Origin of the sequence: Blautia sp. MB18-30 (genome assembly GCF_023669475.1) — a bacterium.
Classification (GTDB): domain Bacteria; phylum Bacillota; class Clostridia; order Lachnospirales; family Lachnospiraceae; genus Blautia_A; species Blautia_A fusiformis.
Window position 1 is genome coordinate 1 of the sequence record NZ_JAMOYY010000010.1, and the last position, 57671, is coordinate 57671.

Sequence of the window (57671 nt, forward strand, 5' to 3'; positions counted from 1 at the left end):
CGCCTGTCTGTTGGAGTTCGGTTTGCTTTTAAGATTCCCTCTCTGTCCCATCTCTGAAGCGTTTTTACAGAAACACCTAATAATTCAGCAAAATCTTTTGGTTTATAATTTGTGATATTTGATGTGTTCATAATATACCTCCATAAGTACATTTAAACACATTTAATATCTTTTTACAATATATTTAGTTACTTATATCATCCTCCTGCGCTTACCCAGCCGCCGAACAGTTCCGGTGCAAGGTCGATCTCACAGGCATCCAGTACATCTTTTAGCTGTGAAGGATTGCTGACACCGGTTACAGGCACAGTCTGGAATGGCTGATGAAAAAAGTACGCCAGGGACAGGGCCTGCAGGCTGTGGCCGGTTTCTTTCTGCAGCTTTAACAGCTTCTGATAGGTTCGAAGGTTTGTCTCGTTCCAGTAGGATCTTTTCATACTTTCTGAAAGACCTGTGATCTGTGTTTCCTTCTCCCGCATCCAGGATGCATCCACCTCTGCATCTGTACAGGAAAGCCCCATTTTCTGAAGTTTTGAAAAAAATCCCATTGCAGTGGAAGAAAACGGAACGGCAGCAGCGCCTGTCTCACAGTGCCACTGATATTCTTCTCTGGAAAACTCTACAAGTGTAGGATCCGGATTTGTATTTCCTCCGGGATTGATTCCTGCAAGACTCCACTGATTGGATACTGCTGTGATCCCTGAAAGATCTCGTTCTCTCAGACACTGCGCAATTTCTTTCAGCCTCTCTGTGCGGTAATTGGAAAATCCATAATAACGGATCCGGCCTTCTTTTTTCAATTCTTCCAGAATATCCACGATTTCCTCCACCGGTTTTTCTGGATCATCTCTGTGAAGCCAGTAAAAATCCATCTCATCTTTTCCCAGTGTGCGGCAGCTCTCATCCAGGTCCATGCGGATATCTTCTTTGTTCACTCTGCTGTGGCCCGGATCCTCAAAGGAATAGTGCGCGCCCTTCGTTGCCACAATAACTTTTCCCTGCATACCACTCTCTTTCAGCCATTTTCCTATGATCTGCTCACTGCAGTTTCCATGTCCTTTTAGCCATTTGCAATAGACATTTGCCGTATCAATAAAATTTCCACCTGCGCGTACAAATGCGTTCAGAATCTCAAAGCTTTTTTCCAGGTCTGATTTATCTCCAAATCCTGCTGTTCCGAGGCAGATAGGACTGATGTTCAGATCTGTATTGTTCAGCTGTATATATTTCATCTACGTAACCTCCCGTATTCATATATATCTTTTTCTATTATAACTTTTTTCCGTAGATCCGAACAGTATATTTCCCAACTATCCATATACTATGGCACAAAAAAATCCTCCGGCACATGCATGCCGGAGGATTTGATATTCCGTTATCTTAACAATATGATTTATTTGTAAAGTGGTCCATAGTTCTTGCAAGCGCGGAAGTCTGCACCCTCTTTTTCCATACCGAATGCGTTCCAAGCTGCCGGACGATAGATATCCTTCTCAGGAACGTTGTGCATGGATACCGGGATTCTCAGCATTGAGCACATTGTGATCAGGTCTGCACCGATGTGTCCGTAGGAGATCGCACCGTGGTTAGCACCCCAGTTGTTCATTACATCGTAAGCTGTTTTGAACGGTCCCTCTTTGCCATCGCATCTTGGAGCGAACCATGTACATGGCCATGTGTAATCTGTACGTTTCCAGAGCTTGTCAGATACCTCTTCCGGAAGGGCTACTGTCCATCCCTCTGCGATCTGAAGAACCGGTCCAAGTCCTTTTACAAGGTTCAGACGGATCATAGTTGCAGGCATCTGAGCACGTGTTTCATAACGGCTGGAGTATCCGCCTCCACGGAAGTATCCGTTGTCGGCCATACACCACTCTGTATTGTCCATGATTGCTTTCTGGTCTGCCTCTGTAACATCCCACCACTGTTTCATAACTGGTGTTCCGTCAGCCTCTTTAGCCTGTCCGTTAGCATCCAGACAAGCAGCACCGGAGTTGATCAGATGAAGGAATCCGCCAGCTTCTTTGGCAACACCCTCAAGGTCATATCCTGTAGCTTTCTTAACTGCCTCCGGGCTCCAGTATGTACGAACATCAGCGAAGATCTGAGCACGTCCTGTAAGAAGTTTCATGAACAGCATTCCAAGTCCGTTGAGAACATCGTTCTCTGTAGCAAGGATGTACGGCTCACGAGCGCCATTCCAGTCGAAGGATGTGTTCAGCATAGCCTCTGCGAAGTCACCGTTCGGATAGAAGTCTGTCCACTGTCTCTGGCCCTGGAATCCAGCTGCAAGAGCATTGTGTCCGATTGCTTCCTCGGAGAATTCCGGAGCAAGATTATCACAGCCGTTCATCAGCTCTTTGATGATAACTGCCATCTTAACAACAAACTCGAACTGCTCCTCTTTCTTCTCTGGTGAGAACTGAAGCTCTTCCGGGTTCTTGTCCCAGCCGATCTTGCAGGTCTCTTTTGCCCATTTGAGAGCTTTCTCAAACTCTTCGTGATCGTAGATACCCTCTGTCATACGACGGATGATCTCTACCTCATCAACAGACTCAACTCTCATTCCGAGATAGGACTCGATGAAATCAGAATCGATGATAGATCCGCCGATACCCATTGTTACAGAACCGATCTGCAGGTAGGATTTACCTCTCATGGATGCAGCTGCAACTGCTGCACGGCCGAATCTTAACAGTTTCTCTTTAACGTCTTCCGGAATGGATGTGTCGTCAGCTTCCTGAACGTCATGTCCGTAGATACCGAATGCCGGAAGACCCTTCTGTGCATGTGTAGCAAGAACGGATGCCAGATATACAGCACCAGGTCTCTCTGTTCCGTTGAATCCCCATACAGCCTTGATGGTCTGTGGATCCATATCCATGGTCTCAGCTCCGTAGCACCAGCATGGTGTAACTGTAAGAGTGATATCTACACCCTCTTTACGGAATTTATCCGCACATGCAGCGCTCTCACCAACACGTCCGATGGTGGTATCAGCAATAACAACTTTTACAGGCTCACCATTTGAATATTTCAGGTTCTCCTCGAAAAGCTTTGCTGCGGATTTGGCCATGTTCATAGTCTGATCTTCCAGAGATCCTCTTACATCGAGGGCTCCTCTACGTCCGTCGATGGTTGGTCTGATACCGATAACCGGATAGCTGCCTACTAATCTGCTCTTTGCCATAGTAACAATTACCTCCTAAATTTATATTCACTATTATAACTTACTGTTTTTTTACGTTCCAACAACTCCTGTCCGAACTATGCTTTTATTATACGATTGCATCTTTTAAATTACTTGTGTTATAATAGCAAAAAACAGTACAATATTCACTTTTTCATATGAGTTCCTAAAAAAACTATAAAATTTAAGAAAGAAGGGTTGTATTTTGCACGATCTTGGAAGAAATGAGGACAGACTTCGAGGTACCTATGAATTTCCTTTTGAATTCCACCACATTGACAGCAGCCATCCACGCTATGTCATGTCCTACCACTGGCATGTAGAATGTGAAATCATGCGTGTATTACAGGGCACTCTCACCGTCACTTTAGACGAAAAAAGTTTTACAGCAAAAGCCGGAGATGTGATTTTTGTCAATAGTGGAGTTCTGCATTCCGGAATTCCTCAGGATTGTATCTATCAGTGCATTGTTTTTGATATGAACATGTTTCTGAAATTTAATTCCGTCTGCACAGAATATATGCAGAAGATCAGCCACCAGGAGCTGCTGATCTATCACCATTTCACCGAAAAGCAGCCTGATATCCAGAGAGCGGTGAACTCTCTTTTTGATTCTTTCTGGCAGAAGAAGCCAGGATATGAGCTGGTTGTGTTTGGACAATTTTACCACTTTTTCGGATTGGTTTTTGGTAATCATTACTACCTGGAAAGCCTGCGGAAAACCAGACGAGATTACAAGCGCATTGTCCAGCTGAAGCAGGTCGTGGAATTTATTGAAAAGAACTATGCCAGCCCCATTACCCTGCAGGAGCTTTCCGCTTCGGTTTCCATGTCTCCCAAATATTTCTGCCGGTTCTTTTCCGAGATGACGCATCAGACACCAATGGATTACCTCAACCGCCAGCGGATCGAGCAGGCCTGCTGCCAGCTGGCTACCACCGATGATTCCATCACGGAGATTGCCTATCGGAATGGCTTTAATGATCTGAGCTACTTTATCCGTACCTTCAAAAAGTACAAGGGGATCACCCCCGGCAAATATAAAAGACGCTGAAATATTTTTCCACGTCTTAATGGCACATACCAGAGTATTACATGACAAAAAGCAGGATTTCGCACATATTGCGGATATCCTGCTTTTTGAGGAATTGGGCTGTTTTATGTAAATACAGCTTTTTCGGCCTGGTGGAGAACAGTCATGCCGGAACGGATTCCCGTTTTGCAGACGGGCTATGTTCATGTCTTTATGAATACATGCTACTCTTCTGTATGAGAAAAAAAGCCGGCAGGGCAGATTTTCTGCATGAAAAAGCCGACGCAGATCGTGAAGGAGCCTGATCTCTGTTCACGCAGTGACCAGCACCAGATTATGTCTTAATTGAAAGCGGATACGATCATCCACCTCACTGCTTGCTTCTGACCAACGGATATCTCACACAGTCGGTCCATCTACTCGAAGGGATTCCACTGCTGCATAGAACTCTGCTTGCGAAATGCCTGTACGCTGCACCGGAACATGCAGCAGAAATATGATACAGTTAAAAACGATCCGGCCGCACTATAGCCGCCGGATGTTTCCTGCTTGTCTTATTCTAACAAATGCCTCTTTAAAATGCAAGAAATTTCAGAACATTTCGCTCTTCATTTTCCGACGGCAAAAGTCTCTTTCCTACAGATTTTTCACCGCGTCTATAAACCTTTTTCCGTATTTTTCGTACTTGTGCCTGCCGACTCCTGTCACATTCAGCATTTCCTCCTCGTTTCCGGGCTTCAGAATGCACATATGGATAAGGGTTTTGTCGGAAAAGACCATATAAGGGGGGATTTTTTCCTCTCTGGCGATCTCCAGGCGAAGAGCACGGAGCTTCTGAAAAAGGGGCTCATCCTGTTCTCCCAGCTCCCCGACTGCAGATTTCGGAAGTCTGCTCCGTTTCTCTTTTTTCTTCGTCTCCAGCTCTTTTGACATTTTCATTGTGAGGATATGCTCCTCCTCCAGAAATGACCTGGAAGCGGCAGTCAGCTTCACAATCGTATATCCGTCATCCGTCAGATGAAGATATTCCTTCAGTACCAGATAATTAAAGATCTGCCGCAGCCGGTGTGCCGGAATCTTTGCACAGACTCCATATTCCGGATTTCCATCCATCTCATACTGCCGGATTTTCGCCGTAGATGCGCCGCGCAGAGTATCCAGGATCACGTTCACTCCGTATCTCTGACCACTGCTTTCCACGCACCGGATCATTGCCCTGGCCTCCTGGCTCACATCCTGCTCTTCAAACTCGGTCTGGCAGTTCAGGCAGTTTCCGCAGTAGCTTTTTCCGTATTCCCCAAAATATTTTAGGATGTACTCACGCAGACAATCATGGGTAAAGCAGTAAAAGGTCATCTGCTTCAGCCTCTCCTGATCACGCTCCCGGACAAGGCGCCAGGCTGCCGCTTCCATTTCCTGGTTATCCTGTCCTCTCTCAATAAGATACTGATTGGTAACCACATCCTTCCCGCTGTAAAGCAGGATACATTCCGCAGGATCGCCGTCACGGCCCGCACGGCCTGCTTCCTGATAATAGCCTTCCATGTTCTTCGGCATATTATAATGAATGACATAACGCACATCGGACTTGTCGATTCCCATTCCAAATGCATTGGTGGCTACCATCACACGACAGCGGTCATAAATAAAATCATCCTGATTGTTCCGGCGTTCCTCATCGGAAAGTCCTGCATGATATCTGGTGGCCGTGATGCCGTCACGGATCAGCTTTCCGCAGACCTCCTCCACCAGCTTCCTGGTGAGACAGTAGATGATCCCACTGTCGTCCGGATGCTCCAGTATGTAATCGTGTACTTCCTTATATTTATCTTTCGGTGTTTTCACTGCAAAATAAAGGTTTTCCCGGTCAAATCCTGTGGTTGTGCAAAAGGGATCCTGAAGCCCCAGAAGTCTTGCAATATCCTCCCTGACCTCCTTCGTGGCTGTAGCTGTAAATGCACCGATCACCGGTCTTTTTGGAAGCTGTGCCACAAACTCTGCGATCTTCAGATAGCTTGGCCGAAAATCCTGTCCCCACTGTGATACACAGTGTGACTCATCCACTGCGATCATGGAAATATCCGCGCTCAGCGCAAAATCCAAAAACGCCTCTGTGGTAAGCCTCTCCGGTGCTACATAGATGATCGGATATCGTCCTGCCTTTGCATAGCGCAAGGCTGTGAAATACTGCCCCTGCGTCAGAGAGCTGTTGAGGTATGCTGCTGAGATGCCGACCTGGTTCAGGCTTCTCACCTGATCCTTCATAAGGGAGATCAACGGTGATATTACCAGTGTGATCCCCTTCATCATCAGTGCCGGTACCTGATAGCAGATTGATTTTCCTGCGCCGGTTGGCATCACTGCCAGAACATCTTTTCCTGCAAGAAGCGCGTCGATCACCGCTTCCTGCCCTTCTCTGAATGTATCATACCCGAAGTGGGTCTTTAAAAGTTCCTGTTTCGTCATAAATCGACATGATCCTTTCTGTTACGTTCCCACCGGAACTGTAACGCTTCTCTTTTTCATTGTCGAATCGCTGCTGTTTTCCGAATATTTTATTTTAACATATTTACAGATAAATTGCCAATTGATACAAAAAAATCACAAAGCACTTCCTCCCTGGTTTCCTGTTATAATGATATAAGAGAAAGAGTCTGTTTATACTGTTCCGCAGCAGAGGACCATGAATTCATGGAGTACCCGGGCCTCTGTTCAGTAACAGCCGGTATGCTCATAAAAAAAGGAGGTTTGTTATGTGTAAAAGAAAAATAAAAACCATCGAAGCAATTTTTTTCCTGTTTCTTTTTTCCGTTATTGTGCTCCTGTTTCCCCAGGATGCCCACGCCAGAGTCCGGGTCGTGACCAAAGGAACCACTTCCACTATCCGTGATACCGACGGTGTGATCGAAGATGAGTCTTCAGACATTAATTTCCCGATCAACATCAAAAATGCAAACTGCCAAAAACGGATCTATGCCGTGACAGTCCGTGTAAGCTTTTATTCACCCAAGGGAGTCATCCCAAAAAGTACCACATTTTCCATCGATGGGATCAATGTAGTTAAGCTAAGCACTTCAAATTATACACCGCTGGCATACAAGGAAACCTTTTTCACCTACGATGACAACATAGAGGATGGCTACCTGGAGTTCGATTTCGGCAATAAAAAATGTCCGGTACCGGTAGACTGTGACTATGAGGTTACCATCAAACAGGCTGTTCCGGAAATTTTTATCACCAACAACAATTATCTGAACCAGAGCATACGAACCGGAAAAACCACTTCCATCGGAATCGAGATTTCTGATCCCTACGTAAAAACCATCAGCAAATCAAAATTCAAGGTTACTTCTTCCAACAGCTCTGTTCTCAAGGTACAAAGTATCACTCAAGATTCCAAAAAACGCAGCCGTTTCACAGTTACCCTGAAGGGTATGAAAGCCGGATCCGCAAAGATCACTTTATCCTATCCAAAGGCCACAGCCTGTAAGCTGACCGGAAAAGTAACCTCGTCTTCAAAAACCGTAGCAACCTTCCGCGCTTCCAAAACTACACTCAAGGTTGGTTCCAAGGTCAGCATGCGTTCCCTTATCAATCTGAAGGGCGGTACCAGTCTGACCATCAAAAATGCAAACTCCAGCAAGCCTTCCGTACTTGCCATTTCCGGAAACTATCTTGTTCCAAAGAAAAAAGGGTCAGCCACGGTTACCGCAAATTTAAACGGTGTCAATCGTAAGATCACTATTACCGTATCCGCACCGGCCGCCAAACCTACCGTCAAAAATCTGAAGATCAGTGTTGCCGGTATCAAGTATGGTCCCAATGACATGAAGACCTATTATACCTTAAAATTCACCAATACTTCTGCGAAAACCGTCACCACCGCAAAAGTAAAGATCACCACCGGTTCCGGTATCTATGACCAGATGTACTGGACCAAGAACCTGACACTGAACCTGAAGCCCGGAAAAACCATGACAAAAACCTATTTCATCCAGAACATGGTCCAGGCACCGGAAAAAAGTGATATTTCCGTTAAATGTCTGAAGATTAGCTGGAAGTAAATAATTCAAAAGGGACGTGCCGCAGTATTGATTTAAAAATCATCACTGCAACACGTCCCTTTTATTTATTCTCTCTGAGCTGTCTATACGTTTTGTTTTTATCCTGTATCCTACAGTACCTCATTCAGTACCTGCAGTCCATACTCTGCAAGGCTGTTATCCTCTTCGCCGGTACCGCCGCTGATACCGAGACCGCCGATGATGGTGTCTCCAACCTTCAGGGGTACACCGCCTCCGAATATCACAATATTATCGCTCATTTTTCCAAGGCCATAAAAGGTCTGGCCCGGTTGTGTCAATCTGGAAAGCTCCATGGTGGACATCTTCACTGCAACCGATGTATAGGCCTTCTTCAAAGCCACCTCAAAGCTTACAAGAAAAGATCCATCCATCACATGAACCGCAACCGGATTTCCATCCGGGCTGCATATCGCAATTACGGAAGGCTTGTTTCTTCTCAAAGCTTCCTGCTCGATCTTCTCAATAAGCCTCTTGGCAGAATCCAATGTGATACGACCCTGGATACCCATACGCTTCAGCACTTCCTGGATCATCGCCGTGTTTGCTGCTATACTGTCATTCTGTGCCATTTCCGTATTTCCTCCCGCTGCTGTCGTCACAGTCCCATTCTGCACATCAAAAGCCTGTACATCCCTTTTCCGCACCATCTGCGAATCCTGTGCTCTTACATCCACCTCCGATGTACCCGCTGCAACATCCGCACTACTTCCAACAGTTCCTACAGCCTCTGCCCCAACATTAGCTACAATCCCAGCAGTTTCTGCTTTCACAGATTCCTGAACACTTTCAGAAATATCTGTCTTCTTCTCTTCAATCTTCGCTGCATCCACATACCTTGCCAACACATAAAAATAATCCGACAATCGGTTCATATATTTCTTGGCTCCGGTATCCGATCCAAACTTCACACTGACCAGCGCAAGCTCTCTCTCAGCCCTCCGCGCCACAGCTCTTGTCACATCAATCTCAGCCGCAACTCGGGAATCCCCCGGAAGAATCGGAAGCCTCTCTCCGGAAAAAATCTCTTTCATCCGGCCAATCTCCTCCTCCAGAAGCTCCGTCCGGTCTTCACTGACCTTAAATTCCCGATTATAAGGATCAGAAACCCCATCTATGATCTTCTTCAAAGTCTCCGAGATCTTCTCCAGCATCCGGACAACATCCACATCATCAATCAGAACCCGCACAAGCCCAATATGACTCATCAGCTCCTCAACTGACCCCATCAGACAAATCCGATCATCCGACTTTGAAACATTCTTCGTATGGGAAAGATCCGTCATCCCCTTATCACCATACCCGGTATAAACCTCCATCCCAGCTCAACCTCCCAGCAATTCCTGATAAATAATCCCACCCATATCAGACCAATTTTACAATCCTCGAAATGCTACGCATACCACAATCATCCCGGCAAACCAGGCGCGGCGTCCACAAACGCGCCCACGTATTCCACGCAAACGTAAACACACACCACAACCATCCCGGCAAACCAGGCGCAGTGTCCACAAACGCGTCCACGTATTCCACGCAAACGTAACCCACACCACAACCATCCCAGCAAACCAGGCGCGGCGTTCACAAACGCGCCAGCCTCCGCCAAAACGTCACACATTCAAGGCGCCCACGGCGCCCCATCGGCACAACGTTCAACCCGGAACAACCGCAGCATACAGGCACAAGTCAATACCCTTCCGCCTGCCACAGTCAAGCACTCTAAAAAAAGCCCGAGGGGTGTGCAGAGGGGCCGCGGCTTTGCGGCCCCTTTGCGGTTTTCATCTTTTATCAAAAAGACCAAAGTTTAGTATAAATCTTAACAATATCCTCTTTCTTCGGTACACGCGGATTTGCCGCTGTGCAGGCATCCGCAAGTGCCATATCCGCCATCTTATCAACCGCCGCAAAATAAGCATCCGGTGTGATCGTCTTCATCTCTTCGATGGTAAGCGGGATATTCATCTCTTTCTGCATAAACTGGATCCAGTTTACAAGAGATCTTACGCTCATAACTTCGTTATAATTGCTCAGTCCAAGAAGATGTGCAATATTGGAATATCTCTTTACTGCCGGAAGATATTCTTTCTGGCTTCTGCTGCGTTTGTTGATATTTGCATTATATTCAACAATATGCGGCAACAACATCGCATTAGCTCTTCCGTGAGGAATATGGAAAATAGCACCCAGCTGATGAGCCATACTGTGAGTAATTCCAAGACCTGCTGCATTGAAGGAAAGTCCTGCCAGACAGGACGCTACATGCATCTTCTGTCTTGCATGCATATCATTACCGTCAACATATGCACGATAAAGATATACGCCACAGATCTCGATTGCTTTCTCTGCAAGTGCAGATGTAAACTCATTATGGTTGATGCTGACATAAGACTCAATTGCATGAGTCAGAACATCCATACCTGTATCTGCTGTAATCGCAGGCGGAACACTACGTACAAGCTCCGCATCCAGAATTGCCTCATCAGCGGTCAGGCTGTCTGAGATCAGCGGATACTTCACATGTGCTTCTGTATCATTTACAACTGCAAAAGAAGTAACCTCGGAACCGGTACCACTTGTTGTAGGAATGGCAACCAGTCCGACTTTTCCGTAATTGTTGATCTTCAGGGCAAACTCACGGATTGCCTTGGAGGAGTCGATGGCAGAACCACCACCTACTGCAACAATAGCTTCCGGCTGATACTGAAGGAATTTCTTAACTCCTTCGGCAATTTTTCCAACCGGTGCATCCGGAACAACATCACAGAAAATATCAAATTCTTTTCCACCTGCCTGAAGCGGTTTTGTGATCATATCGATCATTCCGCTTTTTACAACAAACGGGTCTGTGATAACAAGGACTCTTTTGTATGGAATTTCTTTCAGTCTTCCCAGGGCATCAGCTCCAAAATGGATGGCTGTTTTCATTTCAAATGTATTCATAGAAACTGCTCCCTCTCGTCATACCGGAACACAGGTCTCTTTTGTCTGCCTGTGGCCGAATAAAGTAAAGCGGATCTCCGCATTCCGCATACACTGCATGCTCATGAACACAATCGTTTTCCGATATATGTTCAATCTATTTCGGGTAGATGCATTCGATCTTATGCGCGCTGAAATGCTTCAGCCACTTTTCAGACGGTTTTTTGTCTGTGATGACCGTCTCGATATCCCGCAGCTGTCCTGCCACGGAAAAAGCAGTCTGATCAAATTTCGTGCTGTCTACCACCAGAATACGCATTTTTCCGGAATTGATCATGGCTTTTTTGGTTGTTCCAAAGGCTTCTTTGGATTCCATGATCCCCATATCCTCGTTTAATGCCTTACAGGAAAAGATCACCTTGTCCACATAATAAGAACGGATCACTTCTTCGGTTCTGGCACCAAGAAATGCAAGATACCCTTCCTTCATCACTCCACCGGTGGAAATAATATTCCAGCCGGATACATCCGAGAGCTCCAGAAGGATCTCCATAGAATTGGTAACAACGGTGAGACGTTCTTTTTCTTTCAGCGCCTTGGCCACAAAAACTGCCGTTGTGCTGGCATCCAGAAAAATGTGATCTCCGTCATTCACCATGGAAGCAGCAATCTCCGCCATTTTCTGCTTTCCCTGTACATTCTGGTTTTTACGAACATTAAATGGTAAATCAATACCGACATCTTCGTTGATCACCGCACCGCCATAACTCTTTGTGGCAAGTCCCTCTTTTTCCAGCTTGTCCAGATCACGGCGGATGGTTTCTTCTGAGACACTGTAAAGCTGGCTTAGTTCACTTACAACAACCCTTTTCTCTTCCTGTAATTTCTCGAGAATCAGATTTCTTCTCTCTAATGCTAGCATAAGATGCCTCCTTTTCAGATGTCATTGCAGGGATACCCTTCAAAAGGATATCCCTCAGATATAAAGACAATATTAAAGGATCGTATCGATCATTCTCTTGTCCGGATGAGCGATCACTGAGGAATCCATGTACATTCCTTTTTCAGCTACCAGCTCTTTTGCTCTTTCGATAGAAGCCTCTACTGCAGAAACCTCGCCGGTAAGGAGCATGTAAGATTTACCGCACATACCCTTGGCGATACGAAGCTCGATCAGATCAACGATAGCTGTCTTAGCTGCCTGATCTGCTGCCTCGATGATAGATGCTGCATCATAGGTCTCAAGAATTCCCAGGGCACTGATCTCCTCGACCTGTGTGGTTCCGTAGATTGCCGGGAAAATAGACTCATGTGGATTGCCCAGTACAAAACTGTCAATACATTTGTCCTCGTATGTTGTTACAGCTGTGTCTACAGCAGCTTTTACTGCGCTTAAATCTCCGGTGATAATTGCAATATATTTTCCCGGACATACTGTCTGCGCCTCCACGATCTCTACTTCAGATGTCTTAACCATGGCATCTGCTGCAGTGATACCAGCTGGTGTGGTTTTAAACTCAATCATTCCGATTGCTCTACTCATTTTGTGCACGTCCTTTCTAATTTCTTGCAATTACAACATGACGGTCTGTCACTTCTGTAACCTTACCGCTGATGGTTGCATGGATTCCGACACTTAATCCCTGTGCAGGCTGTGCGATCATCTGGCCTTCTGTTACCATATCGCCTACATTTACGATTGCCTGTGCCGGTGCACCGATATGCTGGCTTAAGAGAACCTTTACCTTCGATACGTTTACAAGTTCTTCCTGAAGCGGTGCATCCTTGTCATATTTGGTAAGTCCCAGACGTGCCATCAGACGCTCCTCAGGAACCTTGCGGTATTCTCTGGACTCCTGAACCGGCTTCGGCTGAACACCCTGAGGTGGTCTGATCCCTGCCTTACGAAGTCCGCCCTTCATATCTGCAAGCAGTGTTCTCGGAGCCAGGCTCTGCGGACACGCATACATCTCGCAGACACCACAGGAGCTGCAGAATGCAGAATTGATATAAGGATTTACATTTCTGAAATCCTGATTAGATGCTGCCATCATGAACATTGCCGGATCGATTGGGTGTCCCAGATTATGTCTCGGGCAAAGATCTGTACATGTATGGCAGTGGCAGCAAATCGATGCTGCTCTCTTCAGATCTATAGAAGAAGTCCGCTGCTTCTTCATGACAATAACATGGTCCTTTGGAAGAACCAGGATTGCATTCGTTGTTTTTGTAACCGGGTCTGAACCATTTCCGATACGTCCCATCATCGGGCCGCCAACAAAATATACAGGATCCTTTACAGTTGTACCGCCTGCCTGGGCAACAACCTCTTCCAGTGTACATCCCAACGGAACCTTCACTGTAACAGGGTTCTCAACCTCAGCAACAACGGAAACATATTTACATGTGACCGGTTTATGTTCTTCTACCGCGCGGTATACATTGTAGAGAGTCTCTACATTAAATACGGCTACTCCCTGCTCGATCGGCAGTCCTCCGGGCCGTACCACACGTCCGGTTGCCTCATAAATAAGAACAACCTCATCACCCATCGGATAAACCTCATCCAGAAGATGGATCTTAACCCTCGGGAATTCTTCAATATGCTGATTTAAAGCATTGATCGTCTGTACATAAGACTTTTTGATTCCGATAATGGCCTGTGAAGCTCCTACCGTCTCCGCAACCATATCGAATGTTTTCATGATCTCGTATGCGTGCTTCTCCAACAACTGTCTGTGAAGTTTCAGTAATGGTTCGCACTCTGCACAGTTCATAAGAATGGTATCCGCTTTGTCTGTCAGTTTCATGTATGTAGGGAAACCTGCTCCACCTGCTCCGACAACACCATTCTCCTGCATAATTTTCTGTAATTCTTTGATATCCATGGCGTTACTCCAATCCTGCACCGTCGTCTACGATACCGACGATGGCGGCATCTACCGGTGCTGTTTCTACGCCGCAGCCAATTCTTGCTGCGCTTCCTTGTGCCACCAATACATATTCGCCGATTCCCGCACCGATGATATCAATAGCGACAATCTGGCTGTGCTCGGCTTTCATATGATGCACCGGCTCCACGATCATGAATTTATTTCCTATGAGTTTTTCACTTTTTCGTGTGGAAACAATACTTCCAACTACTTTGCCTACGATCATATGAGCCTCCGTTTTCTCTATATCCTCCTTTTGGGATGCCGTTTTCAGGCATCCCAAAAGGAGGAATATTATTTGATTATGGTAACTGTATTGCCTGTGGCAATTCTTGCTGCATTTGCTTCATCTGTATCAATATGCATTTCCAATGTAAAGCTGTCATCTACACGGATCTTAACCTGATTAAAGATCGTTCCGCGCTCATTGTCAGCTTTTACGGAAACAATATCGCCATCATGTACACCCGCAGCCTGGGCATCTTTCGGAGCCATGTGAATGTGACGCATAGCCACAATACATCCCTCTTTCAGATAAATGGCACCTTTTGGTCCAACGATCGCGATCGGTGCACTTCCTGCAAGATCACCGGACATACGTACCGGAACCTTCATTCCCAGCTTGATCGCATCTGTTGCTGAAACCTCAACCTGTGATTTACTGCGGACAGGTCCGAGGATTCTTACATTCTCGATCGCACGGAGCTTCAGTCCTACGATGGTAACTGTTTCGTTGGATGCAAACTGTCCGCCCATCAGATCTTTTTTCTTGGTAAGCTGATAGCCTTCTCCGAACAGTGCCTCCACATGCTCCTGTGTCAGGTGAATATGTCTTGCAGAAACTCCGATAGGTACAACAAAACCATTGCCCTTGTCTTCGTTTTTGTTGATCGCATCGATCACCATTTTTGTGATCATTTCAATATTATTCGTTTCCAAGAGTACACCTGCTTTCTTTCGGTTTCATAACTGAATTTAACTCAAAACGCACCGGCCCGAACCCTTAATGGCCCTTGGGCCGGTGCATCTTGGAACTAATCAGTTGGATTATTTAAGAACCGGAAGGATTTTCTCAACGTCTGTATGAGGTCTCGGAATTACGTGTGTAGCTACAAGCTCTCCAAGTCTGGATGCTGCTGCGCTTCCGCTCTCTACTGCAGATTTAACTGCTCCTACGTCTCCACGAACCATAACAGTTACAAGACCGGATCCGATCTTCTCTGTTCCTACAAGTGCAACGTTAGCTGCCTTGCACATCTGGTCAGCTGCCTCGATAGCTGCTGTAAGTCCTCTTGTCTCAACCATTCCTAATGCTTCCTGTGTCATGATTATATCCTCCTTATGGATTGTTGCTTCATTGTGTTTTTCTGTTTACTTCTGACTTTTTTGGTGCAGCAGCTTTATTTTTTGCTGCTGTTTTTGCTTGCCAGTGCTTCTTCCGGATTTTCCTGCTGTTTCTTTTTCCACCGGCTTGCACTCAGCTCAACCAGTTTGACGATTTCCTCGTGAGGATTGGCAATTACCGCATAGCTGGCAGGTTTTTTGATTGCCTGCTCCACTGCTGCATTGACAGCTGCTGTAACTGCTGATACATCGCCTTGTACGATCAGGGTCACCAGTCGTCCGCCCAGCTTACGCTCCCATGACGCCAGTTCAACGTCTGCCGTTTTGCACATGATGTCCAGGGCATTGATCGCCGCTACAACACCAGTGATTTCTATAAATCCATATGATTTTCCCATGAGCGAACTCCTTAATTAATTTCTGTTCCTCTCAAAGCCTGAAATCAGAGCTTCGGAAGAATTTTCTCTACGTCTGTATGAGGTCTCGGGATTACGTGTGTAGCTACGAGCTCTCCAAGTCTGGATGCTGCTGCGCTTCCGCTCTCTACTGCTGCTTTTACAGCGCCTACGTCTCCACGAACCATAACAGTTACAAGACCGGAACCGATCTTCTCTGTTCCTACAAGTGCAACCTCTGCTGCTTTTGTCATTGCATCTGCTGCCTCGATTGCAGCTGTGAGGCCTCTTGTCTCAACCATTCCTAATGCTTCCTGTGCCATGATTCTATCCTCCTGAATCTTATCTTCGTTACATTTTATCATATATGATTCCGCCACTTTTGTAAAGTGAACTTCGGAATCCTCTTAATCTTTATCCAGGGCGCTGATTTTCAGCATTTTCTGTGTACCTGGTTCCGGGTTGGGGATTATGTAATGCTGTACCACGCCTGTCATGCTCTCTGCAACTTTCATGCCGGCTTCTACCGCTGCCGTGACATCTGACACGCTTCCGCGGTACTTGATGCAGACAAGAAGCGGTACTGGCAGGCTGTCCGCATTCGCCGGTTTATTCTTATCGAATACCTCCAGGTGGACATTTGCAGCCTTGCACCCGGCGTCAGCTGCCACAAAGGCTGTTGCAAGTCCGAAGACCTCAAGAATTCCTACAGCTTCTGCCATGTTGCTTCTCCTTTCCCGTTAAGGTTATTTATTAACAATCGCGATCTTAAGACCTGTCATTGCCAGGTTTGTCTCAAGTGCCTCGTTGATCTCCTCAAGCGGGAACTTGTGTGTGATCAGCTCAGACATTGGAAGTCCGATTGCTTTTGCTCTCTTAAGGAAATCAAATGTTGTTGCATAGTCTCTGAGGTTGTATACCCAGGAACCAACAAGGTTGATCTCTTTGGAGCAGAGGTCGAAGTGCGGGTTGATGGTAGCGTCTCCACCGTTGATGAAGAAACCAAGCTCGCAAAGACCGCCGCCGTTGCGGATAAATTTGTAGATGTTGGAGTGTGCATGAGGATTTCCAGTACACTGGAAAGCGAAATCTGCAAGATGTCCGCCCTGCGCCTCTTTCACAGCCTCAGTAAGTGCCTCAATGCCCTTGAAGTTCATGAAGTTAACGGTTGTGTTTGCTCCCATTCTCTTGGCAAACTCAAGACGTTTCTCATTTCCGTCTACTGCACAGATATTATGAACGCCCATTGTATGGAGAACTGCGATGCAGATAAGACCGATCGGTCCGCACCCCTGAACAACAACTCTGCTGTTGAATTTCAGGATTCCTGTTGTTTTTGCTCTCTCTACAGCATGTACAAGTACTGCACATGGCTCGATGAGGATACGGGAATCAAGATCCAGGTCACTTACATTAAAGAATGTGGAACCGAATTTTCCGCCTCTGATGAAGATGTAATCAGCGAACCAGCCGTTGAATTTAACGTCGTCATCCGGAAGAAGTCCATATACGTCAGCGCCGCCTACGTTCTTCTTGTTAAGGTCGAACATTGTGATTTCCGGATCATCTTTGAAGATCATACAGGTAACGATCTTGTCGCCGACTTTAACCGGTTTACCAGCTGTATCAACTTTAACGTTTTTACCCATTTTTACGATCTCACCGGTTCCCTCATGTCCGAGAACTACTGGGATAAGACCAAACGGGTCATTTTTGTACTCATGAGCATCTGTTCCGCAGACGCCGCAGCCCTCAACTTTAACGAGGATGTCGTCGTCACCAACTTCCGGAAGATCATACTCCTGAAGCTCAAAATGTTTCTTCTCTGTCATCATTGCTACTCTTGCTTTTTTCGGAATTGTGTTTCCTGCCGGAGCAGCCGGAGCGCTTGTTGCAGCAGCTGCTGCAGGAGCGTTTCCTGTCATGCCGGAGAGAACCTGTTTAACGATTTCTTCGATATTTACATTGTTCATATCCATTGTTTCTGTTCCTCCTGATTAACGAATGCAAAGGCTGTCTGTCATTACGCAGCGTCTTCTCTTTGTGAATGTGCTTGCGCTTGTAAGTCCCTCACCGGTACGGCTTGCAATTGTGAATGTACAGAAACCTTCTCCGCCAAATCCAAGTGCGGAATAGGACGGGCCGTTCTTTACAAGGATTGCGGTATCAATTGCTTTCGCATATTTTGTAATGTTATCAATATTCTTGGAATGAATATGTGCGGAATGACGGTTGCCATGCTCAAGCCATACAGCCTGCTCTACAGCATCGTCGAAATCCTTTGCTCTTACGATTCCGAGGATTGGCATCATAAGCTCTGTTGTGATGAGCGGATGTTCCTTCGGTCCTTCGAAGATAATGCAGCGGGTATTTGCCGGTGCCTGAACTCCGATCATGGAAAGAAGTGTCTTCGCATCACGTCCTACACATTTACGGTTCAGCTTGCCGCCTGCAAGTACAGTTTCAACAAGCTTATCCTGCTCTTCCTTAGATGCAAGGTAGCAGTCATTTTCTGTAAGCATGTAGTGCATTAACTCATCAACTACGGAAGATACTGCAACAACTTCCTTCTCTGCGATACATGGAAGGTTGTTATCGAATGTACATCCGTTTACGATATCCTGAGCTGCCTTACGGATATCAGCAGTAGCATCAACCAGTGCCGGCGGGTTTCCTGCTCCTGCACCGATTCCTCTCTTACCGGAGGAAAGAACTGCTGTTACAACACCAGGGCCGCCTGTTGCTGCGATCAGATGGATATCTTTATGTTTCATCATAATATTGCTGGTCTCAAGAGTTGGTTTCTCAACTGTGACAGCGATATTATCCGGGCCGCCTGATTCCAGGGAAGCCTCATTTAAAAGATTGATTGCGTAAATAGAAGTTTTAACTGCTGCCGGATGTGGGTTGAATACGACTGTATTTCCACCTGCCAGCATGCCCATTGTGTTACAGAGAACTGTTTCACTCGGGTTTGTACATGGTGTGATCGCACCGATCACGCCAAACGGTCCCATCTCGATCAGAGTCAGTCCTCTGTCTCCGGACCATGCAGTTGTTGTGATGTCTTCGGTACCAGGAGTCTTATCTGCTACCAGGTGATGTTTGAGGATCTTATCTCCTACATTACCCATACCAGTTTCCTCAACACCCATACGTGCCAGTACTTCCGCATTCTCTTTGATCTTCTTGCGGATGCAGGTGATGATCTTTTCTCTCTGGTCCATAGACATTGTCTTAACTACCAGCTGAGCCTTCTTGGCTGCTTCGATAGCATCATTCATATCCTTGAAAACGCCATGTTTTCCGGCCGGAGCATCTGCAATCTGCATCTTTGCCATAACTTCCTGTACAATTTCCTGTACCATATTCTCACTTATTGGCATGAGATTGTCCTCCTTAATATTCCGTCAAAAAATTATTTCAGGCCAAGCTGAGCCATAACCTGTTTTGTGATCTGAGCAACGAGTTCTGCATCGTTGTTTGCAGCAGCCGGAGCCTCACCCTGAGGATCAGCAGCGCTTGTTCCGCAGTCTTTTCCAACGAAATCATACTGATATCCTGGGAACTGTTTGTAGTCCTCACTGTGGCATGCACCACCGCAGTTGTGGCAGTTCTTGCCGTCTTTGTTCAGGCAGAGGCTTGCCGGATGTTTACCAGGCATACCAAATTTACGACGGATCGCATAGAGTTTCTCGATGTTCTCTTTGTCGAATTCCTTCGGTCCGCCAAGGAGCTTGGTCTGATACAGAAGCTGTGCGTAGAACTCTACAGACTCCATCTTCATGTATGCAGCGTTAAGGTCTGTGCTCCATGTAAGTGCTCCGTGGTTCTCAAGAAGTACTGCATCAAAGTATGGAAGGTATTTCTCAAGGTTGTCCGGAATCTCCATTGTGGAAGGTGTACCATACTCAGCGATCGGAACGCATCCAAGAGCGATAACTGCCTCCGGCATGATCGGCTGTGTAAGCGGAATACCTGCGATTGCGAAAGATGTTGCATAGATCGGATGAGCATGTACAACAGATCCTACGTCCGGTCTCTTCTCATATACTCTCATATGCATCTTGATCTCAGATGATGGTTTGAATCCCGGGTTAGCCTGGATCACATTACCCTTGCCATCTACTTTACAGATGAACTCTGGTGTCATGAATCCTTTGGATACACCAGTTGGTGTGCAAAGATATTCATTCTCAGCTATCTTAACAGAAAAGTTTCCGTCGTTAGCTGCAACCATGTTACGGTTGTAGATTCTCTTACCGATGTCACAAAGCTGTTTTTTGATTTCAAACTCGTTTACCATGCTTAATTTCCTCCTTGAGCATTGGATTGCACTATTTTGTTTCTGAGAACATTTTACCCCATACCACAAAATAAGTCAAGGACAATCCGTTGTTTTATGTTGGTTTCTTGTTGTATTTTGTGTTGTTTTTATTGTTTTTTATATTTTCTGTTTGTAAAGGATCTTTTTTCTGTAATCCTGTATCTCTCAGCCGCCGATCTGGCAGTCCAGGCTGCATACCGCATGCACTGCATTCTTTAGCATCTGCATATGTTCTGCTGTAGGCGGAAGGATTCCTTCCATTAAATAGGGTCTGCCAAGTCCTTCATATTTATCCTGCCCCAGTCTGTGGTACGGAAGAAGATGGATCTTGTTTACGCCCGGAAGGGATGCTGCAAATCTTGCGATCGCCTGGATCTCTTCCACAGAATCATTAAATGTGGGGATCACCGGAACGCGGATCACCAGTCTGGTTTTTCCGTAGAGCGCAACCCTTCTTGCATTCTCCAGCATCAGTCCGTTGGCCCGTCCTGTGAATTCTTTATGTTTTTCCTGATCCATATGCTTGATATCCATCAGATATACATCCAGATAGGGAAGTACCTGTTCGATCTTTTCCCATGGGGCACAGGCCATACTTTCTACCGCTGTGTTGATCCCTCTCTCCTTTGCCGCGCGAAGAAGATCTCTGGAAAAGTCCGCCTGACACATACATTCCCCTCCGGAAAGGGTGATCCCGCCTCCGGAACGATAATAATAGGCACGGTCTTTTTCCACCTCTTCGATCATCTCACGAACTGTCACGTCGCGGCCGATCACTTTATCTTCTCCCAGAACCTTCATGTTCTGGATCCGGTATTCCTGTGATTCCGGATTACAGCACCAGCGGCAGCGAAGAACGCAGCCCTTCAGGAACACGATGGTACGGATACCCGGTCCATCGTGTACTGAATATTTCTGAATATCAAAGATCCTGCCCTTTGTATCCAAATAGTCCATTCGTTACTCCTTTAGAAGCCCTGCTCAGTACGTCTGATGATATCGTCCTGCAGAGATCTGGAAAGTGTAGTGAACAATGCGCTGTAGCCTGCAACACGTACAACCAGATGTTTGTACTTCTCCGGATGCTTCTGTGCATCCAGAAGTGTTTCTCTGTCAACAACGTTAAACTGCATATGCATACCCTTCTGATCAAAGTATCCGCGGATCAGTGCTACGAATTTCTCCAGTCCTTCTCTTCCTGCAAGTGCTGACGGATGGAATTTCTGATTAAACAGTGTTCCGTTGGATACGATAAAATGATCCAGGCGGGATACAGAAGTTGCCGCAGCTGTCGGTCCCTTCACATCCTTACCGGCTGACGGGGAAACACCATCTGCTACCGGAGTATGTGCGTAACGGCCATCCGGTGTTGCACCGGTCTGTCCGCCAAGAGGAACGTTTGCAGATACAGGATAAAGTCCTGCCTGATAATGTCCGCCTCTCGGGTTCATATATTTCTGAAGCGGCTTGGTGTAAGTATAAGCCACATCTCTTGCAAAATAATCCACATCCGGGATATCGTTTCCAAACTTCGGAACCTCCTCGATCATCTTGTGGATCTCTTCGAATCTTGCTTTCTTCTCCGGAGATGGCTCTGTTCCGAGAGCTGCTGTCATAACAGCTGTTGCGGTCTGCTCATTTACGCTGATGCCATTCTCCTGAAGCTTCTGCATAACGATGGTGGTGATATCTGCTGCAGACTGTGCATCGATACCCTTGCCGTAGTTCCATGCCAGAGCCTCCTTCAGCTCTTCCATGGTCATCTTCTTTTCTTCATATACAAGTTTGCGGATCGCATACAGAGAATCTGCCATGTTTGCAATACCAAATCCCTGAGGACCTGTAAAGTTATAAACAGCTCCGCCTTCCTGAACGGATTTGCCTCGTTTCAGGCAGTCATCCACCATACAGGAAAGGAATGGAAGCGGACATCTCTCCGCATGTGCCACATCAATGGCATTATCAGCATTTACAAGCAGGGAAATGAAATATTCCATCTGTTTCTTATATGCATCATAGAACTCATCGAAGCTCTTCATCTCTGTGACATCGCCGGTCTGGACACTGATCTGTACCCCTTTGTCCATACCATTAGAGAAAACCATCTCCAGCGGACGGCACATGTTAAAGAATGCAGCGTCATGCCAGCCCTCTGTCTTACCTGCCTTCTGCGGTTCTACACAGCCGATGATGTTATATTCTCTGGCATCTGCAAGAGAAAGGCCGCGGTTCTGCAGTGCAGGAATGATAACCTCATCATTGTAATAAGCCGGAAGTCCGATTCCTGTTCTTGTAAGCTCTGCAGCCTTGATCAGGAATTCATGTGGTGATCCGTTCCATACTCTTACAGAAAGAGACGGTGCCGGAAGGTGCACATGCATAGACGCCTGGATGCACATAAAGGAGAGATCATTGGTCACATCCTCGCCATCCTTGTTCTGACCACCTGCGATCAGGTTCTGGAAAAGGCTGTAGCCTGCAAAGCCTTCTGCAGATGCAGCATCACGGCATTTATTCAGGTCGTTTAATTTTACCCATATACAGTCCATCAGTTCCTGGGCAAATTCTCTGGTAAGATTGCCTGCTTCCATATCACTCTTGTAATACGGATACATATACTGGTCAAAACGTCCCGGAGAAATAGAATGTCCGCTGCTTTCCATCTGGATCAGCTGCTGTACAAACCAGAAAGACTGGCACGCCTCATAGAAGTTACGGGCGCCCTTCGCCGGTACGCGTGTACAATTGGATGCGATCTGAAGGAGTTCCTGTTTTCTGGTCGGATCCTGACACTGATATGCCATCTGCTCTGCGAGCTCGGCATAACGATGTGCATAGTCAATAACTGCCTGACAGCTCATGATAACTGCTTCCAGGAAACGGGATTTCTTTGCGTAATCACCATCTCCTACATTACACTCATCCAGTTCCTTCTGAGCTTTGGCAATGATCCCTTCATAACCGATCGCCAGAACTTCTTCATATTTAACGGTTACGTGTCCTACACCATTGTAGAAATAGTTTCCAGGTGTAAAAATATTGTGGTCAATGGCAAGAATCGCTTCCGGTGCCATGTAGGATGTTGCAAGCTCACTGGTAGTCTTGCCTTTCCAGTATTTATGTACCTCACGGAGCTCCGCCTTGGTTTCCTCCGCAATATAAAATGGATCGGCTGTTCTGGTAGCCACTGTATCCAGCTCATCCTCCAGCCACTGGAAAGAATACTCCGGAAACGTCTGACATCCTCTCGGCGCCAAAGTGCTGCTTCCAACGATCAGCTCCTCATCACGGATGATGATCGGAATGTTGTGCAGGATGTGGGCAAATGCCTTGGCTCTGCGGGTGATGATCGGCTCGTCTTCTGTTGCTTTGTAAGACTCTGTGATCAGTTTTGCTCTGGCAGATTCGATCACCGGCATCTTTGCATAAAGATTATCTACAAGATGTGTGATCCTGTCTGTTTTCGGAACATCTGCTATATGAAATTTCTCCATGATTCTCCTTTCTCATAACCGGTTGTTTCTGATGATCTGTCTGCCTCTACGCTTCCAGAACCGCTCCTGTCCGGCTATGTGCTCATGTAGTTTTATTATACCTTACCCCTACTTCGATGTCAACGAAATCCAACATGTGTTTCTAGCTGTTTTTGTGGTTTTTATCGGTTGCGCCCTGTTGATTTTATTTGTTTTTTGTATTTTTATGTTTTTCTCTATTGACTTTGTTTTTCTGCTCTGCCATACTTGGATTTATATAGGAATTCCTTTGTTTTTCAGAAAAAATTTATGCAAAGTGGACATTCGTATTCCGCTCTGTCACATGTTCTCAAACAGTAAAAGAGGTGTATTTTTATGTATCTTTCTGATATGCATACCCACTCCATCGCCAGTGGTCACGGCACGGAATGTACCATCACCAACATGGCACGCGCAGCTGCCGAGAAAGGTCTCCGGCTTCTCGGGATCACTGATCACGGTCCCGGCACTCTGGCAGCCGGAACTTCCTCCTATTTCCGCAGCCTTACCTATTCTCCCAAAAAACATTTCGGTGTAGAATTACTCTACGGAATTGAACTGAATATCCTTGACCGCAGCGGAACGGTAGATTTAGATCAGGAATTATTATGTAAACTTGATTACGCCATTGCCAGCATGCATGCCTGGAATTACCGCTGCGGTACCAGAGCCGAAAACACAGAAGCTTTTATCAATGTAATGAAAAACCCCTGTGTAAAGATCCTCGGACATAGTGATAACACTCATTACCCGGTTAATTATGATGCGCTTGCAAGGGCTGCCAGGGAAACCGGCACGATCTTTGAGATCAACGAAGCTTCTCTTGCACCTTATGGCTATCGTGGCGACACAAGAGAAAACTGTTTCGAGATCCTTCGATGTTGCCGCAAATATGATCTGCCGCTGCTTCTTTCCAGTGACAGCCATGGCCCGGAGCATATCGGAGATTTTACCTGTGCTGCTGAGTTTGTTCATCAGGCCATGTTTCCGGAACAGCTGATCCTCAACAACCAGATTCCCAGACTCAAGGTTTTTCTCCAAACCAGAGAATGATCTTCTGTATCTTTTCCGACAGATAACAGATATTGTCCCCCAAAACAAAACAGGCCAGTTCAAACACAGGAATATACATTTTCCTGTATCTGAACTGGCCTGTTTTTTATTTTTCCCGCTGCTTCCGTACAATTTCCGCAAGCTCGCTATATTTACCTGTAACATATCCAAAATTTTCTCTTCTGTGAGGAAGCTTGCATTCGGTGCAATCTTTGATCCCGCTTTCCGTAAAGCGGAAATTACCACCACATTTATCTCCCAGTGCATATAAAGGGCAATAGCAGAACAGACAATTAAAATTCTCCGGATTTGCTCCTTTATGGCACGGAAAATACTCACAGTTTTTGTGGCTGAAGTAAGAGTATTCTTTGCCTTCCCAGTATGGTTTCTCCATGGCTCTTTTCTCCTCTCCTGACATAACCACACATAATTTTTTCCTATAAAAAAAGAGGTAGCGATGCCACCCCGGGGTAGAAATATAATCCGTTCATGAGTGCGCGGAGGGAACGAATGTATCCGGAGTAGTATCGCCTGCCATTTAATCATGTATAATTCATATGAACAGGCGCATTCCATAAAAAAATGCCTACTCTCGTAAAAAAGTAGACAACGTCCCAGGGGTGCGGAGTCCCTGAAATGGTTGTTACACTTTACACGGAAGTTTAACCTCGCCATAACAAGCAGGTTTCCTGGCTCCGGGATCATGGCTCCTCTCTCCTTCTCATACATACGTACAATGGACTATGAGATTCGCTCCTCCGTTACAGTGACCGGATCGCTCAGGTTTCACACCTGATTCCCTTTTCTGTGGACTTCTGATAATCAATATATAACTGTCAGCTATCCTCAGCACTTGCTATGTTCAATATGGAATTATACTGACATCATAATAACATCCTGTTAATTATATGTCAATACTGTTTTTAAAATTTATACATTTTTGAGCATATTTTGTTGCTGTTCATTCCGTTCCATGGGTTTTCAATATTTTTCCTGCCGTCAAAAACAGCCCGACAAACTGCTGTCGGGCTGCTGTATTTTTATTTTCTGTTGTACGTTCTTATTATACAAGACGTCTTACAGATACAATTGTTCTGTATGTAGCATCATTGCTAATCTTGATCCCGTCCTGAGAGTTCGATGCATGAACGATCTGGCCATTACCCATGTAAATAGCCACGTGCCCGCCATAGCAGATCAGATCTCCCGGCTGTGCATCTGCGTAGGATACTTCTGTACCTGCATTCTGCTGCTCATAGGAGGTTCTCGGAAGGCTGACTCCGAAGTTCGCATAGACACTCTGTACAAATCCGGAGCAGTCTGCACCATTGGTAAGGCTTGTTCCGCCCCATACGTAAGGATTCCCCACAAACTGTGTAGCATAATTCACAACAGAAGATCCGGAACCACTGCTGTAAGAAGAACTGTCACTGGCTGAGGATGTGTCCTCTTCATTAGATGTGTCCTCTGCACTTTCTTCAGATGCATCTGTGCTGTTATCGTAATCTGCGTCTGCATTATCCTCTGTATTCTCAGTATCCTCGGACGCATCATCATTCTCACCATTGTCTGCATCTTCATCCACAGCCTCGGTGTCATCTTCAGCAGTATCCTCATCTGCATTCTCGATCACGTCGCCGTCCTCATCGTACTGTCCGTCTTCGCTCTCGTCCGCCTCATCCTGCTGTGCTTCCTGCTCTGCCTGGCGTCTTGCTTCCTCTTCTGCCTCAGCCTGCGCTCTCGCTGCTGCTTCAGCCTCGGCCTGACGTCTTGCCTCTTCCTCTGCTGCAATACGCTCAGCCTCTAATCTCTGAAGCTCTGCAGTCTGCTCTGCAAGAAGGTTGGCATAATCTGTAGCCTGCTGCTGTGCGTAGGCAATCTCATTATCATAATCTGCGGATGTGGCACGCTTCTCATCCAGCTGTGCCTGCAGGTTCTGGGACTCTGCCTCATATTCCTGCTTCATTCCCTCCAGCTCTGCCTTCTCCTGTGTGTACTGTGCCTCCAGGTTTGCCACCTGCTGGATCGTATTGGAATATTTTTCAAGACTCTTACGGTCCTGCTCATAAGTTTTCTGTGTGTACTCTGCTCTTGTAAGAAGGTCAGACAGGTTCTCTGCATTCAGCATCATCTGGAACCATGCATCGTCTCCACCCTTCTCATAGAGATACTGGATACGTTTCTTCATTGCCTCATACTGTTTCTGCTTGGCATTTTTGGCCTTCTCAAGGTTGGTCTGTGTAGATGCAATGTCGGCTTCCTTATTGGAGATATCTCCCTCCAGTGTCTGGATCGAAACCATCACGTTTACAAGATTGGCATCAAGAGTTGAAATCTCGCCTTCAATCTGTGACTTCTGTGAGGAAAGCTCATCCAATCTGGAATAAGTCGCATTCAGCTGTTCGTTGGTCGCATCCATCTCCTGCTGAAGCGCTGCCTCATCTTCTCTTGTTGCGCTTACGCTGACTACCTGTGCTCCGCTGATGATGAGCGCCAGTGTCAGACATAATATCCTTTTCTTCATGACTGTTCACCCTCGCAATCTGATTCTAATTTAATACAGCGGATCTGACCATCCGCTTCGTTGGTTTTCTTTGTAATACTTTTGCAATATCTTGTTTCAATCTTTTTATATATTAACACAGTGTTATTTGGATTGCAAGGATTTTCTATTAATTAGTTTAAAACTTTGTAACATTTATTAATGATTTTGACATTAAAAAAGGAGAACCCGGGTTATCTCAGGTTCTCCTCTCACGTTTCTTATTGCTATTTGTTACATACAAATTTCTTTCAGCACATCCTGATCAGAACAGATCTGCAAGGATCTGATTGGCTGTCTTGTTCAGATATCCGTTGGGATCGGAAAGAGTGCTTCTGTTCCATCTGAAGTATGCACCGTTTCGGATATAGTTACCACTGGATTCATGATAGTCATATTTGCTGGCTCCAGGATACCTAGACATATAAGTTTCTGCCAGCTTGATCGCCTGGCTTCCGTAAGTTCCGCTTGGTGTCGGTGTTCCGGAAATCTGTACGCCGGCATTCGGTGTACAGTGGAGGATCACAACACTCTTATCGGAACACTGTCCGAGAACGATCCAAGTATGTCCGCTGTTGTATCCGATATCTCCCGGATAAAGCTTCCAGTTTGAGCTTGCCAGCTGAGACTGGGAAACAACGGTACCCATTCCCTTGCCGGAATACAAAGATCCAAGATTTCCGGAAACATCCGTGTACATAGGTCCACCGGATCTGCTCTGCATGATCTGATATACAGACCATCCTACAAAGCCGGAGCAGTCAAGGCCCTTCTGTTCTGTAGCTTCACTGAGATCCATATAATATCTGTAATTATAGGAGCTGGAATTGCTGTCATACCACTGTTTCCATTTTGGACTGATGCCCTTTCTGGTCGCATCTGACCAGTTGTGGCCGCCGCCCCATACGTAAAGAGTCTTTCCTACCGGAAGTAATGCATTGGCAAGGAAATTCTTGATGGTCCTGGAGCTTGTAACTGTAGTAGTGCTTGGATTGGTATCCAGGACACCGTTGCTGCCAAATGTATACTTCTTGCCATCGATCGTCTTCGTTCCCGTAGCCATGACACCGGTTGACGGATCGAAATAATATTTATATCCTTTTTTGGAATTTGTGACCCAACCGGTAGCCATCACGCCGCTCTTGCTGTAAAAATAATAGGTATCGCTGCCGATCTTCTTGAAGCCCTTATACATAGCTCCCGTGTTTGGATCAAAATAACGCTTCTGCTGTTTCTTATTCGTTGCCCAGCCCTTTGCCATAAAGCATTTGCTGGTAAAATATCTGGTCACATTCTTCTTGTCTGTAAGGAATACACTTCTGGCTGCAGCACCACTGCCTCTGTAAAAATAATATTTCTTATTACTGATCGTGGCCCATTTCGTTGTCATATATCCGCTGGTGGGATTAAAATAGCGGGTATTGTTCTTACTGTCTGTAAGCCAGCCTGTTGCCATATAGCCCTTGGCACCGTTGACATTATAAAAATATCGTTTGCCCTTGGAATCCTTAGCCCAACGCTTCATCTGCACGCCTGTGGATTTATTAAAAAAATATTTCTTCCCGTTCAGTGTAAGCCAGCCTTTTACCTTCTGGCCGTTCCGATAATAATAGGACTTTCCTTTTTCTGTCTTAAAGCCGTTTTTGGTCGCAGCCTGTACATCTGTTGCCGTTGTATGTACAGTTGCTCCGGCTGCAAAGAACATCAGAACAAAAAAAAGTCCCCAGAGTTTCCATTTTCTGCTTAATTTTCGCATACATACCTTCCTTTGATAGATAGATCATTGATATTTACTATTTCTTAAGTCCGACTGATCGTAAACGTTACAATTTTGTTACAATTTTACGTCCATATTATATAACATTCTTTACGGTCCGTCAACTCTTTCCTTTTCTTTCAGAAAAATCATCATCCAGGTATTACCAATGTTGATTTTATGCAGAAAAAAGCCCCGAAACATCAGAAATATTCACCGATGCTCCGGGGATATGATCCTTTATGCAGTTTTGCTCCTGTCTGTTACGGATCCTTACAGAAATTTTTTGCGAAGCTCTGCCCCATCAAGGGCACTTAAATATGCAGGTGCAACATCAAATACTGTCTTGCATCCCTTCTGTCCTTCCTGGTTCATGCGGTATGCAGCTCTTGCATAGGCAACGATCACAGAAGATGTGAACTCAGGATTGGAATCCAGCTTCAGGCTGTACTCGATCACATGGCTGTTCTCATTGTTCCAGCCTGTTTTTCCGCTGCGGATCACAAAACCGCCGTGTGGGATACCGCTGTGGTCACGATTCAGCTCTTCCTGGGAAATGAAATGTACCGTTGTATCATACTCGTCAAAGTAGTTCGGCATGGTCTTGATCTCTTCCTCGATGCGTGCAAGATCAGCACCTTCCTCAGCAACTACGAAGCACTCTCTTGTATGTTTCTGGCGTGTAGTAAGCTCCGGATTTTCTCCGTTTCTTACTGCCTCAAGTGCAGCTTCTACCGGAATGGTGTACTGCTTTGCATCCTTTACGCCTTTGATGCGGCGGACTGCATCAGAATGTCCCTGGCTGACACCCTTGCCCCAGAATGTGTAGTCGTTTCCATTTGTAAGGATCGCATTTGCATACATACGGTTCAGAGAAAACATTCCTGGATCCCAGCCTACGGAAATGATTCCTACATGTCCACTCTCTGCTGCTGCCTTGTCAACATTTGCAAAATGCTCCGGGATTTTCTTATGTGTATCAAAGCTGTCCACAACATTGAAATATTTTACATACTCCGGTGTCTGAACAGGAAGATCTGTCGCACTTCCTCCACAGATGATCAGGACATCGATCTCATCCTTCAGCTTCTCCGCATCTTTTACAGAATAAACCTTTGCGGTCTCTGTAAGGATCTTTACAGTCTCTGGATCACGTCTGGTAAATACTGCAACCAGCTCTGTATCCGGATTATGCTTGATGGCGCACTCCACGCCGCGTCCCAGGTTTCCGTAACCTAAAATACCAATTCTTATACTCATAACGATTTCCTCCTCTTTTCTCTGCAGTGCAGCATTTCCCGGACAGCACTGTGAATTTCTGTCAGAAAAAGCCTTCTGCGATCTATATCGCAAAACGGATCTGCAGGATCCGCCTTACAAACATATGGATATGCTGCCTTATGATATCCCCGATCTCAGTTTCAGGACATCGATGACAGACCTTTTTCCTGCATCAGCAGCAGAAAAAGCCGCCCGGCCAGCACATGAAACAGGCCATGGTCCTGCAGCAGGCATCACACATATCCCCTTCTGCAGTCGGCATTCCCCCAAAGGGATCCTGCCGCTGCTGATACCAGCCGCCACCGCCTTCCATTCTCTGGAGCAGCATACGGTACTGCATATTATCCGGTTCCTGACGGACTGCTTCACGGATCTGATCCAGAGCTGTTACATTATTTCCCATTCCCATATTTGCCATAGCAGCCAGGTAATACCATTCCCCATTTTTCTGACCAAGAGAATCCAGTACATTCATAGCTTCCTGAAAATGACCGCTCTGCACATAATTGGCGGCCGCCCTTCTGCGCATACTTTCCTCATCCTGATAGGCACTGGAACCGGCATTTCCGTAATTTCCAAAACCACCGTAATTTCCGTAGCCGCCATAGCCATTCTGGGAACTACTTCCGTACTCACGCTCTTTCATGATCTGCTCGTAAGCCTGCTGCACTTCTTTGAATTTTTCTTCGGCCTGATCCTTATTCGGATTATTGATATTGGCATCCGGGTGATACTTTCGGCTCAGCTTCCGGTATGCCTTTTTTATTTCATCATCAGATGCGTTTCTGGGAACTCCCAGCACGCTGTATGGATCTAACATTTTTTCTCTTTCTCCCGTTCTTCCCTGCGCTTCTGTCCGATCGCCGCAAAGCGGCACCAGACGCCGGAATATAAAATATTTCGAAGGATATCTCCGTATCGGAGGATCGGCAGCTTTTCAAATTCTCTGCAGCATTCTGCAAGCATCATCATAAGAAGCCGACGTACCTCTTCCTCGAACCCTTCTATCTTATATTTTTCAAGGAAAGGATTGTAATTTCCGTTTTCTGCATCTTTTTCCACATCGTCATAAGCATCCAGGATGTAGATAAATTTTCCGAGATAAAATCCCAGACGGCGCAGGGACGATTCCCAGACATCCTTACGGAAGGCCAGAATCTCTTCCATGATACGTCCGGAACACCCGGCTACACGGTCCACATCGGTTTCCCCCTGTTTTTCCAGGGAAGAAAGCTCCTCCAGCGCGTTTCGGATTCTTTGGATCTTCGCCGGATAAGCGGACATATGCATATTTCCGCAATTCTTCAGAATTCCTGCATATGCATAGCGCAGTGGTTTGTGTTCATCCTGCCAGTCATCCATACATTTGTAATAGGTAAGGATCACATTCATATCCGCACAGTACTCAGTTACTGTATTTTTGCGCACCGGCTGGGGCTTCAGCGGATGGACCACACACCTTGAGGTTCCCTTCTTCGTTGGCGGCTCATAAAGGCCGCTTAAAAGAAGGACCACAAATGTCATATCATAAGTCAGTGAGATCTGTCCCGGTATCCCGTATCTCTCCCGCAATTCTCTGCAGAGGCCGCAGTAAAAAGAACGGTACACATCAAAATCCTTGAATTTTATTTCCGGTTTATTAACGGTCACATATCCGAACATGTCAGCTCCTTTTTACGAATTTTGTGTGGCATTTCGGACATTCGATCTCGATCTTGCCCTTTCCCTTTGGAATACGTATCTTCTGTCCGCAGCCCGGACAGCTGTAGATGTGATGGGTCTTTCTCTGCTTCATCAGATCCTTTTCTTTATTAAAGCGAAAACGGAACTTTGACGTCATCTGAAGGAATTTCTGATTTTCGGCATAACGCTGCTGGATATTTCTGGAAAAAATACGTATATATGCATATACGATCGCTGCGACCCCGAGAATGTCAAGGGTGCTGCCGACAGTTCTGCTGAATATATTGGCAAACATTGCCAGAATGATCAGAACCAGTGCGACTCCCATGGTGAACCTAGAAAGATCATCCACTCCATAACGTCCCTGCATAAATTTATTGAATTTGTCTCTCATATGATCTGCATCTCCTTTTCACTGCCATACGGCACTGCCAAAAAATTTCCGTAAAAAAATCCGGATGGCAGTTCCTAACGGTCATTGCATACCTGGAAAATGTAGAATTTCAGATAATAGGACTCATCTGCTGACCAGAGGATCGGATGATCCGGTGCCTGTGTACGGTACTCTACCTGGCGCAGTCTCTTATGGACATTCTTCGCTGCCTGACCGATGGTCTGTGTAAACAGCTCATACGTCATAAAATGAGAGCAGGAACAGGTCGCCAGAAATCCGCCGTCCTTTACAAGACGCATTGCACGGAGATTGATCTCACGGTATCCCTTGATGGCATTTTTTACAGAGCTTCTGGATTTCGTAAATGCCGGAGGATCCAGTACCACAACATCAAATTTCTCTCCCTTCTCCTCAAGCTCGGGAAGAAGTTCAAAAACATCCTCACAGAGGAATTTCACTGTTCCGTCCAGGCCGTTCAGACTGGCGTTTCTTCTTGCCTGCAGGACTGCAGTTTCCGACGCATCCACACCAAGAACACTCTGTGCCCCTGCAATTCCCGCATTCAGTGCAAAAGAGCCGGTATGTGTAAAGCAGTCCAGAACCTTCGCCCCCTTGCAAAGCTTCTGGATAGCAAGACGGTTATATTTCTGATCCAGGAAAAATCCGGTCTTCTGCCCGTCCCTGATATCTACTTCATATTTCACACCGTTCTCTTCAATCTGAACAAGTGTCGGAAATTCTTCTCCGATAAATCCCTTGGTAAGTTCCATTCCTTCCTGGCGGCGTACCTTTGCATCACTCCGCTCATAGACTCCACGGATCCGGATCCCATCCTCAGCAAGGACTTCCTTCAGTGCATCTATGATCGTTTCTTTAAGACGATCGATTCCCAGTGCAAGAGACTGTACAACAAGCACATCTGAAAACTTATCCACAACAAGACCCGGAAGAAAGTCTGCTTCTCCGAAGATCACACGGCAGCTTCCGGTATCTACTACCTTCTTACGATACTCCCATGCGTCGCGGACACGTTGTTTCAAAAATTCCGGACTGATCTCTGTACGCTCATCTCTGGTAAGCATACGGACTGTGATCTTGGAATTGGTGTTGATAAATCCTCTTCCCATTGGATATCCGTCAAAGTCCCGGACCAGAACGATATCTCCGTTCACAAAGCTTCCCATGATGCTTGCGATCTCATTGTCATATACCCAGAGGCCTCCTGATTTCAGGAATCTGCCTTCGCCTTTTTTTAATGTTACTACTGCCAGGCTCATAAATTCTACCTTTTCCCTTTCTCGTTTCCCTGTCACGGTTTGCGATGTATGAGTCCACAAAACCGATTTACGGTCAATTTTATCACAGAAAAATCCATTTTTCCAGTGCTTACACAAATCCTTGTCGTAAATCACAAAATTTTCATGATATCTTTCCTGCACGACAAAAAATACCACAGCAGAGGTTGTTTTCTCTGCTGCGGTATTTTTTATCTCTTTTTCTGTAAATCTTTTATTCTGCTGCGGATTCCTCAGAAGAGTCCGTGTTCTCGCCGTAAAGACCTGCCAGATATTTCATGGTTTCTTTATAAAGTGTCTGCTTATCTTCCTGGGGAACATCTGCAAGAATAGCTGCTGTCACGTCTGTGGCCTCTGTGGCCTCCTGGGAACTGTCAATACTGAACAGCTTCTTCAGCTTCTGATCCATCATATTCAGCTCTGTACTCTGATATTTTTCTGTACCATCTGCCTCATAGGATTCTGTACCATCCTTCAGGATATCATAATAATCCTTCTCAACAGTTTCTGCCACACTCTTCGCTGTCTGCTCATCCAGTGTTACCGTTGCCACTGCCTCTGTATCCTCCGTTGCAGCGAGAAGGGAATCTGCATCTCCCTCATACTCGCCTTTTACAAAGAGGACAAATTTATCATAATTGTTCTTTGCTTCTTCACTGAGCACGGAAGTATCGTTTTCTGCACTATCTGCCTGGTCTGAGCCCTCTGTACTTTCTGAAGATTCTGTATCTTCTGTTGCCTCCGGGATTCCGGTCTCATCGGATGCAGCCTCATCAGAAGCGCTTTCATCTGTGCTGTTCTCGTCAGAAGCACTTTCGTCTGTACTGCTCTCGTCGGATGCACTATCCTCTGTACTGCTCTCATCAGAGGTACTTTCGTCTGTGCTGCTTTCGTCCGAGCTTTCCTCATTGCTATAGGTTCCGTCGTCGGTAGCATCCGGGATTCCGGTCTCATTGCTTGTATCCTGAGAATCTGCTCCTGTTTCTTCCTCAAGACCCGGATCCTCTGTGGAGCTCTGGATCACATCGTCACCAAGAATGCTGTCATTTACATTGTTGACGATATCATCAGAAGAATCTGCATCCACATCTACGGTTTCATCACTGCTCTCGCCATCCAGCGTATCATCAGAGGAAGAAGTCTGGCCTGTGGTATTGGCATCTACCTGCTCCAGTGTTTCCTTCACATCATCATAATTGTAATCCTGCTGTGAGATCTGCTTCAGAAGAGACACGATCCTGTCAATATCGTCCTGGCTTACGGAAATATTGTTCTGCTCAGCCACATTGATGACAATATTCTGAATCTCATCTGCATTCTGTACTCCGTTCTGGATCACATCCATCTTGGACTGGTTTACAACTGTTGTCGCCTCATTTTTACCAACCTTATCTGCAAGCTCACCGGTGGTTACGATCTCCTGGTTGGCAAGCTTCGTCTTGGTCTCATCCAGCTTCTCTCCACTGGCCTTCTCATATGCCATCTGGATGCCGGTAAGTGCACCTGTTCCGGATACTTCCATCGGGCAGGCAGCAACTACTTCACAGTTCTTCACACCGGATGTGGAAAGTGTCGTTGCGATCATATTACCTGTCACCCAGTTCAGATTTGCTGTGCGGACCTTGATCCCGCCGGACTGTGTAGGCTTCACATAGGCACAGCTCAAAGTTCTGGAACCGATCTGTGACTGTGGTGCGATATTATCCAGGTGTTTATGCTCATCCTCATTTGTAATGGTCATCACCTGCACCTGATCGGAACTTACATTAAAATATTTCATCATTGTCTGCTTCTGGGCATCCGTAAGATCTGCTCCAAGTGTTACTACCTTCGAGGCATCTGCAAATACGGGATTTACACTTCCTGCCACAAGGCATGCACTGCAGAGCAGAGCTGCGATCATGTTTCTTTTTTTCATTGATCTTCCCTCCATATATTTTTTCGGATCGATTGTATCTACTTAACTTTTGCGGTGTAAAGCGGACATTCCTCTTCGTTACTTACATCTCCACGAATGCGAGCGCTTCACGATCTGTCGTTCTTGTCATATTATAACACAGCTGCTGAAATATTTGTAATTTATATTATATAAAAAACGCTGCCGGAAATTATATTACTCATTTCTGACAGCGTTTTATTGCTTTTCTCATTTTCCCAGAGAACTTATCTGATCTGGTTTAATTTTCCGGTTTCTTTTGCTTTTTTCAACAATTCCCGGTTTTTTTCATTCATGATACCAAAATCCTTCAGCGGACAGTACACTTTTTCACATTTTCCCAGGAACTCCAGTGCTTCTTCAAAGGCAGACTCCGAAATGCATTCAAAAGGCTTCTCCGTGATCACTTTTGCAGCCAGTTCTTTTGCCACCTGATAATCCGCATCATTGGTATGGAGAACTCCGGTCACAAAAGGAATCCCCTGTCGCTGCAGCTTCCGATATACCGGAATCCCGCTTCCATTTCCTCCGATCACAAACACCTCCGGTTTTCCGGCCGGAGGTTCCATTTCCACGCAGCCGAATTCTGCATTATAGCTTCCACGGGTGATGCCATAAAGCTTCCGAATATAATCGGAAGTAAAGATTTCCTCCGGTGCACCATATTTCTCAATGTGATCTCCATGAACACAGATCACCTGGTCAGAAATCTTCTGGGCAAGATCCAGCTCATGAAGGGACATGATCACCGTCATCTGTTTTTCCAATACCATCTTCTTCAAAATGGCAAGAAGCTCCAGCTTATGCCGGATATCCAGGAAGGAGGTCGGTTCATCCAGGATAATGATCTCCGGTTCCTGGCAGATGGCGCGTGCCAGAAGGATACGCTGTCTCTGTCCGTCACTGATGGCTGTAAAATCCCGATCCTTCAGATCCCAGGCGTGAACCATCTCCATGGCACTTTTAACTTTTTCCTTGTCCTCTGCGGAAAGGATCCCGAGAGTTCCGGTATAGGGATATCGTCCGGTGGATACCACATCCTCACAGGTCATAAGCTCCGGTCGCATGCGCTCGGTAAGTACTACAGCCAGTTTTTTTGACACTTCCCTGTTGGTCATCCGGCTCATCTGTTCCTGTTCCAGATATACCGTTCCGCTGATCAGGGAAAGCTGTCTTGTGATACTCTTCAAAATAGTAGATTTTCCGGCACCGTTGGGACCGATCAGTGTCAGGATCTCTCCTTTATTCAGCTGAATATTGATCTCTTTGATCAGCGGTTTTCCATCATAGCCTACGGTCAGCTGATCTGTATAAAAAAAATATGATTTCATCGTTTATATCCTCTGCTGTCTGCGAATCATGATATAGATAACTACCGGTGCTCCGAAAACTGCTGTCACAGAACTGATGCTCAGCTCCGTCGGTGCAAATACAGTTCTTGCGATCAGGTCACAGAACAGGCAGAACACTGCACCGCCCAGAAAACAGGCCGGGATCACAAGCAGGGGTTTGGCAGTCTTCAGGAGACTTTTTGCAATATGAGGCACAGCGATCCCCACGAAGGAGATCGGCCCTGCAAAAGCGGTCACACAGGCAGAAAGAATACTGGAAAGCAGGATCAGAAGTATCCGGAAAGCCTTGATATTAACTCCCATATTCTGCGCGTAAGTCTCCCCCAGCTGATAGGCGCTGATCGGTTTTGACATAAAAAATACGATCACCATAGTAAGAAGTACCACAACAGCCATAGTCTGCACATTTCCCCAGGTCATACCGGAAAAGCTTCCCAATGACCAATTGTGAAGATTGACTATGTTGGAATCATCTGCAAAGGTCACCACAAAGTCTGTGATGGCCGAACAGATATAGCCGATCATAACACCACTGATGACCAGCATGGACATATTGTGGACTTTTTTTGCCACAAGGAGCACAAAGCCCATGGAGATCATTGAGCCTGCAAAAGCAGCCAGGATCATGGCACCGGAACCGATGGACACCGATCTGCTTAAAAAAAAGATCATCAGAAGCGCCACGATCAGCTTGGCACCGGAAGAGATTCCCAGTACAAAGGGTCCCGCGATAGGATTGTTAAAAAAGGTCTGCAGCAAAAATCCGGAAACAGAAAGTGCTCCGCCAAGGATGATAACTGCCAGTATCCTGGGAAGACGGATCTCCCAGACGATATTATAAGAAGTTTCATCTCCCTGATGCCGGAATATGATATTCAGGATCTCCTTCACAGAGAGGTGGATACTTCCTGAATTTACATTCCATATAAATAAAAAGATCAAAAGTACCGCAAGGATCACAAAAGAGATCCCGTATCGGACTGCGCGTTTTCTGTCATTCATTTTTCTGGTACACTCCTCTTCTGTTTTGTTATCCTGTCCTTTCGTTTCCTGCTCACAGGTGGAAACCGGCAAAGGAGTTAAAGCGAACACTGGAATTTATTTTAGTTTATGCATATAGGTCAGCTCATCCAGAGAATCATCGTCTGTAGTCAGCATGGTGTGGATATCCTCAATCATGGTTCCAAGTCCGGTGGTTTCCTGGAAGAGATTTTTGCCTGTGCACCAGACATTTCCGTTCTTCACTGCCTTGAAATCTGCAAGAAGCTTACTTTTGGAAAGAAGCTCATCAATGGTCTTAAGTTCCCCGTCAATCGTACTGTTATAGATGATATAGTCTGCATCCTTCGCCTTGGCATAAAACTCTTCCATCTGCATATTCATGGTGGAAAGAGCATTGTCATTTACTCCCGTATCCTCCGGAACATAATTTCCTCCTGCGAGAGAGATCATTTCCGAAACATAGTCGCCACTTTTTCTTATATTTACCGCACCTACGGAGTTGATATAAAAGAACGCTACGGTCTTGTCTGTTTTATCTGCTGTGAGAACCTTATCCAGCTTGTCCGTCTGCTCTTTGAAAACCTTTTCTGCTACATCTTCTTTTCCCAGAAGAACTGCGTAAAGCTTCATCCACTCGGTCCTTCCAAGAGGATGACTCTCATAGCTGGAACGCTCTACCATTACAGGGATCCCGAACTGCTCCAGCTTCTCCTGTACCTCCGGATTGTGATGGATCATGGTGGATTCAATGGCAAGGTCACAGCCCTCGTTCAGGATCAGCTCGTAATCCGGAGCACTGTACTTGCCGGCATAAATCATCTTTTTCTGTTCCATGGCGTCCTTTGCTTCCTGGATATACCATCCGTCTTCCTTGGTTCCGGAAAGCTTGATGCTGTCAATCCCGTCGATAGCGCGGAAAAGATCCATGGCCGAGGTTGCTACCAGATAGATATTGTTTATGGGCTGCTGCAGAACCGCAATGTCAGGATCCAGCCCCTCCGGTGCTTTCTTGCCTTCGGGAACTACAAGAAACTGTCCTTCCTGATCAATGGTGAGCAGCGCATAGCCATCGTTGTAGTAATCCACATTAAATTCCTTTGCGTAGGAAAGATCCATACTGTGGTCAAAGGTAAGGCCTGGAATATCCGCAGGCTTATGTTCTGTCTCTGCTGCCTGCACTGCAAAAGCACACCCCAGGATCAGGGTCAGCGTCAGAAATATGTATGAAATTATTTTTTTCATTTTTCTTCCTTTTTCATGCTCGAAGAATCAAAATTCAGGGTATACTCAATCTCGTGAGGAGTACTCATGGCTACAGTATCTGCAGTCACTTCCATTTCTGCGTCAAAGACTGTGACCGGGATCTCAAATGTGGAGTTTCCGTCTTTGTTCACCGGCTCATATTTTTCGCCGTCCACGATCATGTAATCATAATTCGGACTGCTCCAGATGATGGTTGCCGTAGCTTCTTTGTCCTTGATCTCTACTTTAGCTGGAGATTCTACAGATGCTCTTCCTGTTCCGCCTGTAAGGGTTACATCCGTCTCATAGGTTCCGTCCTCCAGCTTCAGCTCTTCCGGTTTTTTCCCTTCGGATTTTTTGTCGTCAGAGGTTTTTACAGGATTCTTTACGCTGACTTTATGGTCGTACCATTTGCCTTTTTCTCCCAGGAGCGCCACGTTAAATTCCTCACCAATGGCCGGTACCGGGATATCAAATCCGTAAACCTCCTCTGTATAACCATCGCTGTACTTCACTGTATCTGTGGTCGGCTCAATGATCTCTGCTCCGTCCTTCTGGGCATCCTCGGCAGTTCCCGCAAACAGGTTAACGATCTTCTTGGAAACCAGACTTACGTGGATGGTCATTTTGCCATCTTTGACCGTGAGCTCTCCTTTTTTGTCATTGGCCTCATTTACATGAAACATGCTGCTGTCTGTACCAAACTCTGCTGTATAAACGCCATCTTCCAGGGTATCTGCTTTGGCTGCATCTGTATCCTTTTCTTCGGAAGCTTCTGCTTCCTCACCGGACTCTGTTTTTGTTTCATCTGTTTTTGCCATCGCAGGCACAGAGCCCAGCACCAGGACTGATGCACTTGCCATTGCAAGAATTAAGTTTACATAGCGTTTTTTCATGATAATCTTCTCCCTTCCATAGATACAGCAATCTGCCCGGAAAACAGTCTTCCTGATCTTTCCGGGCAGTTACATTGATTTCTTATAGGTATCTGAACTCACTCAGATATTTTTATATTTATTATTCTGCGGACTCCTCAGCAGAATCAGCCTCTGTATCTGCTGCTGCATCAGAATCTGCGGACTCCTCAGTGCTTCCCAGAGAATCGATGGCTGCCTTTGTATGCTCTACATAAAGCTTCTCAACTGCTTCGATTCTTCCAAGACCCTCGATCTGGCAGTCAACCTTATCGAAGTTTCCGGATGCTACAAACTGGCTCTTCCAGGAATCCTCCTCATCACCGGCCATATCGTTATTTGCATGGTCTCCGGCAACAACCATCAGCGGACGAAGAACAACGTTCTTGTATCCTGCTTCTTTTACCTTCTCGATAACCTTGTCGCAGGCTGTATCTTCCGGCTTACCCTCTACAGTACCGATGAATGCGTTCTTCAATCCAAGGTTTTCCATCTGTGTCTGCATCTGATCGTATGTAACGTTAGCTGTATGAGATGTTCCATGTCCCATGAATACGAATGCTGTGCCAGCCTCAGCTGCTGCATCCATGCTGTCAAATCCGGCCTCTTTGCAAGCCGTATCTGTGATCGCCTGAGCAACGGCTTTCTTGTCATCATTGATCACAGTTGCATCGTCTCCAACCTCACCGAGCATTGGCTCTGCGATAGCTACAGACTCGAATTTATCTTTATAGCCATTGATCGCTTCTGTCATCTCATCGTACTCAGCACCATGCATCAGATGGGTAGGCTGTACAACCAGATTCTTAACACCATTCTCTACTGCACGGTCAAGAGCCTGCTGCATGTTATCGATCACTTCATCATCTCTTGCCTCTACATGGTTGATGATGATCTGTGCTGTAAATGCTCTTCTTACAGACCAGTCCGGATAAGCTTCTGCAAGAGCATCCTCGATTCCCTTGACATCCTCTGCACGGCTGTCATTGAAGGAAGTACCAAAGCTTACAACAAGAAGTTCATTCTCACCGATCTCATCCTGGTTACGCGGATCGTCCTTGGAAGCATCTCCTGTGTCACGTCCGAAATAATCCGGATCTGCATTCTCACCCTCTACCAGTTCTTTCTGAGCATCTGTCAGAGCATCCCATGCTTCTTTGGCTGCCTTGCAGTCCTCATCTGTTGTGTCGTTTCTTTCCTGTACATAGATCTTGTCGATCAGAGCTGCTACATTATCTGCTGCTTCCTGATCTGCATCAGAAGCCTCTGTGGTATCAGCTGCCTCAGCGTTCTCTTCTGTAGCAGAATCCTCTGCTGCCATTGCTGTTGTAGCCGCACCCATAGAGCATGTCATGGAAACTGCGAGCATCAGAGCTAACATTGTTTTTCTTTTCATTTCTCATTGTCCTCTTTTCATGTATTTCCAGAATACTGATATGTACAAAAAAGCAGCAGCTCTCTGCGGCCGCCTGCTCACACATGATTCTCTGCGCAATACAAATACATAAAAAGAAGTTCTGTATTGTTATGGAGAATACCGATTCGTAAACCGCGAATCCCTGGATCTCACAATAAGGCAGTTCTCCTGACTTGGTTCCACGCTGCTTTCCCTTCCCGGTCTCCCAGTGGTTATAAAAGCAGCTCCCCTTTCACAGTGACGGTATCGTTCCGGATTCTCACCGGATTCTCTTTTGCACATCCGACTGGATGCAACCTTATCATTATAACATTTGCACATATTTTCTTTTACCTGGTTATCTAACTTTTACCACAAACTCACAAATTTGTCAAGATTGATGTCAGACGATTCACGGTTTTCTGTGATCTTCGCTCACAAAAAACACCTCACGAAATATTACCAGTGAACAGTAACCGGTTTTCTCCCTGTATCTGTCAGTTATTATCAGAATACTTTCTCCAATATTCATGCATATCCTGCATAAAAAACAGCCCCTTTCTGTCATCACCCTGATATCAGAAAAGGACTGTCTTACACTGGATATTCGCAATCCGCTTCGCTACTTGCTCATAACAGATAAACTGCTCTGCAGTTTATCTGTTAAAATACTCCTGCTCCAGGTATCTGGCTACGTAGATTCCGCTGGCAGATGCATGGGACAGAGAATGGGTCACGCCGCTACAGTCTCCGATAACAAAGAGACCCTTGTGGCAGGTTTCCAGATTTTCGTCGATCTCGACCTCCATGTTGTAGAATTTAACCTCAACGCCATAAAGCAAAGTATCATCATCTGCGGTTCCCGGTGCGATCTTATCCAGAGCATAGATCATCTCGATGATGCCATCCAGGATACGTTTCGGCATAACAAGACTTAAATCTCCCGGTGTCGCAGAAAGTGTAGGTGTTACGAAACTTTCCTCAATACGGGCTTTTGTGCTTCGTCTTCCGCGGATCAGATCTCCAAACCGCTGTACCATAACACCACCGCCAAGCATATTGGAAAGTCTTGCAATGCTCTCACCGTATCCGTTGCTGTCATGGAACGGCTCTGAGAAATGCTTGGATACCAGAAGGGCAAAGTTTGTATTGTTGGTATGCTTTGCCGGATCTTCGTAGCTGTGACCGTTTACTGTGATGATACCGTTGGTATTTTCATTCACGACAACACCTCGCGGGTTCATGCAGAAGGTACGGACCATATCCTCAAACTTCTCAGTTCTGTAAACGATCTTGCTCTCATAAAGCTCATCTGTCAGACGGCTGAAAACCTCTGCCGGAAGCTCCACACGGACTCCAATGTCCACACGGTTGGAAAGAGTCGGGATCTTAAGCTCTGTACATACCGTCTCCATCCATTTACTTCCGCTTCGTCCTGCGGAGATGATACAGTAAGTTCCCTCGTAACGCTCATCTCCTACAAAAACTGCATAACCGTCTTCAGTTTTTTCTACTTTGTCAACAGATGCGTCAAAATAGAAGTCCACATGGTCTTTCATTTTTTCATAGAGGTTCTGAAGCACCACATAGTTGATATCTGTTCCCAGATGGCGGACTGATGCATCCAAAAGATGCAGGCCGTTCTGAAGGCAGAGCTTACGGATCTCGCTGTTTGTGGTAGAATAAAGTTTGGTTCCCTCACCGCCATGCATCAGGTTCAGTTTATCTACATATTCCATCAGCTCTGTGGCTGTATCCTTGCCGATATGCTGGTACAGAGTTCCGCCAAACTGATTGGTGATATTATATTTTCCGTCGGAGAAAGCGCCTGCACCGCCAAATCCCTTCATGATCGCACAGGTTTTGCAGTGGATACAGGATTTTACTTTCTTTCCGTCGATGGGACATTTTCTTTTTTCCAGAGGATGACCAGCTTCAAAAACCGCGATCTTTTTCTCCGGATCATTATTCATCAGTTCATAGGCCGCAAAGATTCCACCGGGACCTGCTCCTACGATCAGTACATCATATTTCATAAATAAAAACTCCTTATCTTGTATTGCACATTTTCAGTACTTTGTTTTTGCATAAACCCTGTCTATTCTACAACAAGTGTGTTCAAAAGTCACCTGTTTTTTCGGAACCTTCCGATCTTAAGCTTTTTTCCATCTGTTTCCACGGTAATAGCACCGTTTTTCATGGTGTATTCCACCTGACTTCCGGCCGCTTTAAGCCGCTCTACGGTTTCCGGTGACGGATGTCCGTAGGTGTTAGTGAGCGAACAGGAAATGATCGCCACTTCCGGCTTTATTTTCTCAAGAAATGCTTCTGTGGTAGAATAACGGGAACCGTGATGTCCCACCTTCAGACAGTCAACATCCTCAAGCCCCCCGGCTGCCAGAAGCTTTTTCTCCGTATCTGCACCGATATCTCCGGTAAAAAGCATCTGAAAATCTCCAAAAGACAACTCCATCACCATAGCTTCCTCATTCACATCTTTTCCTGTGGCATCTTTCTCCGGCCACAGAACAGAAAAAGATACTTTGCCGCAAGGCAGCTCATCCCCTTTTCCTGCTGTCATGACCTTAACTCCGGCTGTTTTTGCTACCTCTGCAAGCTCCCTCCACGCATCTGGTCTTTCCGCCCAGGCAGGCAGGATCAGATATCCGGCCCGGATGGTTGTAAGACCTTTTCCCATATATTCCAGAAGCTCCTTCACACCGTTGATGTGATCCTGATCTGTATGGGAAATAAAAATCCCATCCAGCCAGGAAATCCCCTGACTTTTCAATGCCGGCAAAAGGCAGTATCTTCCAAGCTCCGACTGGCTGCTGCTTCCTCCGTCGATCAGAAAATGGTGATCCTCCGGAGTCTCCACAAGGATACCGTCACCTTGTCCTACATCCAGGCAGATCACCTTCAGACTTCCTGTTGGATGATATCCCAGTATCAGGATTCCGACTGCCAGAAAAATACCGGCTGTTATCCGGATAGCATGTAGCTTCCGGCAACCTGCTTCCGCCCGCTCCTCTGATAACTCCGTTTCCTCACTGACTGCTTTTTTCTTCCGGAGCTGTTCTTTTATATACTGCCCCATAAACAGAACTGTGATCAAAAAGCCATAATATACCAGAATCTGCCATATTTCCGGCTCCCCTCCGATCCAGGTACTCCATCCTGATCTTCCTGCCAGACTGCAGAGATATTCATAAAAAAGCAGCAGTACCCTTGCCGGCAGGATTACCAGTTTTGCCGCAGGAATACTGAAAATCCCCAGTAGCAGCGCCGCCATTCCTCCAGTCAGTACCAAACCCACGCTTGGAAGCACCAGCAGATTCAGGATAAATCCGGCAATAGAGATTTCTCCGAAAAATTTCAGCATCACCGGCAGCGTTACAAGCTGAAGAGCTACAGGACTTACCAGTGCCTTTGTCCATTTTTTCTCCGCTCCTGCAAGAGCACAGAGCTTTTCCGCAGCGATCCCCATTCCCAGAACACAGCCAAAGGACAGAAGAAATCCACTGTCCAGGAGATAGGCCGGAGATTCCACAAGGATCATCATGGCAGTTACGGAAAGAGCACTCATCATGTCATAGATCCGTCCGGTGATCCTGGCTCCCATGGCGATCAAAAACATAGTTACTGCCCGCATGGTGGAAACACTCCCTCCGGTCATGATCCCATACTGCAGCATCACTCCCAGAGAAAAAATCCCGGCAGGCCAGATTCCCAGTCCCATCTTCTTCAGAAGGTTATAAAGTCCCATTCCCAGAATACTGATATGGAGCCCGCTGATGGCAAGGATATGTATGATCCCGGCCAGCTGATAGCGCATCTGTATTTCCGGATCCAGCTCCTGTTTGTCTCCAAGCGTCATGGCACAAAAAACAGGCGCATCTTTTCCTGCTGCTTCCTTCAGAATCTGCCTGCAGCTTTCTTTTATCTCCAAAAGGAGCTGCCTGTAGCCGGAATACACTGCTGTTTTCTTTTGGAGCACAGCGTTCTTCATAAAATAATAAATATGACGACAGGCATAATACTGCCGGCTGTCAAAGCCCCCAGGATTCGCAGGGCCTTCCACTCTTTTCAGCGTTCCTTTGACCAGTATCCGCATTCCGGGTTTCAGATCTTCTTCTTTTTTGAGGAATATTCTTACATTTTCAATTGGAAATTTTTTTGACTGATGGATAAGATATGTTTTTTTCAGATAAACAGACTGGGAAAATTCTGTGTTTTCATGCTGTTCCACCTCCCCGCAGATCATGGAACCAGGGTGCGCTTCGATCTGTTCCTGCACATTTAACGGAAGGGGATTCCCCCTGATCAGAGAAATCCCCATAAGCTCCAGTGTGCCAAGACTCAGCATCATAAGAAAACACAAAAGACACATCGGCCGTTTCGCCATAAATGTTCTCCCGTTTTCTGATATTTTGAAATGTTTTATTTTTTCTATTCTTTTTTAGCCTTTGTGTGTGCCAGCAAGCTGTCGTTCCATTCATAGAACTTATAAAGCTGCATATTCTGGCCAAAGGTCACTTCCTTGTTTCCTTCGATGGAAATCTCAACTTTGTCCACATCCGTTGCCGCGATCAGCGTATTTACCACCGAATACACGGCAATCTGTTCCGAAACATCCAGCGCATAATCCTGAAATACGGAATTATAATCCACATAGCAGATTCCGTTTGCTCTCGTCAGGGAAAGTACCTCTGAATTCTCCGGTATTGTAGGATAATGTCCTTTTTCCAGCGGACCTCTTGCAAGCTGCTCCAAAACCACCGTAGCCTTCGGAAGATTTCGTCTGTAGCGGACACTTCTCTGTTCCGCTACCAGTTTATCTCCGTTTTTATTTGTGAAATACAAAGTAAAGGTGTCATAGCTGTACACATCCCCATCGGACCCGGAAAACTCCACAAAGGTGTCGTTGTTCATGGCTCCCACTTCTTCACCCCTGGTATCTGTCAGCGGCTTTTTACCCACATAGATTTCCACAGAATCTACTCCTGGAACCTGTAAAAAGATCTTCACTATACCTGCCCGCACCAGAAGTTCCCTGGTACGTGACATTTTATCATAGGCCTCATTGAATTCTACGTTCAGGACTCCATCCTGTATGGAATAAGAAGAAATCTTTACCCCATCCGGAAAAAGTGAGATTCCGTCTTCCCGGGTCTCACGGTTATTCAGACTCTCGGAAAAATTGCGCAGCATCACTTCTGTTGTTTCCTTCTCCGGAGTATATTTTTCTTCTTTCAGTCTCGTTTCATCGCTGTTGATATAATAAAATCTATACTGCTGTTCTTCGTTTTTATTTCTTCCCGACAAACCTATGAAAGCAACCAGACCAAAAAGGATGCAGGCAGCGGCCACACAGATGATCAAAATCGTTTTTTTCATGCTGTACCTCCTAGGACGGGATATAGGACAGCGGGATCTTCACGGTAAATGTGGTTCCCTCGCCCTCTTTGCTGGATACCTTGATGATCCCATGATGCATGGCTATAGAACTTCTTGTAATAGCAAGTCCAAGACCGGTTCCGCCGATCTCTCTGGAATGGGATTTATCCACACGATAAAAACGCTCAAAGATCCGTTCAATGGAATCTTCCGGTATTCCCAGGCCGGAATCTGCAACTGTCACATAGAAATCCTTATGATCCGCATCCAGTGTTACGCGGACCCATCCCTCATCTACATTGTATTTGATGCCATTTTCGACCAGGTTACTGATGGCAAGGGTAAATTTCACCTCATCCACATCTGCGGTTACCGGTCGGAACGAATCCAGAATCAGGTCAATCCTTCTCTGATCTGCAATAGGACGGAGACGCTTCAGGATATTCTCCAGCAGCTCATTGATATTCATATTGCTGATATTCATATCTGCTGCTTTTTTGTCCATTTTTACCAGGGAGAGCAGATCGGTGATGATCTTGTTCTCTCTGTCAATCTCTTCTGTGATATCAGAAAGAAATTCCTGATACAGTTCCTCCGGAACCCCCTGCTGTCCTACCAGCGAATCCGCCAGAACCTTCATTGAAGTCATAGGTGTCTTCAGCTCATGAGACACATTGGATACAAACTCCTGTCTGGATTCATCCAACGTCTTCATTCTGGAAAGCATCTTGTTAAATGCATCTGTGATCAAAGCTGTCTCTGTATAATCCGGTACCGAGATCTCCTCATTCTGATATCCGTCTGTAAGGTCCTCGATTGCTTTCGTTACCCTGGCAAATGGCTTCACCAGGATCGTGGAAAGAATATACCCAAGAAAAATGGCCAGCACTACAATGATACCGATGATCAGAATCCCTTTCTGCTCCAGTTCATGGATAGTTGCTGTCACCTCACTGGAAGATGCCATGATCATCATGGCACCCTGCACCTGTTTTACATCCGGACTTTTTACCGGAACTGCCAGGATCAGCTTCTGGCTGTCAGAATCATATTGGTAGGCATCTTCTCCTTTAAAACAGTTCAATACTTTCTGGGAAACCAGAGTCCTGCCCTCATCCACGCCATAGGTATCCTTGATGATCCTGAAATCCCTGTCTACAATGAGAATCCTGCCACCATAGCTGTTGGACAGTAATTCCAGCTTGCTGTTCACCGTCTGAGAGCTGGTGTCATTCAGATAATTCTCCTTGATCAGCAGGTCGCACATGATGTCACAGATGTTCTCCATGCTCTGCACACGGTTGGCAATGGCACGATCTTCATAGTTGGCAATGACCATTTCCGTTACGATGACACTCGGTACGATTCCCAGTATGATCAGGATGATCAGAATACGAAAGCGGAGACTTTTGAAAAATTTGCCGTTCTTTTTGAACTTCACAGGTTATGCCTGGAAATAGTAGCCCACACCCCATTTGGTGTGTACATATTTCGGCTCACTGGGATTGGCCTCGATCTTTTCTCTCAGGCGGCGGATATGTACATCTACGGTACGGACATCTCCCGGATATTCATAGCCCCATACGATATTCAGAAGATTTTCTCTGCTGTATACCTTGTTCGGATTGAATACCAGCAGCTCCAGCACATCAAATTCCTTGGCTGTGAGGTTGATCTCTTTTCCGGAGATAAATACGCGGCGTCCTTCGCAGTCCAGCTTCAGTTCTCCGACTTCCACAGTCTTGGCCTTCTCCTGCTTGTCCTGTTTGCTGCCTGCACGGCGGATGATCGCCTTGATGCGGGCTTTGACTTCCAGGATGTTGAAAGGCTTGGTGACATAATCATCAGCTCCGTATTCCAGACCCAGGATCTTATCCATATCTTCTCCTTTTGCTGTAAGCATGATGATCGGAACATTGGAAAATTCACGGATCTGCTGGCATACCTCAAGACCGTCCATTTTTGGAAGCATCAGGTCAAGAAGGATGATATCGTACTCTCCTGCTTTTGCTTTTTCCAGTGCTTCCTCTCCGTCATAGGCACAGTCCACTTCCATTCCGTCCTGCTCCAGACTGAAGCGAAGTCCCTTGACAATCAGTTTCTCATCATCTACTACCAATACTTTCCTGCTCATTTAGCGCTCCTTACTTTATTGCTATTTTATCCTTTATCTTCTCATAGGTTCCTTCTTTGATGCCTGGTACATTCATGATATCCTCTGCTGAAGTAAAGGGACCGTTCTCTTCCCTGTAAGCGATGATCGCCAGGGCCTTGGACTCCCCTACACCTGTGAGAGTAGTAAGCTGGGATACATCAGCGGTGTTCAGATCGATCTTCTGCTCTGTGGAAGATGCAGTCTCAGCTTCACCGGAATCCTCTCCGGCGGATTTCTGTCCGCTCGCCGTTTCGGTACTGTTTTCTGCTGTGACTTCCGATCCATCCTGGGTAGCTGCGATCCGCTGGCTGTCCACCTCCGCCTGGGTAGGCACATAAACCTGCTGTCCATCGGAAAGTCCCTTAGCACGGTTGAGATAGCTTGCTGCAGCTTCCGGAAGATATCCTCCGGCCTGCTCGATAGCCTGAAAAACACGGCTGCCATATGGAAGCTCATAGACTCCCGGACTGGTCACTGCTCCACATATATCTACATAAATGGTCTGAGGGGTGTCTGAGATCTCCGGCAGCTGTTTTTCAACCTCCGGAGCCGGTTCCTCCGCAGACTCATTCTGTTTCTTCTGTGATATATCTGCCGCAGCCCCTGCGGATGCCTTCCCGGATACTTCACTTTCCGTATCCTTCGGTTTTTCCTGCTCTGCATCCATTCCGGATGCTTCCGTACTTTCTTCCTGCACCAGTTCTTTCTCCAGAAATTCTGTTCCGTTATCCTTACAGCCTGTCAGCCCTGCCAGGATCTGTAACAAAAATATGGAAAAAACAAGCCGAACACTTCTGATATGTGATCTTATTTTCATAGGTAGGCGGTTCACTCCTTTCCGCCGATGTGGCGGCAGGTGCCCCGTTACTCATGCAAAACCATACCTTATTTTAACGAAGTATTACAAATATTACAATACTTTTATTTCTATTTCCATTTGAAAATAACCACACCTGCAATACAGATCAGCATTCCCAACAGCTTTCTCCACTGAAAATCTGCTCTTTCCACACCGAAAATCCCCAGCAATTCTATAAGATAGGCCACCGCAAGCTGAGAAATGACAATAAGCATAACCGCCCGCGCAGGCCCCAGACTTCCCATACTCCGGATCACTGTGATAGTGATAAATGCACCGATCACTCCTCCGAGTAAATTATATTTAGCCTCTACCTGCCACAGCATGCCGATACTTTCTCTGCCTGTGAAAAACCATGCTGCCACACAGACCAAAAATGCAGAAAACTGTACCCAGCCGGTTGAAACCCACAGACTGGTCTGTTTTGTTACATTTGTGTTAAATACCCCTTGAATACTCATCAGTGCACCTGAGATCAGTGCTGACAAAAATCCCCACATAAAAATCCCTCCATATATACTCCATTTCCGGTATTACTGCCGGAAAAAGGCGCTGCATATTTCTGCAACGCCTTTACGGTTTCTTATAGTTTATGTTGTTTTTCTGAAATTATTCCGGAAAATATTTTCTGAGATATATCCTTCCGGAAAACGCAATATGCGGCATCTCATAAAAAATGGCTGTTTTCGGACAGATCGGACGATAGAGTGGGTCTGCCACAATGATCCTGGCTGTTTTCAGCTTTTCTTCCATGGTTTCCTCGCCACAGATGGCTTCATCTCCCTTGCGCAAAAGTCCCTCTGTGATCTCCAGCGGACAGAGCAGCTGAACCTTTTTTCCGTATTTCTGCTCTATGACTGCTGCCAGGGAGCCCATGGTAACCGGTTCTCCGATGATGGTAATGTCCGGTACGGAAAAAAATATCTCATCTTTGTCGGGCATTTCCCTGCTTTCTCCTGAATGGTCAGATACTGCTGACAGACTGTTCCTTCCCTGAAAATAGATTACCTGCTCCGGAGTTACTTTCCACAGTTCCTCCTGTTTCCCTAATATCTGCCCTCCGCTTTCCTCTGCGGAGTCATCCTTCTTATTTACCCACTCTCCACAGGATCTATCCGCGATCCGCTCAAGTGCATCTGAAATCTGTCCCTCATAGCCTTCCACAGGATTCCCCACGAGAAATGGCGTACCGAATTTTTCTTTCAGCACATTGGCCGCCGGGATTCCCACAGAGGATACCACAAGGTTTACCGCTGCTTCACCGGCACGGGACAAAGCTTCCAGCGTATCCCCCATAGCCCAGGTGGAAAGTATCTCCCAGCCATAGTTTTCCAGACGTTTTTTCATGGCATCTACTGCAGACTGCGGGCCAAGATCAAGGGGTGTTGCTCCAAGAAGATTTAATTTCCTGCTTCTCTTCTCTGTAGATCTTTCCGCAGATCCCGTCGGTACTTCTAAACACCTTCCTGTTTTCTCTGCTGCTCCTGTGAAATGTCCTGCGATTTCCGCCAGTGCCAGCCCTGCTCCGTATACATAGTCGTGCATGCCGCTGGTCGGAACCGAAAATACCGGAATTTCGGTCCTTGCTGTAAGTGCACGGGCCAGTCCCTGAAAATCTGTTCCGTTCATAAAGGGGATTGGTGAACTTGCAAGTGCAATAAATTTCGGTTTCAGCTCCTTTGCCGCCTCTTCGATATCCTGAAGAAATTTCTCATCATTTCCCATAATAGCATCGATATCCGTAAGACCTGAGATAAAGATCAGACTGTCCTGATCGTACCACCGGATCTCATCATGGGTATTATAGGTAGAATTACAGCCGGAGGGATCATGCATCACTGTCATTCCTCCAAGCTCATACAATGCAGAGCAGACGCCGGACACGTCTGCCGTGTAGATCGGTATGATCCGATATGCCTGTCTCATATGCAGCTTTCGCACCCCCATCCCTTTCGAATGATCAGATCCTCCGGAGCTTTTTCCTCATTAAATGCCTCCAGCATCAGCTGTGCAGTACGTCTGATCCCGTCAAAGCCCCAGAGCTCGCCGCCCTGTACCATATTGACAAAATTCCGGCTTCCGGTAAACCAGGCTGCTTTTTGTCCGACGGCAAGGATTTTTCCGGAATGCTGCCGTGGCCGCACTCTCATCTCCGGGCGGACAGTCGAAATCAACATGAGTTCCGGGTAATTCTCCTTCAGCCAGAAAAATACTTCTTTTTCTTCCGGGCTGATACTGTCCAGAAAAACGGACTGTACCTGAAATCCATGCGTAAGGAGAAGCTTTGCAAGTCCCAGAGGTCTTGGATGAAAAAGATAATCCACAGCTATGGGAGTGTCACCGATGATCTGGTGTGCATGGGAAAGAGCCTCCTCGCATTTTCGGATCTCCGTTTTGATATCCAGGCCATTTTTACCGCAGCTGTGCTGATCCATCAGCTCCAGCAAATACTTTTCCTGCGTCTCTATCTCCTCATAGTCAAAGCTTCCGGGCAGGTATAAAAACGGCCTTCCAAGTCTCTCCGCCTGCTGCTGTACTCCGAATTTTCCTGCCGGATAACAGTTAAGGATCAGGCTTCCCTCTCCCAGGCTCTGATAATCCTCCCAGGTCTTACAGGCCGGTGCTTCCCGGAGACGGATTCCGTTCTTTTTCAGGATCCGGCAGATATCTGCACTCTCATCCAACACAAAATCACTGCCCAGGACTGTGACACATTCCGGATCAGCTTTCCTCTCCGGTACTGCATCATACATGGCACGGCGCAGCTTCTGATCCGGAGTCGGACCTGTTTTCTGCATGATAGGATCCATAAAGCATCGCATAAAAAAGATCTCCGGAAATCTTTCTTCCAGTTCTCCGTAGATGCGGTCCAGATCACTTCCCAGAAAATGATGAAGACACACGGTAAAAAGCAATACTGCCTTTGGCTTCTCATCCAGCCGGTTCAGAATGTCCGTCACTCCTTCAATGGTCACATCCTCCAGATTTCCGCCCAGAAGATCCTTTTCCTCCACGATCACAAAAGAAAAACGGTCTGCCGCATTCATCTCTGCGGCAGTCAACACAACGCCACGCATGCAGTTATCCGCACAGACGTAGATCTGCCTTGCTTCCGGAACCAGCATTCCCGTATGTACGATATTCCAGTTTCCATGGACCGGTGAATTAAATTCCAGTCCCGGCTGAAAGGGAACCGGAAAAGAGGCTTCCTTTATAAATATTTCTGTTTTTCCCGAAAGCTCTCTGTTACCAACTCTTTTTAACATGAGCCTTCCTCCCTGCATGCATTCAGGATCTGCTCGGCCAGTGTCCGGTACTCCTCTGCCATCTCACAGTCCGGATAAGCTTCCAGAAGAGTTTTTCCTCGATTCTCTGCTTCCAGGACCAGATCACTTCTGGAAAGCGTTCCCACTACCCGCGTATGAAAATCCTCTGCCAGCTCCCGGACTTTTTCTTCCTCTCCCGGCACGTTCCGCCGGTTCAGGATCACGCCGCCAAGAGATGCATATCCTCTGTTTTTGAAATTATCCACTGCCATGGCAATATTTGCCCCTGCATGGATAGCCATGTTTTCTCCGGAGGTGATGATAAATACCTTATCTGCATACCCCTTTCGCATGGGCATGGAAAATCCACCGCAGACAACATCTCCCAGTACGTCATAAAAAACAATGTCCGGTTTATAGGTCTCATAGGCTCCGTTTTCCTTAAGCTTCTCGAGAGCAGTAATGATACCTCTTCCCGCACATCCAAGACCCGGTGCAGGACCGCCGGCTTCCACACAGACTACACCCCCATATCCGATCTGCACCATATCCGTAAGCTTCAGCTCCTGGCGTTTTTCGTTATACAGCTCCAGCACAGTGGGAACCTTTTTTCCATGCCTGAGAAGGATCGTGGAATCTGCCTTGGGATCACAGCCGATCTGCATCACTTTCATTCCTTTTTCCGCAAGGGCTGCTGCCACATTGGAAACCGTAGTAGATTTTCCGATGCCGCCCTTTCCGTATACCGCAACTTTTATCATTTTCTGTCCTCCGCTTTTGTGATCACATTGGAATATGCCGTTTTGGCGGAAACTCCACTGAGGCGTCCGATCTTTCCGGATAAGGAGCTGATCACATCCTGTGGTGCGTCAATGGCAATACTGATGATATTGATGCCTTTTTCCCGGTAAGGGATCCCCATTCTCCCGATAATATATTTTCCCGCTTCATGAAGAAAACGGTTGATATCATCGATCACGTCATTGTTTTCCACAATGATCGAGATCAATGCCACTCTTGTCTCCATAAGATCTGACTCTCCTTTCCGATATTATCAGCAGATCCTCGGCAGAAGCTCTCCTCCCGGCTGCGGAAGAAGTGCCTGCGTTCCGATCTCCGTAGTCATGACAACCTTTCCTGGCTGGTCTTCCGTAACTTCACCGATAATGGCTGCGTCCCTGGAATAAGGACATTTACGCAGTGCTTCCACGATCCTTCCTGCCTCTTCCTTTGGCGCCATGATCACCATTCGTCCCTCACATGCCAGATAAAGCGGCTCCAGGCCAAGCATGCCGCAGACACCCTTTACCTCCGGAGCTACCGGAACAGCTGCTGCATCCAGGCGGATCCCTACGTTGCTCTGTCCTGCGATCTCGTAAAGAACCGTTCCGACACCACCTCTTGTGGCATCACGAATCACATGAATGTTATGGGTGGCATCCAGTACATCTTTTACAGCTCCCCACAGCGGTGCGCAGTCACTTGTCACATCTGCGTCAATACCGAAATCCTCTCTTGCCAGAAGAATGGTGCATCCATGTCTTCCCACATCACCGGTTACAATAATGGCATCTCCCGGTTTTGCCAGCTCACCGCCTACCTGAACGCCCTCCTGGATCTCACCCATTCCGGTTGTTGTGATAAACACACCGTCAACCTGACCTTTTCCTGCCACCTTAGTATCTCCGGAAACAATACGCACTCCGGCTTCTTTTGCTGTTTTTTCCATGGCTGCGGCGATCTCCTCCAGCTTCTCCATGGGAAAACCCTCCTCAATGACAAAAGCGCAGGTAAGATACATCGGTTTTGCTCCCATACAGGCAAGGTCATTAACGGTTCCGCAGATGGAAAGCTTGCCGATATTTCCCCCCGGAAAAAATGCCGGAGAAACAATAAATCCATCGGTGGATACTGCCATTTTTCCTGCAGGCGGAACCAGCACGGCCGCATCATCGGCTGTGAGATCCGGGTTTGCAAAATGCGCTTTGAATACTTCATCGATCAGTTCTGAGGTCTGACGGCCTCCGGCACCGTGTGCCATGGTCACTGTTTTATTTTCCATAATATTATCTTCTTTCTATGCTGGGTCAAAGGAATTTCATATCGGTTTCATCCTGTCAGATCTTCCAGATACGATCCTTCGTTTGTACTATATGTAATGTATCATGTTTCACAGTCCATTAAAGCGGACATCAGTTTCCGTACATAAAATATGCGGAACATGCTCCTTCATTGGATACCATACAGGCACCTACCGGATGCTGCGGGGTACAGACCTTTCCGAATACCTTACAATCTGATGGCCTGCATTTTCCCTGAAGCACATCCCCACAGCGACAGGCCGGATTTGGCCTGCCCTGGATCGGCGGCACTGCATATTTTTTTCTGGCATCAAAGGCTTCCCACTCCTTCCGGAGCACCAGCCCGGACCCCGGGATCACACCCAGACCGCGCCATTCAGAATCGCAGGGCTCCATCAGTTCATCGATCAGCTTCTGTGCCTCCGGGCTTCCCTCACTTTTTACCACACGGGGATAGCAATTCACAAAGAACGGTTTTCCTTCCTGAAAACGTACCAGTGCAACAGCCAGTGCCGTAAGCAGCTCCTTCGCTGTAAAGCCTGCCACCACACCACTGATGCCTTCCTCTGCCAGATGCTCGCAGAGCGCAGTTCCTGTGATCGCATTGACATGTCCGGGATAAAGGAACACATCCGCACTGCCCTTTAATGCCTGATAAGCCTGGGGCATGGTCTTGTTTGCCACAAGGAGCGAATAATTGGAAAGTCCGTCCTCTCCGGCCTTTTTCACGGAAAGACAGCCGGCAGGCGTGGTGGTCTCAAAGCCAACGGAAAGAAATACCACCTGCTCTTTTGGATGCTCTTTCGCATATTTTTCTGCATCTGCCGGTGAATAGACGATCCGTATCCTGGCGCCTTCTGCCCTGGCATCTGCAAGGCTTTTCTTTGTCCCCGGTACGCGGACAAGATCACCGAATGTGCAGATCGTCACCTGTTTTTCCAGAGCAAGATAAACGGCCTCGTCAATAAATCCTACCGGTGTTACACAGACCGGACATCCCGGTCCTGAGATCAGCTCCACCTGCGGCGGCAGAAGCTTGCGGATCCCCAGACGGAAGATCTCGTGGGTATGTGTTCCGCAGACCTCCATGATCCGCACCGGCGGCCCCTGATATCCTTCTATGATCTCTCTTGCTGTTTTTTTCCTCTCTTCCATCACAGCAGTTCCTCCATCAGCTGGTCTGTCTCTTCCTCGTCATCATCGGTGATCTTTGCAATGGCAACACCTGCATGCACCATCACATAATCCCCCGGCTCCAGGTCTCCCAGGAGCTGGGCGGAAACCTCTCTCTTTGCGCCGCCTGCATCCACCACTGCTGTTCCGTCACTGATCTTTACTACTTTTGCTGATAATCCTACACACATATCTGTGCCTCCCATCCTGCATTTCTGCTGTATGCTCCATGCGTTATCATAAAACATTTTTAATCCGTATCTGCATGATCTCGTCTATATTTATCTGTGCCGCTGCACATAAGCCATCCCATACACCGCCTGTCCCAGTGCGATTCCTCCGTCATTCGGCGGGATCAGGCTGTGCTTCAGAACTTTAAACCCCATTTCCGTAAGGCCGTCATCTACCAGCTCCAGAAGCAGCCGGTTCTGAAAGACACCGCCACTTAATGCCACTTTCCGGATTCCAGTCTGCCGCTCTGCTTCCTCACAGGCTGCAAGGATCTTATCTGCCAGTGCCCGGTGAAATCCATAAGCCAGCTTCCCGGGATCCTCTCCTGCAAGCCTTGCCCGGACCAGATATGCAACGATCTCACCTGTATTTAAAATAAATTTTCGTTCATCTTCAGACGCTTCTGAGATGCCTGTGCTTTCCGGAATGTCTTCCTTTTCTGACATCCGTATCTTCAGATTTTCTTCCGGATTTTTCTTCTGCATCTCCCGCTGCTTTCTCCAGGCCTCCGCCGCAAATTCCAGTGCTGTGGACGCTTCTCCCTCAAAGGTAGACGCTCTCCGGATCCCCAGGATCGCACTGACTCCGTCAAAAAGTCTTCCTGCACTGGTGGAAGTCACGGCATTGATCTTCCGCTGTGCCATAGTCACCAGTACCTTTGCTTCCTGATCTGTGCAAAGTCCCAGTTTCCGGACAGTGTCCAGGGTTTTTTCCAGATTTCCCGTATTCTGCCAGATCAGGGAAACGGCGATCCGCCAGCCTTCTTTTGCGGAAATATCTCCGCCAACCTGGACAAAGGGTTCTATACTTCCAAGCCTTGTAAATCCTTGACAGTCTGCAACCAGGAGCTCTCCACCCCAGATGGTTCCATCGGTTCCATAGCCTGTTCCGTCAAAGGAAACCCCTATCACCTTTTCTTCGCAGTCAT

General features: G+C 46.6%; 52 protein-coding genes and 2 riboswitches (1 of these 54 running past the window's edge). Of the genes, 3 read left to right on the top strand and 49 right to left on the bottom strand.

Annotation, left to right across the window (positions count from 1 at the left end):
* The 3 genes from NCY57_RS06295 to NCY57_RS06305 form a co-directional block, all read right to left on the bottom strand.
* A partial coding sequence (locus NCY57_RS06295) for a MerR family DNA-binding transcriptional regulator (RefSeq protein WP_250789575.1) occupies positions 1-116 on the bottom strand: 116 nt, incomplete at its 3' end.
* Positions 117-197: 81 nt separating this feature from the next.
* Positions 198-1232: an aldo/keto reductase gene (locus tag NCY57_RS06300; protein WP_250789567.1), complete on the bottom strand. Its 1035-nt coding sequence runs from the start codon at positions 1230-1232 to the stop codon at positions 198-200.
* A 161-nt stretch (positions 1233-1393) separates the two neighbouring features.
* Positions 1394-3190, bottom strand: coding sequence for an L-fucose isomerase (locus tag NCY57_RS06305; RefSeq protein ID WP_015525941.1), 1797 nt, complete (start codon positions 3188-3190; stop codon positions 1394-1396).
* Between the two features lie 205 nt (positions 3191-3395).
* Here NCY57_RS06305 and NCY57_RS06310 point away from each other — a divergent pair, with 205 nt between their 5' ends.
* The gene (locus NCY57_RS06310; protein ID WP_173739765.1) at positions 3396-4244 is read left to right on the top strand and encodes an AraC family transcriptional regulator; all 849 of its coding nucleotides are present in this window, start codon (positions 3396-3398) and stop codon (positions 4242-4244) included.
* A 615-nt stretch (positions 4245-4859) separates the two neighbouring features.
* On the opposite strand, the gene recQ is transcribed toward NCY57_RS06310, so the two are convergent.
* On the bottom strand, positions 4860-6689 hold the full coding sequence (gene recQ / locus NCY57_RS06315) for a DNA helicase RecQ (protein WP_173776131.1): 1830 nt from the start codon (positions 6687-6689) through the stop codon (positions 4860-4862).
* 287 nt (positions 6690-6976) lie between these two features.
* Here recQ and NCY57_RS06320 point away from each other — a divergent pair, with 287 nt between their 5' ends.
* Entirely contained in the window at positions 6977-8287 is a 1311-nt protein-coding gene (locus NCY57_RS06320) for a hypothetical protein (protein ID WP_250789568.1), read from the top strand.
* Positions 8288-8397: 110 nt separating this feature from the next.
* Here NCY57_RS06320 and NCY57_RS06325 read toward each other — a convergent pair whose 3' ends face one another.
* The 16 genes from NCY57_RS06325 to NCY57_RS06400 all read right to left on the bottom strand — a co-directional run bounded on the left by NCY57_RS06325 (position 8398) and on the right by NCY57_RS06400 (position 23717).
* A complete protein-coding gene (locus NCY57_RS06325; RefSeq protein WP_250789569.1) occupies positions 8398-9624 on the bottom strand; it encodes a cob(I)yrinic acid a,c-diamide adenosyltransferase in 1227 nt (408 codons plus the stop codon).
* A gap of 469 nt (positions 9625-10093) precedes the next feature.
* Entirely contained in the window at positions 10094-11245 is a 1152-nt protein-coding gene (locus NCY57_RS06330) for a 1-propanol dehydrogenase PduQ (protein WP_118062683.1), read from the bottom strand.
* Positions 11246-11381: 136 nt separating this feature from the next.
* Positions 11382-12146: a DeoR/GlpR family DNA-binding transcription regulator gene (locus tag NCY57_RS06335; protein ID WP_092070138.1), complete on the bottom strand. Its 765-nt coding sequence runs from the start codon at positions 12144-12146 to the stop codon at positions 11382-11384.
* Positions 12147-12218: 72 nt separating this feature from the next.
* Positions 12219-12767, bottom strand: a complete 549-nt coding sequence (locus tag NCY57_RS06340) for a BMC domain-containing protein (RefSeq protein WP_015525948.1) — start codon at positions 12765-12767, stop codon at positions 12219-12221.
* 16 nt (positions 12768-12783) lie between these two features.
* A complete protein-coding gene (locus tag NCY57_RS06345; protein WP_015525949.1) occupies positions 12784-14112 on the bottom strand; it encodes a 4Fe-4S dicluster domain-containing protein in 1329 nt (442 codons plus the stop codon).
* A gap of 4 nt (positions 14113-14116) precedes the next feature.
* Complete coding sequence (locus tag NCY57_RS06350; protein ID WP_015525950.1) at positions 14117-14383, bottom strand: EutN/CcmL family microcompartment protein; 267 nt, start codon at positions 14381-14383, stop codon at positions 14117-14119.
* A 68-nt stretch (positions 14384-14451) separates the two neighbouring features.
* Positions 14452-15063 (bottom strand): phosphate propanoyltransferase, encoded by a 612-nt coding sequence (locus tag NCY57_RS06355; protein ID WP_370816971.1) that lies wholly within the window; start codon positions 15061-15063, stop codon positions 14452-14454.
* A 141-nt stretch (positions 15064-15204) separates the two neighbouring features.
* Entirely contained in the window at positions 15205-15483 is a 279-nt protein-coding gene (locus NCY57_RS06360; RefSeq protein ID WP_005427721.1) for a BMC domain-containing protein, read from the bottom strand.
* A gap of 74 nt (positions 15484-15557) precedes the next feature.
* The gene (locus tag NCY57_RS06365) at positions 15558-15899 is read right to left on the bottom strand and encodes a BMC domain-containing protein (RefSeq protein ID WP_114002790.1); all 342 of its coding nucleotides are present in this window, start codon (positions 15897-15899) and stop codon (positions 15558-15560) included.
* Positions 15900-15943: 44 nt separating this feature from the next.
* Positions 15944-16219, bottom strand: a complete 276-nt coding sequence (gene pduA, locus NCY57_RS06370) for a propanediol utilization microcompartment protein PduA (RefSeq protein WP_015525952.1) — start codon at positions 16217-16219, stop codon at positions 15944-15946.
* 84 nt (positions 16220-16303) lie between these two features.
* Positions 16304-16618 carry a BMC domain-containing protein gene (locus tag NCY57_RS06375; protein ID WP_015525953.1) on the bottom strand — a complete coding sequence of 105 codons (315 nt, stop codon included), beginning with the start codon at positions 16616-16618 and terminating at the stop codon, positions 16304-16306.
* Positions 16619-16642: 24 nt separating this feature from the next.
* Positions 16643-17875 carry a zinc-binding dehydrogenase gene (locus NCY57_RS06380; RefSeq protein WP_015525954.1) on the bottom strand — a complete coding sequence of 411 codons (1233 nt, stop codon included), beginning with the start codon at positions 17873-17875 and terminating at the stop codon, positions 16643-16645.
* Between the two features lie 18 nt (positions 17876-17893).
* Positions 17894-19282 carry an aldehyde dehydrogenase family protein gene (locus NCY57_RS06385; RefSeq protein ID WP_021651547.1) on the bottom strand — a complete coding sequence of 463 codons (1389 nt, stop codon included), beginning with the start codon at positions 19280-19282 and terminating at the stop codon, positions 17894-17896.
* A 32-nt stretch (positions 19283-19314) separates the two neighbouring features.
* Positions 19315-20202: a class II aldolase/adducin family protein gene (locus tag NCY57_RS06390; protein WP_059086812.1), complete on the bottom strand. Its 888-nt coding sequence runs from the start codon at positions 20200-20202 to the stop codon at positions 19315-19317.
* Between the two features lie 186 nt (positions 20203-20388).
* Entirely contained in the window at positions 20389-21180 is a 792-nt protein-coding gene (locus tag NCY57_RS06395) for a glycyl-radical enzyme activating protein (RefSeq protein WP_021651548.1), read from the bottom strand.
* Positions 21181-21191: 11 nt separating this feature from the next.
* Positions 21192-23717: a glycyl radical protein gene (locus NCY57_RS06400; protein WP_173739769.1), complete on the bottom strand. Its 2526-nt coding sequence runs from the start codon at positions 23715-23717 to the stop codon at positions 21192-21194.
* 354 nt (positions 23718-24071) lie between these two features.
* Between NCY57_RS06400 and NCY57_RS06405 the strand changes: the two genes are divergently transcribed.
* Positions 24072-24788 carry a phosphatase gene (locus NCY57_RS06405; protein ID WP_021651550.1) on the top strand — a complete coding sequence of 239 codons (717 nt, stop codon included), beginning with the start codon at positions 24072-24074 and terminating at the stop codon, positions 24786-24788.
* Between the two features lie 106 nt (positions 24789-24894).
* Here NCY57_RS06405 and NCY57_RS06410 read toward each other — a convergent pair whose 3' ends face one another.
* From NCY57_RS06410 to hypF, 29 genes are all read right to left on the bottom strand, one after another.
* Positions 24895-25182, bottom strand: a complete 288-nt coding sequence (locus NCY57_RS06410; protein WP_021651551.1) for a cysteine-rich small domain-containing protein — start codon at positions 25180-25182, stop codon at positions 24895-24897.
* Positions 25183-25450: 268 nt separating this feature from the next.
* Positions 25451-25620, bottom strand: a riboswitch (cobalamin riboswitch).
* A gap of 231 nt (positions 25621-25851) precedes the next feature.
* Positions 25852-27312 carry a C40 family peptidase gene (locus tag NCY57_RS06415; RefSeq protein ID WP_173739770.1) on the bottom strand — a complete coding sequence of 487 codons (1461 nt, stop codon included), beginning with the start codon at positions 27310-27312 and terminating at the stop codon, positions 25852-25854.
* 283 nt (positions 27313-27595) lie between these two features.
* Positions 27596-29086, bottom strand: a complete 1491-nt coding sequence (locus tag NCY57_RS06420) for an N-acetylmuramoyl-L-alanine amidase family protein (RefSeq protein ID WP_244092806.1) — start codon at positions 29084-29086, stop codon at positions 27596-27598.
* Positions 29087-29359: 273 nt separating this feature from the next.
* Positions 29360-30346 carry a diaminopimelate dehydrogenase gene (locus NCY57_RS06425; RefSeq protein WP_044961542.1) on the bottom strand — a complete coding sequence of 329 codons (987 nt, stop codon included), beginning with the start codon at positions 30344-30346 and terminating at the stop codon, positions 29360-29362.
* 193 nt (positions 30347-30539) lie between these two features.
* Positions 30540-31187 carry a J domain-containing protein gene (locus NCY57_RS06430; protein WP_015525967.1) on the bottom strand — a complete coding sequence of 216 codons (648 nt, stop codon included), beginning with the start codon at positions 31185-31187 and terminating at the stop codon, positions 30540-30542.
* Complete coding sequence (locus NCY57_RS06435; RefSeq protein WP_118608083.1) at positions 31181-32029, bottom strand: DUF5685 family protein; 849 nt, start codon at positions 32027-32029, stop codon at positions 31181-31183. Before NCY57_RS06435 ends, NCY57_RS06430 begins: the two co-directional genes overlap by 7 nt.
* Before the next feature lies 1 nt (position 32030).
* Positions 32031-32444: a hypothetical protein gene (locus NCY57_RS06440; protein ID WP_015525969.1), complete on the bottom strand. Its 414-nt coding sequence runs from the start codon at positions 32442-32444 to the stop codon at positions 32031-32033.
* A 74-nt stretch (positions 32445-32518) separates the two neighbouring features.
* Entirely contained in the window at positions 32519-33721 is a 1203-nt protein-coding gene (locus NCY57_RS06445) for a class I SAM-dependent rRNA methyltransferase (protein WP_015525970.1), read from the bottom strand.
* A gap of 232 nt (positions 33722-33953) precedes the next feature.
* Complete coding sequence (locus NCY57_RS06450) at positions 33954-35657, bottom strand: DUF1002 domain-containing protein (RefSeq protein ID WP_022426414.1); 1704 nt, start codon at positions 35655-35657, stop codon at positions 33954-33956.
* 245 nt (positions 35658-35902) lie between these two features.
* Positions 35903-37006, bottom strand: a complete 1104-nt coding sequence (locus NCY57_RS06455; protein ID WP_021651559.1) for an ABC transporter ATP-binding protein — start codon at positions 37004-37006, stop codon at positions 35903-35905.
* 3 nt (positions 37007-37009) lie between these two features.
* Positions 37010-38029: a FecCD family ABC transporter permease gene (locus NCY57_RS06460; RefSeq protein ID WP_114002182.1), complete on the bottom strand. Its 1020-nt coding sequence runs from the start codon at positions 38027-38029 to the stop codon at positions 37010-37012.
* A 96-nt stretch (positions 38030-38125) separates the two neighbouring features.
* Complete coding sequence (locus NCY57_RS06465) at positions 38126-39271, bottom strand: ABC transporter substrate-binding protein (RefSeq protein ID WP_114002183.1); 1146 nt, start codon at positions 39269-39271, stop codon at positions 38126-38128.
* Complete coding sequence (locus NCY57_RS06470; RefSeq protein WP_173739771.1) at positions 39268-40167, bottom strand: hypothetical protein; 900 nt, start codon at positions 40165-40167, stop codon at positions 39268-39270. Before NCY57_RS06470 ends, NCY57_RS06465 begins: the two co-directional genes overlap by 4 nt.
* 121 nt (positions 40168-40288) lie before the next feature.
* Entirely contained in the window at positions 40289-41581 is a 1293-nt protein-coding gene (locus NCY57_RS06475) for a sirohydrochlorin cobaltochelatase (protein ID WP_015525974.1), read from the bottom strand.
* 162 nt (positions 41582-41743) lie between these two features.
* A riboswitch (cobalamin riboswitch) is annotated at positions 41744-41918 on the bottom strand.
* Positions 41919-42237: 319 nt separating this feature from the next.
* Positions 42238-43617, bottom strand: coding sequence for an NAD(P)/FAD-dependent oxidoreductase (locus tag NCY57_RS06480; protein WP_110103334.1), 1380 nt, complete (start codon positions 43615-43617; stop codon positions 42238-42240).
* Between the two features lie 89 nt (positions 43618-43706).
* Entirely contained in the window at positions 43707-45986 is a 2280-nt protein-coding gene (locus NCY57_RS06485; protein WP_173739772.1) for a DNA internalization-related competence protein ComEC/Rec2, read from the bottom strand.
* A 44-nt stretch (positions 45987-46030) separates the two neighbouring features.
* The gene (locus NCY57_RS06490) at positions 46031-46978 is read right to left on the bottom strand and encodes a GerMN domain-containing protein (RefSeq protein WP_021651566.1); all 948 of its coding nucleotides are present in this window, start codon (positions 46976-46978) and stop codon (positions 46031-46033) included.
* A 10-nt stretch (positions 46979-46988) separates the two neighbouring features.
* On the bottom strand, positions 46989-48419 hold the full coding sequence (locus NCY57_RS06495) for a sensor histidine kinase (RefSeq protein ID WP_022426407.1): 1431 nt from the start codon (positions 48417-48419) through the stop codon (positions 46989-46991).
* Between the two features lie 3 nt (positions 48420-48422).
* The gene (locus tag NCY57_RS06500; protein WP_015525979.1) at positions 48423-49112 is read right to left on the bottom strand and encodes a response regulator transcription factor; all 690 of its coding nucleotides are present in this window, start codon (positions 49110-49112) and stop codon (positions 48423-48425) included.
* A gap of 10 nt (positions 49113-49122) precedes the next feature.
* Complete coding sequence (locus tag NCY57_RS06505) at positions 49123-49950, bottom strand: ComEA family DNA-binding protein (RefSeq protein ID WP_173739773.1); 828 nt, start codon at positions 49948-49950, stop codon at positions 49123-49125.
* A gap of 110 nt (positions 49951-50060) precedes the next feature.
* Positions 50061-50492 carry a DMT family transporter gene (locus NCY57_RS06510; RefSeq protein ID WP_021651570.1) on the bottom strand — a complete coding sequence of 144 codons (432 nt, stop codon included), beginning with the start codon at positions 50490-50492 and terminating at the stop codon, positions 50061-50063.
* 109 nt (positions 50493-50601) lie between these two features.
* Positions 50602-51918, bottom strand: a complete 1317-nt coding sequence (locus NCY57_RS06515) for a nitrogenase component 1 (RefSeq protein ID WP_173739774.1) — start codon at positions 51916-51918, stop codon at positions 50602-50604.
* Entirely contained in the window at positions 51915-53258 is a 1344-nt protein-coding gene (locus NCY57_RS06520) for a nitrogenase component 1 (protein WP_250789570.1), read from the bottom strand. The genes NCY57_RS06515 and NCY57_RS06520 overlap by 4 nt, the downstream gene beginning before the upstream one ends.
* Positions 53252-54019, bottom strand: a complete 768-nt coding sequence (locus NCY57_RS06525; protein WP_173739776.1) for a nitrogenase iron protein NifH — start codon at positions 54017-54019, stop codon at positions 53252-53254. Before NCY57_RS06525 ends, NCY57_RS06520 begins: the two co-directional genes overlap by 7 nt.
* Complete coding sequence (locus NCY57_RS06530; protein WP_015525986.1) at positions 54016-54285, bottom strand: TM1266 family iron-only hydrogenase system putative regulator; 270 nt, start codon at positions 54283-54285, stop codon at positions 54016-54018. Before NCY57_RS06530 ends, NCY57_RS06525 begins: the two co-directional genes overlap by 4 nt.
* A 27-nt stretch (positions 54286-54312) precedes the next feature.
* A complete protein-coding gene (hypE, locus tag NCY57_RS06535; RefSeq protein ID WP_021651575.1) occupies positions 54313-55320 on the bottom strand; it encodes a hydrogenase expression/formation protein HypE in 1008 nt (335 codons plus the stop codon).
* Positions 55321-55450: 130 nt separating this feature from the next.
* The gene (gene hypD / locus NCY57_RS06540; protein WP_022426402.1) at positions 55451-56494 is read right to left on the bottom strand and encodes a hydrogenase formation protein HypD; all 1044 of its coding nucleotides are present in this window, start codon (positions 56492-56494) and stop codon (positions 55451-55453) included.
* On the bottom strand, positions 56494-56703 hold the full coding sequence (locus tag NCY57_RS06545; protein WP_022426401.1) for a HypC/HybG/HupF family hydrogenase formation chaperone: 210 nt from the start codon (positions 56701-56703) through the stop codon (positions 56494-56496). The genes hypD and NCY57_RS06545 overlap by 1 nt, the downstream gene beginning before the upstream one ends.
* Before the next feature lie 90 nt (positions 56704-56793).
* A protein-coding gene (gene hypF / locus NCY57_RS06550; protein ID WP_173739777.1) for a carbamoyltransferase HypF crosses the window boundary here: on the bottom strand, positions 56794-57671 show its final stretch. The gene runs 1495 nt beyond the window's last position; only the last 878 of its 2373 coding nucleotides appear in the window; its start codon lies off the right edge, out of view; its stop codon occupies positions 56794-56796.

Excerpts from the sequence above, each read along its gene's own strand:
- NCY57_RS06300 (WP_250789567.1), bottom strand. The coding sequence starts at position 1,232 with ATGAAATATATACAGCTGAACAATACAGATCTGAACATCAGTCCTATC.
- NCY57_RS06305 (WP_015525941.1), bottom strand. The coding sequence starts at position 3,190 with ATGGCAAAGAGCAGATTAGTAGGCAGCTATCCGGTTATCGGTATCAGA.
- recQ (WP_173776131.1), bottom strand. The coding sequence starts at position 6,689 with ATGACGAAACAGGAACTTTTAAAGACCCACTTCGGGTATGATACATTC.
- NCY57_RS06320 (WP_250789568.1), top strand. The coding sequence starts at position 6,977 with ATGTGTAAAAGAAAAATAAAAACCATCGAAGCAATTTTTTTCCTGTTT.
- NCY57_RS06325 (WP_250789569.1), bottom strand. The coding sequence starts at position 9,624 with ATGGAGGTTTATACCGGGTATGGTGATAAGGGGATGACGGATCTTTCC.
- NCY57_RS06330 (WP_118062683.1), bottom strand. The coding sequence starts at position 11,245 with ATGAATACATTTGAAATGAAAACAGCCATCCATTTTGGAGCTGATGCC.
- NCY57_RS06335 (WP_092070138.1), bottom strand. The coding sequence starts at position 12,146 with ATGCTAGCATTAGAGAGAAGAAATCTGATTCTCGAGAAATTACAGGAA.
- NCY57_RS06340 (WP_015525948.1), bottom strand. The coding sequence starts at position 12,767 with ATGAGTAGAGCAATCGGAATGATTGAGTTTAAAACCACACCAGCTGGT.
- NCY57_RS06345 (WP_015525949.1), bottom strand. The coding sequence starts at position 14,112 with ATGGATATCAAAGAATTACAGAAAATTATGCAGGAGAATGGTGTTGTC.
- NCY57_RS06350 (WP_015525950.1), bottom strand. The coding sequence starts at position 14,383 with ATGATCGTAGGCAAAGTAGTTGGAAGTATTGTTTCCACACGAAAAAGT.
- NCY57_RS06355 (WP_370816971.1), bottom strand. The coding sequence starts at position 15,063 with ATGGTGATCGATGCGATCAACAAAAACGAAGACAAGGGCAATGGTTTT.
- NCY57_RS06360 (WP_005427721.1), bottom strand. The coding sequence starts at position 15,483 with ATGACACAGGAAGCATTAGGAATGGTTGAGACAAGAGGACTTACAGCA.
- NCY57_RS06365 (WP_114002790.1), bottom strand. The coding sequence starts at position 15,899 with ATGGGAAAATCATATGGATTTATAGAAATCACTGGTGTTGTAGCGGCG.
- pduA (WP_015525952.1), bottom strand. The coding sequence starts at position 16,219 with ATGGCACAGGAAGCATTAGGAATGGTTGAGACAAGAGGCCTCACAGCT.
- NCY57_RS06375 (WP_015525953.1), bottom strand. The coding sequence starts at position 16,618 with ATGGCAGAAGCTGTAGGAATTCTTGAGGTCTTCGGACTTGCAACAGCC.
- NCY57_RS06380 (WP_015525954.1), bottom strand. The coding sequence starts at position 17,875 with ATGGATATGAACAATGTAAATATCGAAGAAATCGTTAAACAGGTTCTC.
- NCY57_RS06385 (WP_021651547.1), bottom strand. The coding sequence starts at position 19,282 with ATGCCAATAAGTGAGAATATGGTACAGGAAATTGTACAGGAAGTTATG.
- NCY57_RS06390 (WP_059086812.1), bottom strand. The coding sequence starts at position 20,202 with ATGGTAAACGAGTTTGAAATCAAAAAACAGCTTTGTGACATCGGTAAG.
- NCY57_RS06395 (WP_021651548.1), bottom strand. The coding sequence starts at position 21,180 with ATGGACTATTTGGATACAAAGGGCAGGATCTTTGATATTCAGAAATAT.
- NCY57_RS06400 (WP_173739769.1), bottom strand. The coding sequence starts at position 23,717 with ATGGAGAAATTTCATATAGCAGATGTTCCGAAAACAGACAGGATCACA.
- NCY57_RS06405 (WP_021651550.1), top strand. The coding sequence starts at position 24,072 with ATGTATCTTTCTGATATGCATACCCACTCCATCGCCAGTGGTCACGGC.
- NCY57_RS06410 (WP_021651551.1), bottom strand. The coding sequence starts at position 25,182 with ATGGAGAAACCATACTGGGAAGGCAAAGAATACTCTTACTTCAGCCAC.
- NCY57_RS06415 (WP_173739770.1), bottom strand. The coding sequence starts at position 27,312 with ATGAAGAAAAGGATATTATGTCTGACACTGGCGCTCATCATCAGCGGA.
- NCY57_RS06420 (WP_244092806.1), bottom strand. The coding sequence starts at position 29,086 with ATGCGAAAATTAAGCAGAAAATGGAAACTCTGGGGACTTTTTTTTGTT.
- NCY57_RS06425 (WP_044961542.1), bottom strand. The coding sequence starts at position 30,346 with ATGAGTATAAGAATTGGTATTTTAGGTTACGGAAACCTGGGACGCGGC.
- NCY57_RS06430 (WP_015525967.1), bottom strand. The coding sequence starts at position 31,187 with ATGTTAGATCCATACAGCGTGCTGGGAGTTCCCAGAAACGCATCTGAT.
- NCY57_RS06435 (WP_118608083.1), bottom strand. The coding sequence starts at position 32,029 with ATGTTCGGATATGTGACCGTTAATAAACCGGAAATAAAATTCAAGGAT.
- NCY57_RS06440 (WP_015525969.1), bottom strand. The coding sequence starts at position 32,444 with ATGAGAGACAAATTCAATAAATTTATGCAGGGACGTTATGGAGTGGAT.
- NCY57_RS06445 (WP_015525970.1), bottom strand. The coding sequence starts at position 33,721 with ATGAGCCTGGCAGTAGTAACATTAAAAAAAGGCGAAGGCAGATTCCTG.
- NCY57_RS06450 (WP_022426414.1), bottom strand. The coding sequence starts at position 35,657 with ATGAAAAAAAGAAACATGATCGCAGCTCTGCTCTGCAGTGCATGCCTT.
- NCY57_RS06455 (WP_021651559.1), bottom strand. The coding sequence starts at position 37,006 with ATGAAATCATATTTTTTTTATACAGATCAGCTGACCGTAGGCTATGAT.
- NCY57_RS06460 (WP_114002182.1), bottom strand. The coding sequence starts at position 38,029 with ATGAATGACAGAAAACGCGCAGTCCGATACGGGATCTCTTTTGTGATC.
- NCY57_RS06465 (WP_114002183.1), bottom strand. The coding sequence starts at position 39,271 with ATGAAAAAAATAATTTCATACATATTTCTGACGCTGACCCTGATCCTG.
- NCY57_RS06470 (WP_173739771.1), bottom strand. The coding sequence starts at position 40,167 with ATGAAAAAACGCTATGTAAACTTAATTCTTGCAATGGCAAGTGCATCA.
- NCY57_RS06475 (WP_015525974.1), bottom strand. The coding sequence starts at position 41,581 with ATGAAAAGAAAAACAATGTTAGCTCTGATGCTCGCAGTTTCCATGACA.
- NCY57_RS06480 (WP_110103334.1), bottom strand. The coding sequence starts at position 43,617 with ATGAAATATGATGTACTGATCGTAGGAGCAGGTCCCGGTGGAATCTTT.
- NCY57_RS06485 (WP_173739772.1), bottom strand. The coding sequence starts at position 45,986 with ATGGCGAAACGGCCGATGTGTCTTTTGTGTTTTCTTATGATGCTGAGT.
- NCY57_RS06490 (WP_021651566.1), bottom strand. The coding sequence starts at position 46,978 with ATGAAAAAAACGATTTTGATCATCTGTGTGGCCGCTGCCTGCATCCTT.
- NCY57_RS06500 (WP_015525979.1), bottom strand. The coding sequence starts at position 49,112 with ATGAGCAGGAAAGTATTGGTAGTAGATGATGAGAAACTGATTGTCAAG.
- NCY57_RS06505 (WP_173739773.1), bottom strand. The coding sequence starts at position 49,950 with ATGAAAATAAGATCACATATCAGAAGTGTTCGGCTTGTTTTTTCCATA.
- NCY57_RS06510 (WP_021651570.1), bottom strand. The coding sequence starts at position 50,492 with ATGTGGGGATTTTTGTCAGCACTGATCTCAGGTGCACTGATGAGTATT.
- NCY57_RS06515 (WP_173739774.1), bottom strand. The coding sequence starts at position 51,918 with ATGAGACAGGCATATCGGATCATACCGATCTACACGGCAGACGTGTCC.
- NCY57_RS06520 (WP_250789570.1), bottom strand. The coding sequence starts at position 53,258 with ATGTTAAAAAGAGTTGGTAACAGAGAGCTTTCGGGAAAAACAGAAATA.
- NCY57_RS06525 (WP_173739776.1), bottom strand. The coding sequence starts at position 54,019 with ATGATAAAAGTTGCGGTATACGGAAAGGGCGGCATCGGAAAATCTACT.
- NCY57_RS06530 (WP_015525986.1), bottom strand. The coding sequence starts at position 54,285 with ATGGAGACAAGAGTGGCATTGATCTCGATCATTGTGGAAAACAATGAC.
- hypE (WP_021651575.1), bottom strand. The coding sequence starts at position 55,320 with ATGGAAAATAAAACAGTGACCATGGCACACGGTGCCGGAGGCCGTCAG.
- hypD (WP_022426402.1), bottom strand. The coding sequence starts at position 56,494 with ATGGAAGAGAGGAAAAAAACAGCAAGAGAGATCATAGAAGGATATCAG.
- NCY57_RS06545 (WP_022426401.1), bottom strand. The coding sequence starts at position 56,703 with ATGTGTGTAGGATTATCAGCAAAAGTAGTAAAGATCAGTGACGGAACA.